Source organism: Arthrobacter glycogeni (assembly GCF_054511155.1).
Window position 1 is genome coordinate 1 of the sequence record NZ_JBTNDE010000019.1, and the last position, 56,068, is coordinate 56,068.

Annotated in this window: 62 protein-coding genes and 2 pseudogenes; 14 read left to right on the forward strand and 50 right to left on the reverse strand. The window is 61.2% G+C overall.

The genetic code is table 11. The annotated features are described in order from the left end of the window. Positions 1–412, reverse strand: a pseudogene (locus ACX80O_RS12885) (HNH endonuclease); the annotation flags it as partial. Between the two features lie 293 nt (positions 413–705). On the opposite strand from ACX80O_RS12885, the gene ACX80O_RS12890 reads away from it, so the two are divergent. From ACX80O_RS12890 to ACX80O_RS12925, 8 genes are all read left to right on the forward strand, one after another. After that, positions 706–909 carry a Flp family type IVb pilin gene (locus ACX80O_RS12890; RefSeq protein ID WP_459333689.1) on the forward strand — a complete coding sequence of 68 codons (204 nt, stop codon included), beginning with the start codon at positions 706–708 and terminating at the stop codon, positions 907–909. Positions 910–1,049: 140 nt separating this feature from the next. Then, positions 1,050–1,418 carry a TadE/TadG family type IV pilus assembly protein gene (locus ACX80O_RS12895; RefSeq protein WP_459333690.1) on the forward strand — a complete coding sequence of 123 codons (369 nt, stop codon included), beginning with the start codon at positions 1,050–1,052 and terminating at the stop codon, positions 1,416–1,418. After that, the gene (locus ACX80O_RS12900) at positions 1,406–2,413 is read left to right on the forward strand and encodes a pilus assembly protein TadG-related protein (protein WP_459333691.1); all 1,008 of its coding nucleotides are present in this window, start codon (positions 1,406–1,408) and stop codon (positions 2,411–2,413) included. The genes ACX80O_RS12895 and ACX80O_RS12900 overlap by 13 nt, the downstream gene beginning before the upstream one ends. 13 nt (positions 2,414–2,426) lie before the next feature. After that, positions 2,427–3,173: a Flp pilus assembly protein CpaB gene (locus ACX80O_RS12905; protein WP_459333692.1), complete on the forward strand. Its 747-nt coding sequence runs from the start codon at positions 2,427–2,429 to the stop codon at positions 3,171–3,173. Continuing rightward, entirely contained in the window at positions 3,170–4,375 is a 1,206-nt protein-coding gene (locus ACX80O_RS12910) for a CpaE/TadZ family protein (protein ID WP_459333693.1), read from the forward strand. Before ACX80O_RS12905 ends, ACX80O_RS12910 begins: the two co-directional genes overlap by 4 nt. 158 nt (positions 4,376–4,533) lie before the next feature. Next, on the forward strand, positions 4,534–5,841 hold the full coding sequence (locus ACX80O_RS12915) for a TadA family conjugal transfer-associated ATPase (protein ID WP_459333694.1): 1,308 nt from the start codon (positions 4,534–4,536) through the stop codon (positions 5,839–5,841). Between the two features lie 179 nt (positions 5,842–6,020). Beyond that, the gene (locus ACX80O_RS12920; protein WP_459333695.1) at positions 6,021–6,791 is read left to right on the forward strand and encodes a type II secretion system F family protein; all 771 of its coding nucleotides are present in this window, start codon (positions 6,021–6,023) and stop codon (positions 6,789–6,791) included. Between the two features lie 38 nt (positions 6,792–6,829). Further along, the gene (locus tag ACX80O_RS12925; protein WP_459333722.1) at positions 6,830–7,711 is read left to right on the forward strand and encodes a type II secretion system F family protein; all 882 of its coding nucleotides are present in this window, start codon (positions 6,830–6,832) and stop codon (positions 7,709–7,711) included. Here ACX80O_RS12925 and ACX80O_RS12930 read toward each other — a convergent pair. Then, entirely contained in the window at positions 7,695–10,556 is a 2,862-nt protein-coding gene (locus ACX80O_RS12930; RefSeq protein ID WP_459333696.1) for a sensor domain-containing protein, read from the reverse strand. The two genes, ACX80O_RS12925 and ACX80O_RS12930, sit on opposite strands and share 17 nt — an antisense overlap. A gap of 211 nt (positions 10,557–10,767) precedes the next feature. Between ACX80O_RS12930 and ACX80O_RS12935 the strand changes: the two genes are divergently transcribed. Next, complete coding sequence (locus tag ACX80O_RS12935; RefSeq protein ID WP_459333697.1) at positions 10,768–11,145, forward strand: Hpt domain-containing protein; 378 nt, start codon at positions 10,768–10,770, stop codon at positions 11,143–11,145. Between the two features lie 12 nt (positions 11,146–11,157). Here the strand turns inward: ACX80O_RS12935 and ACX80O_RS12940 are convergent, their stop codons facing one another. Further along, positions 11,158–11,916: a response regulator transcription factor gene (locus ACX80O_RS12940; protein ID WP_459308875.1), complete on the reverse strand. Its 759-nt coding sequence runs from the start codon at positions 11,914–11,916 to the stop codon at positions 11,158–11,160. A 285-nt stretch (positions 11,917–12,201) separates the two neighbouring features. Between ACX80O_RS12940 and ACX80O_RS12945 the strand changes: the two genes are divergently transcribed. Together ACX80O_RS12945 and ACX80O_RS12950 are read left to right on the forward strand one after the other, a co-directional pair. Beyond that, a complete protein-coding gene (locus tag ACX80O_RS12945) occupies positions 12,202–13,869 on the forward strand; it encodes a sensor histidine kinase (protein WP_459333698.1) in 1,668 nt (555 codons plus the stop codon). A 7-nt stretch (positions 13,870–13,876) separates the two neighbouring features. Continuing rightward, the gene (locus ACX80O_RS12950) at positions 13,877–14,437 is read left to right on the forward strand and encodes a prepilin peptidase (RefSeq protein WP_459333699.1); all 561 of its coding nucleotides are present in this window, start codon (positions 13,877–13,879) and stop codon (positions 14,435–14,437) included. A gap of 5 nt (positions 14,438–14,442) precedes the next feature. Here ACX80O_RS12950 and ACX80O_RS12955 read toward each other — a convergent pair whose 3' ends face one another. From ACX80O_RS12955 to ACX80O_RS13170, 44 genes and pseudogenes are all read right to left on the reverse strand, one after another. After that, entirely contained in the window at positions 14,443–15,363 is a 921-nt protein-coding gene (locus ACX80O_RS12955) for a tRNA pseudouridine synthase A (protein ID WP_459308881.1), read from the reverse strand. 22 nt (positions 15,364–15,385) lie between these two features. Beyond that, complete coding sequence (rplQ, locus tag ACX80O_RS12960) at positions 15,386–15,994, reverse strand: 50S ribosomal protein L17 (protein ID WP_459333700.1); 609 nt, start codon at positions 15,992–15,994, stop codon at positions 15,386–15,388. A gap of 66 nt (positions 15,995–16,060) precedes the next feature. Beyond that, positions 16,061–17,071: a DNA-directed RNA polymerase subunit alpha gene (locus ACX80O_RS12965; RefSeq protein ID WP_299167092.1), complete on the reverse strand. Its 1,011-nt coding sequence runs from the start codon at positions 17,069–17,071 to the stop codon at positions 16,061–16,063. Between the two features lie 167 nt (positions 17,072–17,238). After that, positions 17,239–17,640: a 30S ribosomal protein S11 gene (gene rpsK, locus ACX80O_RS12970; RefSeq protein WP_459308884.1), complete on the reverse strand. Its 402-nt coding sequence runs from the start codon at positions 17,638–17,640 to the stop codon at positions 17,239–17,241. Between the two features lie 110 nt (positions 17,641–17,750). Beyond that, positions 17,751–18,128, reverse strand: a complete 378-nt coding sequence (gene rpsM, locus ACX80O_RS12975; RefSeq protein ID WP_459308885.1) for a 30S ribosomal protein S13 — start codon at positions 18,126–18,128, stop codon at positions 17,751–17,753. Positions 18,129–18,303: 175 nt separating this feature from the next. Continuing rightward, a complete protein-coding gene (gene rpmJ / locus ACX80O_RS12980) occupies positions 18,304–18,417 on the reverse strand; it encodes a 50S ribosomal protein L36 (protein ID WP_024475611.1) in 114 nt (37 codons plus the stop codon). A 73-nt stretch (positions 18,418–18,490) separates the two neighbouring features. After that, positions 18,491–18,712 (reverse strand): translation initiation factor IF-1, encoded by a 222-nt coding sequence (infA, locus tag ACX80O_RS12985; protein WP_019481515.1) that lies wholly within the window; start codon positions 18,710–18,712, stop codon positions 18,491–18,493. 203 nt (positions 18,713–18,915) lie between these two features. Continuing rightward, the gene (gene map / locus ACX80O_RS12990) at positions 18,916–19,740 is read right to left on the reverse strand and encodes a type I methionyl aminopeptidase (protein ID WP_459333701.1); all 825 of its coding nucleotides are present in this window, start codon (positions 19,738–19,740) and stop codon (positions 18,916–18,918) included. A gap of 5 nt (positions 19,741–19,745) precedes the next feature. Beyond that, positions 19,746–20,318 (reverse strand): adenylate kinase, encoded by a 573-nt coding sequence (locus ACX80O_RS12995; RefSeq protein WP_459308888.1) that lies wholly within the window; start codon positions 20,316–20,318, stop codon positions 19,746–19,748. Next, entirely contained in the window at positions 20,315–21,628 is a 1,314-nt protein-coding gene (gene secY, locus ACX80O_RS13000; RefSeq protein ID WP_459308890.1) for a preprotein translocase subunit SecY, read from the reverse strand. Before secY ends, ACX80O_RS12995 begins: the two co-directional genes overlap by 4 nt. A 193-nt stretch (positions 21,629–21,821) precedes the next feature. Continuing rightward, complete coding sequence (gene rplO / locus ACX80O_RS13005) at positions 21,822–22,313, reverse strand: 50S ribosomal protein L15 (protein ID WP_459333702.1); 492 nt, start codon at positions 22,311–22,313, stop codon at positions 21,822–21,824. Then, positions 22,313–22,525: a 50S ribosomal protein L30 gene (gene rpmD, locus ACX80O_RS13010; RefSeq protein ID WP_019481510.1), complete on the reverse strand. Its 213-nt coding sequence runs from the start codon at positions 22,523–22,525 to the stop codon at positions 22,313–22,315. The genes rplO and rpmD overlap by 1 nt, the downstream gene beginning before the upstream one ends. Beyond that, the gene (gene rpsE, locus ACX80O_RS13015) at positions 22,525–23,247 is read right to left on the reverse strand and encodes a 30S ribosomal protein S5 (RefSeq protein WP_459308895.1); all 723 of its coding nucleotides are present in this window, start codon (positions 23,245–23,247) and stop codon (positions 22,525–22,527) included. Before rpsE ends, rpmD begins: the two co-directional genes overlap by 1 nt. A 29-nt stretch (positions 23,248–23,276) precedes the next feature. Beyond that, the gene (rplR, locus tag ACX80O_RS13020; protein ID WP_019481508.1) at positions 23,277–23,660 is read right to left on the reverse strand and encodes a 50S ribosomal protein L18; all 384 of its coding nucleotides are present in this window, start codon (positions 23,658–23,660) and stop codon (positions 23,277–23,279) included. Positions 23,661–23,662: 2 nt separating this feature from the next. Next, the gene (gene rplF, locus ACX80O_RS13025) at positions 23,663–24,199 is read right to left on the reverse strand and encodes a 50S ribosomal protein L6 (protein ID WP_459308896.1); all 537 of its coding nucleotides are present in this window, start codon (positions 24,197–24,199) and stop codon (positions 23,663–23,665) included. Positions 24,200–24,223: 24 nt separating this feature from the next. Beyond that, the gene (rpsH, locus tag ACX80O_RS13030; RefSeq protein ID WP_019481506.1) at positions 24,224–24,622 is read right to left on the reverse strand and encodes a 30S ribosomal protein S8; all 399 of its coding nucleotides are present in this window, start codon (positions 24,620–24,622) and stop codon (positions 24,224–24,226) included. Between the two features lie 99 nt (positions 24,623–24,721). After that, positions 24,722–25,297, reverse strand: coding sequence for a 50S ribosomal protein L5 (gene rplE / locus ACX80O_RS13035; RefSeq protein WP_459308898.1), 576 nt, complete (start codon positions 25,295–25,297; stop codon positions 24,722–24,724). Next, on the reverse strand, positions 25,297–25,677 hold the full coding sequence (rplX, locus tag ACX80O_RS13040) for a 50S ribosomal protein L24 (RefSeq protein ID WP_459308900.1): 381 nt from the start codon (positions 25,675–25,677) through the stop codon (positions 25,297–25,299). The genes rplE and rplX overlap by 1 nt, the downstream gene beginning before the upstream one ends. A gap of 3 nt (positions 25,678–25,680) precedes the next feature. Further along, complete coding sequence (gene rplN, locus ACX80O_RS13045) at positions 25,681–26,049, reverse strand: 50S ribosomal protein L14 (protein ID WP_019481503.1); 369 nt, start codon at positions 26,047–26,049, stop codon at positions 25,681–25,683. Positions 26,050–26,336: 287 nt separating this feature from the next. Then, positions 26,337–26,630, reverse strand: a complete 294-nt coding sequence (rpsQ, locus tag ACX80O_RS13050) for a 30S ribosomal protein S17 (protein ID WP_459308902.1) — start codon at positions 26,628–26,630, stop codon at positions 26,337–26,339. Further along, complete coding sequence (rpmC, locus tag ACX80O_RS13055) at positions 26,627–26,962, reverse strand: 50S ribosomal protein L29 (protein ID WP_171618254.1); 336 nt, start codon at positions 26,960–26,962, stop codon at positions 26,627–26,629. Before rpmC ends, rpsQ begins: the two co-directional genes overlap by 4 nt. A gap of 2 nt (positions 26,963–26,964) precedes the next feature. Further along, on the reverse strand, positions 26,965–27,381 hold the full coding sequence (gene rplP / locus ACX80O_RS13060) for a 50S ribosomal protein L16 (protein WP_459308904.1): 417 nt from the start codon (positions 27,379–27,381) through the stop codon (positions 26,965–26,967). Next, entirely contained in the window at positions 27,382–28,239 is an 858-nt protein-coding gene (gene rpsC / locus ACX80O_RS13065; RefSeq protein ID WP_459333703.1) for a 30S ribosomal protein S3, read from the reverse strand. Next, entirely contained in the window at positions 28,239–28,604 is a 366-nt protein-coding gene (gene rplV / locus ACX80O_RS13070) for a 50S ribosomal protein L22 (protein ID WP_026553530.1), read from the reverse strand. The genes rpsC and rplV overlap by 1 nt, the downstream gene beginning before the upstream one ends. A 39-nt stretch (positions 28,605–28,643) precedes the next feature. Next, positions 28,644–28,925, reverse strand: coding sequence for a 30S ribosomal protein S19 (rpsS, locus tag ACX80O_RS13075; protein ID WP_019481497.1), 282 nt, complete (start codon positions 28,923–28,925; stop codon positions 28,644–28,646). A 12-nt stretch (positions 28,926–28,937) separates the two neighbouring features. Next, on the reverse strand, positions 28,938–29,777 hold the full coding sequence (gene rplB, locus ACX80O_RS13080) for a 50S ribosomal protein L2 (RefSeq protein WP_196840169.1): 840 nt from the start codon (positions 29,775–29,777) through the stop codon (positions 28,938–28,940). Positions 29,778–29,808: 31 nt separating this feature from the next. Beyond that, positions 29,809–30,114: a 50S ribosomal protein L23 gene (gene rplW, locus ACX80O_RS13085; protein WP_196840168.1), complete on the reverse strand. Its 306-nt coding sequence runs from the start codon at positions 30,112–30,114 to the stop codon at positions 29,809–29,811. Continuing rightward, positions 30,111–30,758 (reverse strand): 50S ribosomal protein L4, encoded by a 648-nt coding sequence (rplD, locus tag ACX80O_RS13090; RefSeq protein ID WP_459333704.1) that lies wholly within the window; start codon positions 30,756–30,758, stop codon positions 30,111–30,113. The genes rplW and rplD overlap by 4 nt, the downstream gene beginning before the upstream one ends. Before the next feature lie 4 nt (positions 30,759–30,762). After that, positions 30,763–31,419 carry a 50S ribosomal protein L3 gene (rplC, locus tag ACX80O_RS13095; RefSeq protein ID WP_459333705.1) on the reverse strand — a complete coding sequence of 219 codons (657 nt, stop codon included), beginning with the start codon at positions 31,417–31,419 and terminating at the stop codon, positions 30,763–30,765. Positions 31,420–31,435: 16 nt separating this feature from the next. Next, positions 31,436–31,744 (reverse strand): 30S ribosomal protein S10, encoded by a 309-nt coding sequence (gene rpsJ / locus ACX80O_RS13100; protein WP_003803825.1) that lies wholly within the window; start codon positions 31,742–31,744, stop codon positions 31,436–31,438. Positions 31,745–32,444: 700 nt separating this feature from the next. Further along, on the reverse strand, positions 32,445–32,843 hold the full coding sequence (locus ACX80O_RS13105) for a PDDEXK family nuclease (protein ID WP_459333723.1): 399 nt from the start codon (positions 32,841–32,843) through the stop codon (positions 32,445–32,447). Between the two features lie 426 nt (positions 32,844–33,269). Further along, a pseudogene (locus tag ACX80O_RS13110) lies at positions 33,270–33,395 on the reverse strand (hypothetical protein); the annotation flags it as partial. A 279-nt stretch (positions 33,396–33,674) separates the two neighbouring features. Next, positions 33,675–34,865 (reverse strand): elongation factor Tu, encoded by a 1,191-nt coding sequence (gene tuf / locus ACX80O_RS13115; RefSeq protein ID WP_459308910.1) that lies wholly within the window; start codon positions 34,863–34,865, stop codon positions 33,675–33,677. Between the two features lie 150 nt (positions 34,866–35,015). Further along, positions 35,016–37,130 carry an elongation factor G gene (fusA, locus tag ACX80O_RS13120; protein ID WP_459308912.1) on the reverse strand — a complete coding sequence of 705 codons (2,115 nt, stop codon included), beginning with the start codon at positions 37,128–37,130 and terminating at the stop codon, positions 35,016–35,018. A gap of 42 nt (positions 37,131–37,172) precedes the next feature. After that, on the reverse strand, positions 37,173–37,643 hold the full coding sequence (gene rpsG / locus ACX80O_RS13125; RefSeq protein WP_019481489.1) for a 30S ribosomal protein S7: 471 nt from the start codon (positions 37,641–37,643) through the stop codon (positions 37,173–37,175). Continuing rightward, positions 37,643–38,017: a 30S ribosomal protein S12 gene (gene rpsL / locus ACX80O_RS13130; RefSeq protein ID WP_019481488.1), complete on the reverse strand. Its 375-nt coding sequence runs from the start codon at positions 38,015–38,017 to the stop codon at positions 37,643–37,645. Before rpsL ends, rpsG begins: the two co-directional genes overlap by 1 nt. A 326-nt stretch (positions 38,018–38,343) precedes the next feature. Then, a complete protein-coding gene (locus ACX80O_RS13135; RefSeq protein WP_459308914.1) occupies positions 38,344–42,234 on the reverse strand; it encodes a DNA-directed RNA polymerase subunit beta' in 3,891 nt (1,296 codons plus the stop codon). A 219-nt stretch (positions 42,235–42,453) separates the two neighbouring features. Continuing rightward, positions 42,454–45,963 (reverse strand): DNA-directed RNA polymerase subunit beta, encoded by a 3,510-nt coding sequence (gene rpoB / locus ACX80O_RS13140; RefSeq protein ID WP_459333706.1) that lies wholly within the window; start codon positions 45,961–45,963, stop codon positions 42,454–42,456. A 263-nt stretch (positions 45,964–46,226) separates the two neighbouring features. Continuing rightward, complete coding sequence (locus ACX80O_RS13145; protein WP_459308951.1) at positions 46,227–47,075, reverse strand: prenyltransferase; 849 nt, start codon at positions 47,073–47,075, stop codon at positions 46,227–46,229. 38 nt (positions 47,076–47,113) lie between these two features. Beyond that, complete coding sequence (locus tag ACX80O_RS13150) at positions 47,114–47,533, reverse strand: lycopene cyclase domain-containing protein (RefSeq protein ID WP_459333707.1); 420 nt, start codon at positions 47,531–47,533, stop codon at positions 47,114–47,116. Then, entirely contained in the window at positions 47,530–47,862 is a 333-nt protein-coding gene (locus ACX80O_RS13155; RefSeq protein ID WP_459333708.1) for a lycopene cyclase domain-containing protein, read from the reverse strand. Before ACX80O_RS13155 ends, ACX80O_RS13150 begins: the two co-directional genes overlap by 4 nt. Beyond that, on the reverse strand, positions 47,859–49,493 hold the full coding sequence (gene crtI / locus ACX80O_RS13160; protein ID WP_459333709.1) for a phytoene desaturase family protein: 1,635 nt from the start codon (positions 49,491–49,493) through the stop codon (positions 47,859–47,861). Before crtI ends, ACX80O_RS13155 begins: the two co-directional genes overlap by 4 nt. A gap of 16 nt (positions 49,494–49,509) precedes the next feature. After that, positions 49,510–50,403, reverse strand: coding sequence for a phytoene/squalene synthase family protein (locus tag ACX80O_RS13165; protein ID WP_459333710.1), 894 nt, complete (start codon positions 50,401–50,403; stop codon positions 49,510–49,512). 6 nt (positions 50,404–50,409) lie between these two features. After that, positions 50,410–51,474, reverse strand: a complete 1,065-nt coding sequence (locus tag ACX80O_RS13170) for a polyprenyl synthetase family protein (protein ID WP_459333711.1) — start codon at positions 51,472–51,474, stop codon at positions 50,410–50,412. A 64-nt stretch (positions 51,475–51,538) separates the two neighbouring features. Between ACX80O_RS13170 and idi the strand changes: the two genes are divergently transcribed. Further along, a complete protein-coding gene (gene idi / locus ACX80O_RS13175) occupies positions 51,539–52,087 on the forward strand; it encodes an isopentenyl-diphosphate Delta-isomerase (RefSeq protein WP_459333712.1) in 549 nt (182 codons plus the stop codon). Positions 52,088–52,247: 160 nt separating this feature from the next. Here idi and ACX80O_RS13180 read toward each other — a convergent pair whose 3' ends face one another. Then, positions 52,248–52,997: a glycosyltransferase family 2 protein gene (locus tag ACX80O_RS13180; RefSeq protein ID WP_459333713.1), complete on the reverse strand. Its 750-nt coding sequence runs from the start codon at positions 52,995–52,997 to the stop codon at positions 52,248–52,250. Between the two features lie 174 nt (positions 52,998–53,171). On the opposite strand from ACX80O_RS13180, the gene ACX80O_RS13185 reads away from it, so the two are divergent. Then, entirely contained in the window at positions 53,172–53,324 is a 153-nt protein-coding gene (locus tag ACX80O_RS13185; protein ID WP_459333714.1) for a hypothetical protein, read from the forward strand. An 82-nt stretch (positions 53,325–53,406) separates the two neighbouring features. After that, positions 53,407–54,594, forward strand: a complete 1,188-nt coding sequence (locus ACX80O_RS13190) for an acetyl-CoA C-acetyltransferase (RefSeq protein ID WP_459333715.1) — start codon at positions 53,407–53,409, stop codon at positions 54,592–54,594. A 62-nt stretch (positions 54,595–54,656) separates the two neighbouring features. Here ACX80O_RS13190 and rplL read toward each other — a convergent pair whose 3' ends face one another. Beyond that, a complete protein-coding gene (gene rplL, locus ACX80O_RS13195) occupies positions 54,657–55,034 on the reverse strand; it encodes a 50S ribosomal protein L7/L12 (RefSeq protein ID WP_171583887.1) in 378 nt (125 codons plus the stop codon). A 78-nt stretch (positions 55,035–55,112) separates the two neighbouring features. Further along, on the reverse strand, positions 55,113–55,721 hold the full coding sequence (rplJ, locus tag ACX80O_RS13200; protein ID WP_459333716.1) for a 50S ribosomal protein L10: 609 nt from the start codon (positions 55,719–55,721) through the stop codon (positions 55,113–55,115). Between the last annotated feature and the right edge of the window lie 347 nt (positions 55,722–56,068).

The window sequence follows — 56,068 nt, forward strand, 5'->3', positions numbered from 1 at the left end:
GCGGCATTTCTGTGACCAGTGCCCGGGCTAATCCGAGCAGCCGGCTGCCGCGGGACGGGGACTCCCGCCGCGCCAACGCGACCTGCGCGCCAACACTGTTGCCTTGCTCCGTCGCGGGTACCCCGGCGTCGGCCTGGATTTGACGTTCGGAGACGTCGAAGGCGACAGCGATCCGGGCCTGCACCCCCGCAATAGCGGACTTGAGATCCTCCAAGCCACGGAGCTGATCAACCAACCCAGCAGAGGTCACGGCCGGCTTCAGTACCTTCAAGGCGTCGAGCAACACCCCGGTCCCAACCCCCGGAACAATCCTGAACCCCGGAACGGTGCCGGCGCTAGATGCCCCGCGCCGAGCCGTCACCGGGAGGGGAAATCCCTTCCGGACCAACACTGGAGCTGCGCTTCCGTCCATACAAATATTGTTTCAGGTGGCTCCGACATTTTTAGGAACCAAAAGGACTGCTAGCGTAGCGCTCTGATGGCGAATGAACCCTGGTGACGAGCGTGAAGGTTCCCGCCGTTCTGACGCAGTTTTAAGCCAGTGATGGCTCCATCTTCCGAAGGGTTTGCGCACCAAGGACAGACTCAGCGCAGCCTTTACACAGGATAAGGGAATCGGTCGTTTTGGCGAGTTTGCTAATGCTACTTTCTATCCAGCGGCGGTAAGGATCCGGCGCACCTTTCATCACTCTTCAGGAGCATCCCATGGTCTCTCTCTTTGCCACCCTCCACGTCCTCGGCATCAAAGCCACTGAACGCCTCCGCCGCGACCAGACCGGCGCCACCGCCGTTGAATATGCTCTCATGGTGGGGCTAATTGCCGTCGTTCTGATCGCGGGAGTGACCGTCTTCGGTGGACAACTGACGGAATTTTTTGATGGCCTTGGTGACCAAATCGGAATTGGTTAGTAGCCAACAGCAGTCAGCGAAGCTCCGACCGCCTGTCTCGCCAGAATAACGAACACTTGTCTACCTCTGCACCAATCTGCAGTTGAGGCAGGGGCACTTAATAGTGCTGCCGCCTCAAAGCATCCCTCGGAAGATAAATAATGAAGCGATTGCGCTCCGAATCAGGTGCAGCGGCTGTGGAGTTTGCCTTGGTCGCGCCACTTCTCCTGCTGCTTCTTCTTGGCATTGTTGAATTCGGGCGTGTCTTCAACGCTCAGATTCAGGTCACGGCCGCGGCACGTGAAGCGGTGCGCTCCATGGCCATATACCCGGACGACGAGAGTTTAGCGAAAGAAACAGCGATTGCATCGCTTCCGGGATTTGATGCCGCGCAGATCCAGGTAATTGCTACTGCCTGCTCTGAGCGCAAGACAACGGTCTCCGTAACCTACCCGATGGGCCTGCTGTCCGGCCTGTTCGCGGATGCGGTTTCGCTGGAAGGCAGGGGCGTCATGCGATGCGGCGGATAGCCAAGGGTGAAGATGGCGCAGTCGCAGTCATGACCGCTCTGTTCATGGTGTTGGTGCTGGGGATGACAGCAATTGTGATTGATATTGGCATGCTTTACGCGGAGCGCGCGCAGCTCCAGAACGGGGCCGACGCCGCAGCGCTAGCTATCGCGCAGGATTGCGCGGAAGGCTCGAATTGCAACAATGCGGCCGCCGCAGTCACGGCAATGACACTTGCCAGCGCTAACGCCAACGACGGTTTCGCCGACGCCTCACCGAGGATTGTAGGCAATACCGTCACTGTCCAGGCGAAGACTTTAACCGCCGACGGAGAGCCTGCGGTTCAGCACTGGTTCGCTCCCATCCTAGGAATTGACGAAACAGTGGTTGGCGCCAAAGCCAGTGCTTCGTGGGGTAGTCCTACCGCTGGGCAGACCGCGTTTCCTCTCGCTTTCTCGGTATGCCAGGTCAAGGACGACATCGATGGGGACCTCCAACGCCTGGTCAGTCACGGGCCTGATGCCAATCGTGGCTGCAACTATGGCCCATCCGGGCAGGTTGCACCCGGAGGGTTTGGCTGGCTTGAGCAGGATAGCAACGCCTGCGGCGCCTCCATCGATGTGGCTGCGGGCCCGGCGCCCGGGCGCCCTGGCAACAGCGCACCCGCTGACTGTGACGACGTGCTGCGGTCCTGGGCGACTGACATTTCCTCGGGGAAGGAAGTCACGGTGCTCCTTCCAATCTTTGTTAAAGTAACGGGGAGCGGCAACAACACGGGTTACCACCTGACATCCTTCGCTGCTTTTCAGGTAGTTGGGTGGAAGTTCAGCGGAGGTAGTAACTCGTTGCCGCTGAGCTTCCGCAACACCGCAGCGCACGTCGGATCTTCCCTATCGTGCACCGGTGGTTGCAGGGGAATCATCGGCAAGTTTGTCGAATACGTATCGCTTGAAGATAACTTCACCATCGGCCCTCCTACCGGGTTCGGGGCCACCATTGTGAAACTAACAGGTTAGAGGCAAACAAAGAGTGAAAAGCCGGATCATTGGGGCGACCGTTGCGGTCATGTTGGCAGTCGTGGGGGCTGTCCTCCTGGTGTCCTACGTCAATGGTTCCGAGGAGCGTGCCCTTGCCGGCACCGAGACGCAGATAGTCCTAGTTGTTCGTGACGGTCTGTCGGTACCGGAGGGAACCTCCGCGGAAGCCCTGAGGGACTTCGTTAGCGAAAAAGCAGTGCCTGCGAAGGTGGTTCCCCCGGACGCCGTGCGGACCCTGGAGGCTATCGCTGGCCAGCAAACTACCGTTGAGCTTGTATCTGGTGAGCAACTGCTAAGTTCGAGGTTTGCCAACCCGGAGGAAATCAGCGCCAACGAGGCCGTATCACTGCCTGAAGGCATGCAGGAAGTAACTATTCTGCTTGAGCCTCAACGCGTTGTCGGCGGTCAACTAGCGCCCGGTGACACCGTAGGTCTCATTGTGTCGCTAGAAGGCGACGCGGCTGAGGAACGACCGTCGATGACACAACTCACCATGCACAAAGTTTTGGTAACCACCGTTCAAGGGCTAGGCGAGACAGCGTTAGCAGAAACCGGTGAGGATTCCATCGCAACCCCAGTTCCACCCGGCAGCGTGCTCGTGACCTTGGCACGTACCGCACCGGACGTCGAGGAAATCGTGTATGCGCAAGAGTTCGGGCGTATCTGGCTTTCCAAGGAACCCGCTTCAGCGTCCGAGGAAGGTACGCGTTCGGTTACCAGCAAAGAGCTCTTCGAATGAGCCGCTACGCGTTAGTAGCAGCCAGTCCAGAGTTTCATGAACGTTTGAAGTCGGCTGCCACCGGAGCGCTTGCGGGCGATCTCCATTTTTGGCAGGGCACCAACCTTCCCGCGAGTTCCCAGGAGCTCGTTGAAAAGCTTGCGGACCCACGTCTCCTGGATGTCCTCATCCTTGGACCAGGCTTACCGCTGGAGGACGCTCTGCGGCTGGCCGACGAATTCGAAGTGCAACACCCCGAGGTCAGTGTCCTCCTGGTCTCCCAACCGAACCCGGCGCTGGTGCTCAGCGCCATGCGCGCCGGCATCCGGGATGTGGTCGAACCTGAAGCTGACGTCGCGGGCTTGAGCGTACTACTCCACCGCGCCACCCGCAGCGCCGCGATTCGCCGTCGGGCTGCCAGCCTGTCCTCTGAATCTGGCGGCTCGGCTAACGGCCGGGTCATCGCCGTGGTGTCACCCAAGGGGGGAGCTGGCAAGACCACTGTCGCAAGCAATCTTGCGGTCGGGTTGGCTGCCAACGCTCCCCACGCTACGGTAGTGGTCGATCTCGATCTGCAGTTCGGCGATGTGGCCAGCTCGCTGTCAATCGTCGCGGATCATTCGGTGACCGATGCTGTCCACGGACCGGCCCGTCGCGACACGATGGTATTGAAATCGTTCCTCAGCGCTCATCCGACCGGGTTGTTCGCCCTCTGCGCTCCGGACTTACCCGATTCGGCGGACCAGGTCTCGGGCGAGGACGTCTCGCACCTTCTTGAGCAGCTATCCAGTCAGTATCGCTATGTGATCGTCGATACGTCGCCGGGTCTTTCGGACCACACCCTTGCTGCCCTCGATAAGGCAACCGACTTTGTGTTCGTGAGCGGTATGGACGTCCCGAGCGTACGAGGGCTTCGCAAAGAGCTCGATGTTTTGCGGGAACTAGGGTTGACACCGATTACCCGCCATATTGTGCTCAATAGCGCGGATCAACGCGATGGTCTTAGATTGGCCGATGTCGAGGCTACGCTCGGCACAAAGGTTGATGTTGTTATCCCTGCCTCGAGAGCCGTGCGGATCTCCACCAACCAGGGTTCGCCGCTCCTGCAGGGTAAGAAGCGTGATCCTGCGTCAAAGGCGTTGAGAAAATTGCTTCTCCGGTTCGACCCGCCGGCACCGATCAGTTCCAAAGGGCAAGGACGCCACCGGGGAGGGAAATCGTGAATCTGGCAGAACGGTTGGAAGCTGCCCGGCGCACGCCGGGCGTATCAGACGGCCCTCTACCTAGCCAGGAGCGGCCGTCGGACAACCAACCGCGATCTGCTGCGTCCGAGGCGAAAACGACGGCGGGCCAGTCGCCTCGGCCAAGCAAACCTACCCAAGTGGCGCCCCCACCAGCAAGGGACGCGCTCGCAAAGTTGAAGGACAGGGCGGGAACCATCTTGTTCGAGCGCCTGGGTAACAGGCTGCTCGACTCTGCCCTCACTGAGGAGCAACTGCACGCCTTGGTGCAGGAGGAATTGATTCAGGTAGTCGAGGAGGAGGAAGTTCCACTCTCCAAGGAGGAGCGTCAACGGCTGATCCGCGGGGTAAGCGATGATGTGCTCGGCTACGGTCCTCTGCAACACCTGCTCGATGACGAGAACATCACTGAGATCATGGTCAACGGCCCCAACATGATCTACGTCGAGCACAAAGGCAAGCTGACCCGCAGCGGAGTGCGATTTGCCTCGGAAGAGCATTTGCGCAAGGTGATTGAACGCATTGTCTCGCGGGTGGGGCGCCGGATCGACGAGTCATCGCCGCTGGTGGATGCGCGCCTCGCCGACGGCTCCCGCGTCAACGCGGTGATCCCACCGCTGGCCGTCAACGGATCGTCCCTGACCATCCGCAAGTTCGCTACCGACCCATTTCAGGTTAGTGACCTGATTGGCTTCGGCACGCTGTCACCCGACATGGCCGAGTTGCTGGACGCCTGTGTCAAAGCCCGTCTTAACATCATTGTTTCCGGAGGTACCGGCACCGGCAAGACGACCTTGTTGAACGTCCTCTCTTCCTTTATCCCCGAAGGTGAACGGATTGTCACTATCGAGGATGCCGTAGAACTGCAACTGCAGCAGGACCATGTGGTGCGTCTGGAGAGCAGGCCCACCAACATCGAAGGCAAGGGTGAGATCACCATTCGCGACCTCGTGCGAAACTCCCTGCGGATGCGACCGGACCGCATTGTGGTGGGTGAAGTTCGCGGAGGCGAAACGCTTGACATGCTCCAGGCGATGAATACCGGCCACGATGGATCTTTGTCCACGGTGCACTCCAATTCCCCACGCGATGCGATCGCGCGACTGGAAACCCTCGTGTTGATGGCGGGAATGGATCTCCCTTTGAGGGCGGTACGGGAACAGATCGCCGCAGCGGTAGACGTCATTGTCCAGTTGACACGGTTGCGTGATGGCACCAGACGAGTAACCCATGTGACCGAGGTGCAGGGCATGGAAGGTGAGATTGTCACGCTCCAGGACGCCTTCGTCTTTGACTACAGCGCAGGTCTCGATTCCAACGGTCGTTTCCTTGGCACGCCCGTAGCAACCGGGGTAAGGCCAAAGTTCACTGACAAATTCCGGGATCTGGGCATAGAACTGTCACCTAGCGTCTTCGGCTCTCCGCTCAATGGCAGGAATGACCGATGACAACTGACCCACCGGTTGCCCAGCTAGTCCTGGGAATAGTGGCTTGCTTTGCGGCGCTCGCCGCAGCAATATTCCTTGTCCTTATTCCACGGGCACCCAAGAACGCACTGAACCGTAGCAAAACGACAGCAGCACCGGCGTCGGTCCAGCTAACGCAGTTGGCTTCTCTGACAACGGGCATGATCGATAGCCTCCTCAAACGCCGGAATCTCATGGCCGGAATCGCAGGACGGCTCGAGGACGCCGGACTGAAGATTCGGCCTGCGGACTTCGTCGTGCTGACCGCCGTGGGCACCGTCCTCGCTGCGTGTATCGGTCTGATCTTTCTCGGGCTCTTCACCGCCATACTATTCGCGGTGGCCGTGCCGCTCTTGGTCAAAGTTGGCCTAGGACTGCTTATTTCGCGCCGTCGTAAGCAGTTTGCCGATCAGCTGGACGATACCTTGCAACTGCTTGCCGGCGGGCTCCGGGCTGGCCACAGTCTGCTTCGCGCCATTGATGCCGTCTCGGCTGATTCCGAGGCGCCCACGGCCGAGGAATTCACCCGAATCATCAATGAAACGCGGCTCGGTCGTGACCTTGGCGAAGCGCTCGATGATGCGTCGTTGCGGATGCAATCTGAAGATTTTTCCTGGGTTGCGCAGGCTATCGCCATTCATCGTGAGGTTGGGGGGAACCTGGCTACCGTCCTGGACCAGGTGGGGAAGACGATCCGCGAGCGTAACCAGATTCGACGCCAAGTGGTCGCACTAAGTGCCGAAGGTAAACTATCTGCGCTGATCCTGATGGGGCTGCCTTTCGTCCTCGGCGGGGTGCTTCTCCTGATTAGTCCGGGATACATGGACCCTTTGTTCCAGCATCCGATCGGTTTCATCTTGATTGGCGTTTCTTTCATCTTGCTTCTGGTCGGCGCACTTTGGCTGAAGAAAGTCATCTCAATCAAGTTCTAGTTGCCAAGTCAGACCTTACATCAGGAAGGAATACAGGGATGCCACCTCTAGTGATTTTCGCAATCTGCGCGATCCTTGCGGCTATTCTGCTGTTTGCGTGGTCGATAATTGGTGGATCAGTTCCGGGCCGAAAGGCTATGCAAACCAACCTTGTGCGGGGCATCACTGCCGAATCCAAGTCCAAGAAGCAGCGCAACGGCCGAATCGAAGCTATTGCTGGCCGATTCACGCCCGACCTTCTCGTTGCAAAACTCGATCGCCAACTGGCCCTCGCCGGACGACCACCGTCCTGGCCACTCAGGCGTATCGTGTCTGCCAAAATCGCCCTGGCAGTTGTAGCTGCCATCCTGGGAGTTCTCTACGTTGGAGGGGTACCCGGCCCTAAAAGTATCCTGCTCGCCGTAGCCGCCACCATCGTCGCCTACTTCCTACCTGACCTGCTGATCTATAGCAAAGGAACCGAGCGGCAGGCCGCCATTGCACTGGAACTTCCAGATACGCTGGACCAGATGACCATCGCCGTCGAGGCCGGGCTGGGGTTTGACTCCGCAATGGCGCGTGCGGGGCAAAACGGTAAGGGCCCACTGGCGGCTGAGCTTGTCCGTACCCTCCAGGACATGCAATTAGGGATGGGGCGACGTGACGCCTACACCGCCCTGCTTGCCCGGACAAAGGCGCCAGACTTGCGACGTTTCGTCAGCGCGATCGTGCAGGCAGACCGCTACGGCATTTCGATTTCGAGCGTGCTGCGGGTTCAGGCAAGCGAGATGAGATTGAAACGACGGCAACGCGCAGAAGAGAAGGCGATGCAGATTCCCGTCAAGGTACTGTTCCCTTTGATGGTGTGCATTCTGCCCGTTTTGTTCATCGTGTTGCTGGGGCCGGCAGGAATCAACGTGTTCACTACCGTGACCCAGTGAACGCCCCCGCCTCGTGCCCCGCGAACCAGCCCGGAACTTGATCTGCTGGCATCGCCGGGGACCATAGGTAACCCTGGGCAAACTGCACCCGCATGCGGGCGATTTCGTTCAGCTGCTCACGCGTCTCCACCCCTTCGGCCACCACTCGCAAACCCAACGCCCGCCCCATTGCAGCAATAGCCTCCACAATGGGACCGGCATCCGCGTCGTCCCCGCCAAGACACTCGGTGAAGGACCTGTCGATCTTCAGGGCAGTGACAGGGAAGCGTTTAAGATAGCTCAGCGACGAGTATCCTGTGCCGAAATCGTCGACGGCTATACCTACTCCAAGGCTCCGCAACTTCGTCAGGGTCTTCAGGGATTGATCTGCGTCATCCATGAGCACTGACTCGGTAATTTCCAGCACCAGGGCGTGTGGTTCAATTCCTGCGGACCGCATCGCCTCAGCGACGGCGTCATGAAGCCCCGGGTCCTGAAGCTGCCGCGCCGAAAGATTCACCGCGATCCGCCAATTAGCGGCATCAGGAACATCGGTCCTCCAACGCTGAATCTGCCGGATCGCCTGATTCAGCACCCACAGTCCGATGGGCACAATCTGACCAGTTTCTTCGGCAACGGGAATAAACGAGTCGGGACCAACCAACCCATGCTCGGGATGCTGCCATCTCAGCAGCGCCTCAAATCCGATCGGCTCACCGCTCGCCACGTCCATCACCGGCTGATAATGGACCTCCAGCTGGTTTCGTTCAATAGCACGCGGGAGTTCGGATTCCACCGCCAGGCGCAGCTTCGCCTGCCGGTGCATTGCCTCGTCGAAGACGATTGCCTCCTTCAGCCCGCCTCCCTTAGCCCGATACATGGCGGCGTCGGAGTTGCGGAGCAGAGTCTCCGGGGTATCGCCAGAACGGGAAATCGCGATGCCGATACTCACATCAACAAATACCTCCCGCTCCAATAGCTCGAAAGGGGCTTGTACGGCGGCGCGAATCCGGCGGGCCAGCTTCTGGGCGCTGTCTCCAGACATGTCCGCGCACACAATGACGAACTCGTCACCGGCAAAGCGCGCCAAGGTGTCTTCCGGTCGCACGGCCGCCAACAATCGCGCCGCCAACTGGACCAACAGGCTGTCCCCGGCAGCGTGACCCAGTCCGTCATTGATCACCTTGAAGCGGTCGACGTCGAGGAACAGCACTCCCACCTGGGTACCTCTCCCCTCGCAGTCGACAATTGCCTGCTCGATACTCTCCGCCAGGAAGGCACGATTGGCCAGACCTGTCAGCGGGTCCTGGAACGCTAGCCGTTCCAAGGCTTGCTCCCCGAGCTTCCGTTCGGTGATATCCAGCGCAGTCCCCCGCATCTTGAGGGGCTCGCCGTCGTCGTCACGTTCAAGCGTGGCCCTCGCAAAGATCCAGCGAAGACTCCCATCTGGTAATTCCACGCGGTAAGTGAAATCGGTCGAGGTGCCGTGAGCCAACAGACCCTGCCAGATCTGGCTCACGCGGTCCCGATCATCAGGATGGACCGCGTGCAGCAGCGGCCCCCTCATGCTTTCCGAGGTCACCGGCAGCCCGTGGATCCTGCAGTACTCGTCAGACCTCCAGACCCGGTCGGCCAGCACATCCCACTCCACCGAACCGACATGGGCCATCTCCTGCGCAGCGGCAAGGCGATCCCTCTCCAGCTCGGAGGCGGCGCGGAGCCTGTTGATCTCGGAGACATCCCGGGCGACCGCCGACGAACCGACCAACAAACCCGACTCGTCATACATTGGTGACAAAGTCAGGGAAATATCCAGCACGGTTCCGTCTTTGCGCATTCCCTGGACTAAGTGGCCATTGACCGGTTCCCCACGCCGGAGCCGGTCGCGCAACTCCTCGTCCGGAGCGGATCGCTCCGCCGGCGAGAGCATGAGAACGCTTCTGCCAATCGCTTCCTTGGCCGAATAGCCATATATCGTCTCAGCACCGGCATTCCAGCTCGTAATAATTCCGTCGAGTGTCGCCCCGTTGATGGCGTCGTTGGAAAACTGAACCAGGGACGACAGTCGACCCATTTCCGCTTGAGCCTGCTGGGACTCGGTGATATCGGTAGACACATCGATGACCGCAACCACCTCCCCGGCCTCGCCATACAGGGGCGTCACGGTGGAATGGACCGCCAGCCGGTTGCCGTCGCGGTGCGTGGCCCAATGATCCCCCGCCCACGGCTCGCCGGCTGAAACCTGGTCGATAATGGCGGATGCTCTGGAGCCGCTCTCAAACAGAGCAAGATCGGAGAAATGGCGACCAACCGCGTCCTCTGCACGCCACCCCAGCATGTGAACTGAGGCATTGTTCCAGTAGCTGATTCGGCCATTCAGGTCGATAGCAATAACCGATTGCCCGACGGCGTCCAGCAGGGACGCCTGAAAGTAGACTTCCTGCCGCCCAAGCATTTGCGTCGTGATGTCCACGTGAGTGATGACCAGCGCCCCGCTGGCATTCCTACAAATCCGGGAACGGAGCCAACGCTCGCCACCTCGCAACGGGTACTCGAGGGCTACGTTCTGTTCCTCCCCCTCCAGAACCGCAGCGAGGCCCCGACCGATCCGCATCGCAGCCGCGTCCCCGTTGCTGACCGCCTCCTCACACGCCGAGGTATAAGACATGCCGGCCCTAAGGACAGGTGAGACTTCACCGAAAGGTTGAACAAATCGCTCCCACTCCCGGTTAACCGCGGAAATCATGCCGTCGACGGTAAGGACTGCCACCGCGACTGGCAGCGCATCGAGGGTCTCGCTCAATCCTGCCTGTGCCCGGCGCGGAAAATTGCCGTCGGTCGGGACCGAAGAGCGATGGGGGGTCATCATCACAGTTTAGGCCACCACCACCGCCCAACCCTGATCAAGCGGACCGCAAAGCCGCAGCTTTTACGCAGGGTACGGAGAGCTATCGCCCGCAAGTGGACCGATGGACGTATCCTCGGGGAATGAACCCCGGAAACTACGCCGTGCGTAAGGCGGTGACAACGATAATCACGGTGGCGGACCCGTCCGCACTACAAGCACAGTGCTGCCCGTGATTGATCCGCCGAGGAGGCGGGTCCCCCTCGTCGACCAGAACACCCTCCGGGCACTGGGTGATCAGCTCGAGAACCCGTCGGCCGTAACCTCGTTTGTCGCGGACTTCATCCACGTGTGGGACGAACGATATGTGAAACTCGCTGATACGGTGAGGCGCCGCGACCGTGACGCGGCACTGGAAGCTGTACTGAGCGTCCGAACCACCTCCACGATGGTCGGCGCCGCTCGACTGGCCAGCCTGGCAGCGAGCCTTGAGGAACTGATTCGCCTTGATGACCTGGATGAGGCTGTCGACGCGCTGCCGTTTATCCAGGCCTGCGGTCTCCAGACGATCCGCGAACTCGTGCTTTGCTCCAAGTCCTCCCGCGAATAGGCTCGACCTGGACTAGTCCCGTTTGGGCGCCAGCCGGTACCCCACCCCGCGGACAGTCAATAGCCACTTTGGCTCCCGGGAGTCCTCCCCCAATTTCCGGCGAAGGTTTCCCATATGGACCTCCACTGCGCGCTCGTCGGCGTCGCTGATGTAGGCATCATCCCGGTAGTGGTGGCCCCTCACTACCCGCACCAGATTCGCCTTGGTGCGCACCGATCCGGCGCTGCGCAGCAGATCATGCAGCAGATCAAATTCGCTGCGGGTCAGGCTGAGCTTGTCGCCCGTCAGCGTCGCAGTCCGGGTTTCGTGATTCAGCGCCAGACCGTTGTGCTGCAGCACTCCCGGCTCGCTGTCGTCGGGACTGGTCGGGGCCGGTGGGGTAGCTGAGCCCTCGTCCTCGCCCCTGGGCCGGCGAAGCATCGCAGCGACCCGCGCTCTCAGTTCCCGGGGACGAAACGGCTTGGTGATGAAATCATCGGCACCAGACTGCAACGCTGTGAGGGTATCTAGTTCGTCCGTGCGGGCGGTCAGCATCAGCACGTAGCAGTTGCTTCTCTGTCGGATCCTGCGGAGCACCTCGTACCCGTCGATATCCGGGAGCCCTACATCAAGGGTGACTATTGCCGCGTTGTACTTGCCCACCAGTTCAACACCTTCGCGGCCTGAACCCGCCGAGTGAACCTCAAATCCCGACTGGGTGAGGACTGCATCAACCAGGTTGCGCACGTCAGCATCGTCTTCGATAACTACTGCTACTCCGGGATCGCTCATATCTCATTCCCTATTTATCGCTCGTCAGGCCGCGAGGCCGTTGCGCTGATTAAGGATCCATCCTCCGTATTTCACCATACGTTTGTTCAGTTCCCTAGCATACTCGTTGATCCAGTCAGGTCCTTTTCGCCTGCCAGTTCCCATGTCGGCTTCGCATCAATTCGCGAAACTTTTCGCTGGGTGGTAGGCATTATTCCTGAGCGGGAGATAATGGGGCCATGCACCTCTCGCGGCATGGGGAAGCCGATAATCGAATACTCTCGCATTGGTTCCGGAAGGTTGACTGTGCCTGAGCAGTTCTGGCTGCTCGCAACCGACCGGTTCGGGCGCCGTCTAGGGCTGCGCGGACGAGCGGCAATGTATCAATTGCCGCTCGCGGTTGCTGTTGCCGTTATCGCCGGAACTGCACCGCTACTGAATCCGGAGCTGCTCCACAGCAGGCTTTTTCTTTCAGGATTGCTGTTGCATGTTGTCCTGTTCGCGGGATGTCTGATCATTCCGTGGCAGCGCTTACCGGAGGCTGCGATCCTTGCCATTCCGATCCTGGACTTCGTCGCCATTGGCCTATTCCGGAACGGTGCTGTTGATATCCTTCCGGGACTGGGCGCTCTTGCCGCTTTTCCGGTGATCTGGCTCGCCGCCTCGGGGCTAATGCCGGTGATTAGCGGAATCCTGACCTTTGTTGGACCATTTGTCATTGTGGCTTTTCCGCAGCTGATGGCCTTCAGCACTACCTACTCGCTTCTGGTGGAGACGCTTTTGCTGCCCACCATGGCACTTGCCCTTTTCCTGATCGTGCGGGTCTTCGGGTTACAGGTGCGCATGCAGCGGTTGGAGCTGGACCGCAAGGCAGTGGAAGTGCTTCAACTTGAGGCCGAGGTCAGCGTCCGCGAACGGCTGCTGACCGCCATTCTGGACACTGTCGACGTCGGCGTCCTCGCCATCGATACAGAGGGCAAGGTGCTGCTGACCAACCGGCAGCAGCAACTGTTCCAACGGACTACTGCGTCGCCCGAGGACTGCTCCGAGCTCAGGTTCTCCGGCAGCAAAGGCTCCGCGCCGCTGCCCGCAGCACGGCACCCAATCCGCCGGGCAACTGATGGCGAGTCCTTCTCGAATAATCTGCTCTGGCTCAGTGATGGCGAGTCCCAACGCGCGGTATCGACTGCGGCCCGGCCCATGACTGATCTCGGCGGCGAGTTCACCGGCTCGGTGATCGTCTTCAACGACGTGACAGACCTGGTGAAAGCGCTGACGGCCAAGGAAGACTTCGTCGCCAATGTGACGCACGAATTCAGCACCCCGCTCACCTCTATCCTTGGCCATCTTGATCTCGTCCTTGAGGCGCCCGACACCCTCACCCCTGCGGCTCGGGAATCGCTGAGTGTGGCCCGGCGGAACGCTGAGCGGCTCTCCATTCTGGTGTCCGACCTGCTCTCGGCCGCATCGGCATCGATGAACCTGCAGGCCAAGCCGACAGAGCTGTCGGAGTTACTGACCTCCCGGTTGCGCTCTGCCCGAACCCACGCCGAGAACGCCGGAATCACCCTGGTGTCGGAGGTGCCGGAGCGACTGTGGGCCATCGCCGACCCCCTGCGCATGGGCCAGGTGGTGGACAACCTGCTCTCCAACGCGATTAAGTACTCGCCCGACGGCGGGGACGTCACCATTAGGGCGCGTGCTGGCAAGGACATGGTCCTGTTGGAGGTGGAGGACTCGGGGATCGGCATGACCCAGGATGAGACGAAGCTGATCTACGGGAGGTTCTTCCGTGCCCACAACGTCCGCGAATCAGCTATTCCCGGGGTGGGGCTGGGCCTGGCCATCACCAAAGCCATTGTCGAAGGCCATGGCGGCACGATTCAGTGCGCTAGCTCGCCAGGAACCGGCACGAAGTTCACCGTCACCCTCCCCACCTCCGTATCCCGCGCTCCCGCCTCCGCCGGTCGATAAGCCGCTCATGAAGAAACCCACCGTCAGGGCCCTACCAGCCCCCGTGAAGGTGCTGGCCGCTGGGCTGGCTATCCTGCTCAGCGTGGTGGTCCTGTGCCGGTTCGGGTGGGCTCCGGAGACACCCGCGTATCTGCTGCTGACGGTCTTTGGCGTGGTGCTGGCGACGATTGACCTGCGAACCCGCCTGTTGCCGAATGCGCTGCTGCTGCCATTCGCGGTCGCTGCGGTGGTCCTGCTGGCATTGGCCTGCGTTCTGTCCAGGGACTGGGGCCGGCTGGGCGAAGCAGCCATCGGTGGTGCGGCCATGTTTGGCCTGTACCTTGTCCTAGCTCTGGTCTCACCGGGAAGCCTCGGCATGGGGGACGTGAAGCTTGCAGCAGTGCTCGGCCTGTATAGCGGCTATGCCGGAATGACCGCCTGGTTGGCGACGACGCTGGGCGGCTTTGTCCTCGGCGGCATCGTCAGTGCGATGCTGCTCGTCCTGACAAAGGCGTCGGCGCGTTCGGTCTTCCCTTTCGGCCCCCCGATGATCCTGGCCTGCTTCGCCGCCCTCATGGCCTTCGGCTAGGACCGTCATTCCCGGACTCGGCCGTCCCGTCGGGCACGGGTTTCCTCCGCCCGGGAACCGATGGCATGGTCGTCGGGGTACCGGACTTCCTCGAGCACCAACGGGTGTGGGGCGGCCAGCACCGAACGCGCTTCCTTGTTGCGGGCATGCAACCGTTCGAGCAGCCAGGCCGGCTCCTTCTCCCCCACACCCACCCGCAAAGTAGAACCAATCAACCCGCGCACCATGTTGTGGCAAAAAGCATCGGCTTGTACGGTCGCGGTGATCACTCCCCCATCAGCCCGCTCGAAGTCGAAGCGTTGTAGCTCGCGAACTGTCGTCGCTCCGGGCCGGGGTTTGGCGAAGGAGCGGAAGTCCTGCAGCCCGAGGAGCCGCAGGGCGCCGTCGTTCATCCGGTCAACCTGCAGCTCCTCGGGGTGCCACAACGTGACGCCTCGGGTCAACGGGTCCCGGAGCTTCAGACGGTCGGCGATCTGGTAGCTGTACCGGCGCCACAGTGCGGAGAATCGTGCGTCAAACCCCGGAGGCGCCAGGGCCACCTTGAGGACGACGACGGCGGGAACCTGGTGCCGTCGACGATCGGCCTTTTCGAGTTCCCGGCTGATCGTGGCGCCCAGCCGCCGCTGCATTGCCATTTCGGACGATAACTCCTGACCGCGTCTGAGCGCGTCCCACTCCCCCGGGGTGACGTCCACATGAGCTACCTGGCCGCGGGCGTGCACCCCAGTATCGGTTCGACCGGCGACGGTTAGCCGGGCCGGACGCCTGAACAACGTCTCCAGTCCGGCCTCGATAACCCCCTGAACCGTGGGTAGCCCGGGTTGTAGTGCCCACCCGGAGAAGGGCCCGCCGTCGTACGCCAGATCAAGGCGCACACGCAAAAGCCCCCTGTCCTCATGGAGGACAGCGGGCTTTTGGTCGGTCATGGTGCTAAAGAGGGCGGAAGAATTACTTCTTGCCGTCGTCCTCGGTGGTTCCTTCTTCGACGACAACAACCTCATCGGCGCCGGCCTCGGCGCTGATGTTGGTGTCCTCAGCAGCGACGTCGTCGGCCGAAGGAGCCGACTCTACGGAATCCGCCGACTCAGGCGAGTCTGGTGAATCCGCCGACTCAGGCGAGTCCGCCACGACCGGCGCAACCGGAGCTGCGTTGACCTTTGACTGCTCAGCCTCGGCGACTACCGACTGCTTCGCCGACATTGGTTCGAGGACCAATTCGATGACCGCCATCGGAGCGTTGTCGCCCTTGCGGTTACCGATCTTGGTGATGCGGGTGTAGCCACCTTCGCGGTTTGCAACGGCAGGAGCAATGTCGGTGAACAGCTCGTGGACGATGCTCTTGCTGCTGATGACGCCAAGGACACGACGGCGTGAGGCCAGGTCGCCCTTCTTTGCGAAGGTGATCAGGCGCTCTGCGTAGGGACGAAGCCGCTTCGCTTTGGTCACCGTGGTGGTGATGCGCTTGTGCTCGAACAGTGAGGCGGCCAGGTTGGCGAGCATCAGGCGCTCGTGCGCCGGACCGCCTCCAAGACGTGGGCCCTTTGTTGGTGTGGGCATGATTGTTTCTCCTCTAAGTGGTCCCGTCCGCCGCTTTCCAGCGGCAGACGGATCTTTCTAACGTTGTTAGAGCTCGTCGTCGCCGTATGCGGCGTCGTCCTCTTCGATGGCTGCTGCGCGGGCCGCAAGATCGAACCCTGGAGGGGAATCCTTCAGGGACAGACCCAGCTCGACGAGCTTCGCCTTGACCTCATCGATGGACTTGGCCCCGAAGTTACGAATGTCCATCAGATCAGCCTCGGACCGGGCGACGAGTTCACCCACGGTGTGGATGCCCTCGCGCTTGAGGCAGTTGTACGACCGGACAGTCAACTCCAGATCTTCGATCGGAAGCGCCATGTCGGCTGCCAGGGCAGCGTCGGTAGGCGACGGACCAATCTCGATACCCTCGGCTGCGGTGTTCAACTCGCGGGCGAGACCGAACAACTCCACCAGGGTGGTACCGGCCGAAGCCACTGCATCGCGGGGGGCGATAGCGTCCTTGGTTTCGACGTCCACAATCAGACGGTCGAAGTCGGTGCGCTGCTCAACACGAGTCGCTTCGACCCGGAAGGTGACCTTCAGGACCGGCGAGTAGATCGAGTCGACCGGGATGCGCCCGATCTCAGAGTCACCGGACTTGTTCTGGGACGCCGACACATAGCCGCGGCCTCGCTCGATGGTCAGCTCAAGCTCGAACTTACCCTTCGAGTTCAGGGTAGCAATGTGAAGATCAGGGTTGTGGAACTCGACCCCGGCTGGCGGTGCGATGTCCGCAGCGGTAACGACGCCGGGACCTTGCTTGCGCAGGTAGGCAACGACTGGCTCGTCGTGCTCGGAGGACACCGCGAGGTTCTTGATGTTCAGGATGATCTCAGTGACATCTTCCTTGACACCCGGCACCGTGGTGAATTCGTGCAGCACGCCGTCGATGCGGATGCTGGTAACAGCCGCACCTGGAATCGATGAGAGCAGGGTGCGGCGGAGCGAATTTCCGAGGGTGTAGCCGAAACCGGGCTCCAGCGGCTCGATGACGAACCGTGAACGGTTATCGGCGACGACTTCTTCAGTCAGGGTGGGGCGCTGTGCAATAAGCACTTACATTTCCTTTCAGGGAGCATCCGCTATATGACGCAACACAAATGGTGGAAAGGGACAGCTAGCAAGCAACGCTTATTAGCTTTGAGATCGGTGTCGAACGCCGCCCTGCGTGAGCCCAGGTACTGGGACCTGACACAGGGCGGCATCCGCACCGGGAAAGCTAATTAGACGCGGCGACGCTTCGGCGGCCGGCAACCGTTGTGAGCACTGGGGGTGACATCCTGGATGGAGCCAACCTCAAGGCCGGTGGCCTGCAGCGAGCGGATTGCCGTTTCGCGTCCTGAGCCTGGGCCCTTAACGAAAACATCGACCTTCTTCACGCCGTGTTCCTGTGCACGCTTTGCGGCGGCTTCAGCAGCCATCTGCGCGGCGAACGGAGTTGACTTGCGGGAGCCCTTGAATCCAACTTCACCAGCGGAGGCCCAGGAGATAACTGCGCCTGAGGGATCCGTGATGGACACGATGGTGTTGTTGAACGTGCTCTTGATGTGCGCCTGTCCGAGCGCGATGTTCTTCTTGTCCTTGCGACGCGGCTTACGTGCCGCTCCACGAGTCTTGGGGGGCATTACTTCTCCTACGAAAGGTGATGGGTGAGGTGCCGGGCCTGTATGAGAGGCCTTGGCGAAGTTGCTTGATGCGACGAGCGCTAGCCGGTCACTTCAAGGGGCAGCCAGAGTTAGCGCGCGGCCTTCTTCTTGCCTGCGACGGTCCGCTTTGGACCCTTACGGGTACGCGCGTTGGTTTTCGTGCGCTGTCCGCGCACTGGAAGACCACGGCGGTGCCGAATGCCTTCATAGCTTCCGATTTCCACCTTCCGGCGAATATCGGCGGCTACCTCACGGCGGAGGTCACCTTCGACCTTGTAGTTGACTTCGATGTAGTCACGCAGCTGCAGCAGCTCCGCGTCACTGAGGTCCTTGACGCGGGTGTCCGGGCTGATCCCGGTTTCTGCCAACGTCTTGTCTGCACGGGTCTTGCCCACGCCATAGATATAGGTAAGCGCTATCACTACCCGCTTTTCGCGGGGAATGTCTACGCCAGCGAGACGTGCCATAGTGGCGGTTCTCCTTTGGTGTTACTGGAGGTCTGAAACAGAGCGGCCTGCTGAGAAACTCAGCTCCCCGGCCTCCGTGCCCGGGGGTGTGCTCCCTCAAAACGGGGGAACTGCTCTGCTTGTATGGGTTTACTGCTGCTGCGTGTGGGCTGTACTCCTCGGTAAGAGAAAGACGTTAGCCCTGACGCTGCTTGTGGCGCGGGTTTTCGCAGATCACGAGTACGTTGCCCTTGCGGCGAACCACCTGGCACTTATCGCAGATCCGCTTGACGCTCGGCTGGACCTTCATGGTTTTCCTTTGCGTTGTTTGCAGATTGTGCTGTAACTACACTCCCTACCCTGAGTCAGGATGGGAGAATTCCTTATTTGTAGCGGTAGACGATACGGCCTCGGGTGAGGTCGTAAGGGCTAAGCTCCACTACTACCCGGTCCTCCGGGAGGATCCGGATATAGTGCTGACGCATTTTTCCCGAGATGTGGGCGAGGACAATGTGTCCGTTGGCCAGCTCAACGCGGAACATCGCGTTGGGCAGAGCCTCGTTCACAGTGCCTTCAATCTCAATGACACCGTCTTTCTTGGCCATATCCTCCGCTAACGTCGATGCCCACCACTTTCGCGGCGGACGGTTGGGATGGTGATCGTTGGTCTACTTCCACCGCAGCAACAGATCCGGGTCACCAGATCGTGCACACGTCGGCACCCTAAATGGGCACAGGAGTAGAGACAACCAACAGCCAACTCTACGCTACGAGTAGGGAAAAGTTAAATCTTTCAGGTCCGGAGGACCTAGGCCAGCGGAACGGGCGTGACACCGAGGGGCTGAAGCTTCGCAGCTCCCCCGTCTTCGGCGCTCAGCACCCAGATGCCGCCGTCGTGCACCGCAACCGTGTGCTCCCATTGGCATGCTCGCTTGCCGTCGGTTGTGACCACTGTCCAGTCGTCATCCAGCAACGTTGTCTCAAGGCTGCCGAGAACGAGCATGGGTTCGATCGCCAGACACAGGCCTGGACGGATCTTCGGTCCGCGGTGCCCGCTCCTGTAGTTGAGAACGTCCGGCGGCTGGTGCATCGCTGTGCCGATGCCGTGCCCAACATAGTCCTGCAGGATGCCGAGGGGGTCGCCGTCGAGCCCCGAAACGTAATCGTCAATGGCGTTGCCGATGTCCCCAACATGCCGGCCCCCAGCAAGGGCGGCGATGCCGTGCCACATGGCTGACTCAGTCGCATTGGAGAGACGCTGATCTTCGGACCGGGCACGCCCCACAATGACGGAGCGAGCGGAATCGGAATGCCACCCATCCACGATGGCCCCGCCATCGATGGAGAGGATGTCTCCGTCCTGCAGCACATAGTCACCAGGAATGCCGTGAACCACCTCATGGTTCACTGAAGCGCAGATGGATGCGGGGAACCCGTGATAGCCCAGGAAGTTGGACGTCGCACCGGACGCTTTCACGACGCCGGCGAACACCCCGTCCAGCTCCCGAGTGCTCACGCCCACGGCTACCGCCGCGACCGCCTCGTCGAGGGCCGCAGACAGAACCAGCCCAGCCTGCCGCATGGTACGCATTTGCTGATTGGTCTTGTACTCGACTTTCGACTGACGGAACATCTAAACTACCGTGAACCGTTCAGGGCAGTGACCACGCGCTCAGTCACCGTGTCGATCGCACCGATGCCGTCGACACGCTTCACGATGCCGCGTCCCTCGTACTGGGAGACAACGCCCTCGGTCTGCTCGTGGTACAGGTCCAGACGGTGCCGGATGACCTTCTCATTGTCATCACTGCGACCGTCGAGCTCCGCACGGCCGGTCAGCCGGCGCACCAGCTCCTCGTCCGGCGCCGTCAATTGCAGGACAGCGTCAAGGGCGAGCTCGTTCTGGGCCAATATCTCGTCCAGTTCGGTAACCTGCGCGGCGGTGCGCGGATACCCGTCAAGAAGGAACCCCTCCCGGACGTCGTCGTCCTTGAGTCGATCCCTCACCATTGAGTTGGTAACACTATCGGGAACGAAGTCTCCCGCGTCCATGTATTTCTTCGCTTCCAGGCCCAGCGGGGTTTCGTGCTTCACATTGTCGCGGAAGATGTCACCGGTGGAGATGGCGACGACGCCCAGCCGCTCGGAGATTCGTGCTGCCTGGGTGCCTTTACCGGATCCGGGAGGTCCGATGATGAGCATGCGTGTCATCGCAGTAACCCTTCGTAGTGACGCTGCTGAAGCTGAGCGTCGATCTGCTTCACCGTTTCGAGTCCAACACCCACCATGATGAGGATTGAGACACCGCCGAAGGGGAAGTTCTGGTTTGCGTTGATCAGCACGAGGGCTATCAACGGGATCAGTGCGACCAGGCCCAGATAGATCGCGCCAGGAAGGGTGATGCGGGACAGCACATACTGCAGGTACTCAGCCGTTGGCCTGCCTGCACGGATGCCTGGAATGAATCCGCCGTATTTCTTCATGTTGTCGGACACCTCATCCGGGTTGAACGTGATTGCTACGTAGAAGTAGGTGAAGAAAACGATCATGGCGAAGTAGAGCGCCATGTACAGCGGGTGGTCACCGTTCGCGAGGTAAGTGGTGATGAAGTTGACCCATTCCGGCGGCGGCGTCTGCCCATCGGTCGGGGTGTTGAACTGAGCAATCAGGGTGGGCAGGTACAGCATCGACGATGCGAAGATCACCGGGATGACACCAGCCATGTTGACCTTGATCGGGATGTAAGTGCTGCTTCCGCCGAGGGTGCGGCGCCCCACCATGCGTTTCGCGTACTGCACCGGGATTCGCCGTTGAGACTGTTCGACGAAGATCACCAACGCGACAACCACCAGACCGATGGCAATGACAGCCAGGAACACCGTCCAGCCTTGGGTCCGGAGGATCTCACCCAATGAGGTGGGGAACCCTGCGGCGATAGCCGTGAAGATGAGCAACGACATGCCGTTGCCGACGCCGCGCTCGGTGATCAGCTCACCCATCCACATGATGAGGCCCGTGCCTGCAGTCAGGGTGATGATAAGCAGGAGCACGGTGATGATGCTGTCGTCGGGGATGATCGGCACCGGGCAATCCCCTAGCAAGGCGCCGGATCGCGCCAGCGAGACAAGGGTGGTGGCGTTCAACAAGCCCAGGGCGATGGTGAGGTAACGCGTGTACTGGGTCAGAGTGGACTGCCCCTGCGCGCCTTCCTGGTGCAATTCCTGGAACCGCGGGATGACCACGCGGAGAAGTTGGGTGATGATGCTCGCAGTGATATAGGGCATGATACCCAACGCGAAGATAGACACCTGGAGGAGCGCGCCACCGCTGAAGAGGTTCACGAACTCGTAGAGGCCGCCCTCCGTATTACCGAGCTGCAAGCACTGCTGAACATTGCCGTAATCGACACCCGGTGCGGGAATGAAGGCACCCATCCGGAAGATGGTGATGATTCCAAGCGTGAACAACAGCTTGCGCCGCAAGTCTGGCGTCCGGAAAGCCCGGCCAATAGCGCTAAGCAAGCGTCCTCCTGAGGGTCTTGGTGTCCATGGCGGACAGATACACAACAACCGAGTCTAACGGTTGAAACCCGGTGCGTCGGACCCGGGGGCGGCTAGGTAAGCCTATGTGGCCGTAAAAAACTCTTGGCGGGCCGGAAAGTTCCAGCCCACCAAGAGTCTAGTTGCTGGATCGGGTAGATCACAGCGGCATTTTTTAGAGTCCGGTGACCGAACCGCCAGCTGCAGCGATCTTCTCTGCAGCACTGGCCGAATAGGCGTGGACCGTAACATCGACTTTAACGGTGATGTCACCGGTACCCAGCACCTTCACGGGCTGGTTCTTGCGAACCGCGCCGTTGGCTACCAGGCTGTCGACTGATACCTCGCCACCGTTCGGGTACAACTCCGAGATCTTGTCCAGGTTGACTACCTGGAACTCGACCCGGAACGGGTTCTTGAAGCCGCGCAGCTTAGGAAGGCGCATGTGCAGGGGAAGCTGTCCGCCTGCGAAGCCTGCCTTGACCTGGTAGCGGGCCTTGGTTCCCTTCATACCGCGTCCTGCGGTCTTACCCTTGGAGCCTTCGCCACGTCCCACGCGGGTCTTGGCGGTCTTCGCTCCGGGGGCGGGACGCAGGTGGTGGACCTTGAGTGCGTGAACGCGCTCGGTGCCAGTTGCTGTGGCTGTCGCCACTTCTTTCTCTGCCATTAGTTGGCCTCCTCAACCTTCACGAGGTGCGGAACCGTGTTGACCATGCCAACGGTGACGGCGTCGGCGGTACGGACAACAGTGTGTCCGATGCGCTTGAGACCGAGTGACCGCAGCGTGTCGCGCTGGTTCTGCTTGCCGCCAATGACGGACTTGATTTGGGTAATTTCAAGCTTCGCTGAGCTTACTAACACGCGCTTGGGAGTTGCCATTACGCACCTGCCTTTTGTTCCTGCATTGCGCGCAGCATCGACGAGGAAGCAACCTGATCCAGTGGCAACCCGCGACGTGCCGCTACTGCCTGGGGCTCTTCCAGCCGCTTCAGCGCGTCAACGGTTGCGTGAACAATGTTGATGGCGTTCGAGGAGCCGAGTGATTTGGACAGGACGTCGTGGATGCCGACGCATTCCAGCACAGCACGCACCGGGCCGCCGGCGATAACGCCGGTACCTGGCGAGGCTGGTCGGAGCAGGACTACGCCTGCTGCCGCTTCGCCCTGAACCAGGTGAGGAACCGTGCCACCGATGCGGGGGACCTTGAAGAAGGACTTCTTGGCCTCTTCAACACCCTTGGCGATTGCTGACGGAACTTCCTTGGCCTTGCCGTAACCGACGCCGACCATGCCGTTACCGTCGCCAACGACAACCAGGGCGGTGAAGCTGAAGCGCCGTCCACCCTTGACTACCTTTGACACGCGGTTGATAGCAACCACGCGCTCGACAAACTTGTCCTTGTCGTCGCGGCCGCCGTCGCGACCACCACGGCCACCGTCGCGACCGCCACGGCCACCGTCGCGACCGCCAGCACCGCCGGCGCCGCTGTTGCGGCCGCCACGTTCTCCGCGGGCACCGCCCTTGCGGTCGTCGGCTGCTGCCGTTGCGGTTGCGTCTGCGGCCGGAGCCGCAGCAGCGGGCTGTTCAGTACCTGTACTCAATTCAGGTTCCTTTGCATTGTTTTCCTCGGTCACAGTGCCAACCCACCTTCGCGGGCGCCATCTGCGATGGCGGCAATGCGGCCGTGGTACTTGTTACCGCCGCGGTCGAAGACAACAGCTTCGATGCCAGCAGCCTTGGCACGCTCCGCGACGAGGTTACCCACGCGCTTGGCCTTGGCGGTCTTGTCACCGTCGAAGGCACGGAGATCGGCTTCCAGGGTGGATGCCGAGGCAACCGTGACACCCAGCCCGTCGTCGACGACCTGAACGAACATGTGCCGTGCGGACCGGTTGACTACCAGACGCGGGCGAACCGCGGTTCCGGTGATGCGCTTGCGCACACGGAGGTGACGGCGTCCGCGCTGGGCGGACTTGCTCTTAGAGCTTCGCTTCTTGTTAATGCTGATAGCCATGATTATTTACCAGACTTTCCGACTTTACGGCGAACAACTTCGCCTGCGTAGCGCACGCCCTTGCCCTTATAGGGGTCCGGCTTCCGCAGCTTGCGGATGTTAGCGGCGACTTCGCCGACCTGCTGCTTGCTGATGCCGGAGACGGAAACCTTGGTTGGTCCCTCAACGGTCAGTGTGATGCCCTCCGGCGCCTTGACGGCTACCGGGTGGCTGAAGCCCAACGCGAACTCCAGATCGGAACCCTTGGCCTGCACACGGTAACCGGTGCCGACAATCTCAAGGTTCTTCTTGTATCCGTCGGTCACACCGATGATCATGTTGGAGATCAGGGTGCGGGTCAGGCCGTGAAGCGAACGCGACTCGCGCTCATCGTTGGGCCGTGAGACGGTCAGGGTGCTCTCGTCGAGGTCCACCAGGATCGGGCTAGGCACAGTGTGGCTCAGCTCGCCCTTGGCTCCCTTGACGGACACCAGGTTACCGGTGACTTTTACCTCAACACCCGCGGGAACGGAGATGGGGAGACGTCCAATACGTGACATGTGTTTACTCCTTCTCTGTTCCGGCTACCAGACGTAGGCGAGGACTTCCCCACCCACGCCCTTCTTGGATGCCTGGCGGTCTGTCAGCAGTCCTGAGGACGTGGACAGGATGGCGATACCGAGTCCGCCCAGCACGTGGGGCAGGTTGGTGGACTTCGCGTAAACGCGCAGCCCCGGCTTGGAGATGCGGCGGATGCCGGCGATTGAACGCTGGCGCTCGGGACCGAACTTGAGGTCGATGGTCAGCTTCTTGCCGACCTCCGCTTCCTCTTCCTTCCAGCCCGCGATGTAGCCTTCAGCCTTCAGGATGTCGGCGACGCGAGCTTTGAGCTTGCTATAAGGCATGCTCACGGTGTCGTGGTATGCGGAGTTTGCGTTGCGCAGACGTGTCAGCATGTCTGCCACAGGATCTGTCATTGTCATGTGGGCTCTTGCCCTTCCTCGTAACGGTTTCCGGGGCCCGGTTTAGGGTGTCGGACTTCCGTCCTGCCCTGCCCGGTACGGACCTGGAACGTAGTTAGATTAATCTTCGGATTTGAACGGGAAGCCGAGCGCTTTGAGCAGTGCGCGGCCTTCGTCGTCGGTCTTTGCTGTGGTGACAACGGTGATGTCCATGCCACGTACGCGGTCGATCTTGTCCTGGTCGATCTCATGGAACATTGACTGTTCGGTGAGGCCGAAGGTGTAGTTGCCGTTTCCGTCGAACTGGCGGCCGCTGAGGCCGCGGAAGTCGCGGATACGGGGCAGAGCGAGCGAGACCAGACGGTCGACGAATTCCCACATGCGGTCGCCACGAAGTGTCGCGTGGCAGCCGATAGGCATTCCCTCGCGCAGTTTGAACTGTGCGATCGATTTGCGGGCCTTGGTGACCTGGGGCTTCTGGCCGGTGATTTGGGTCATGTCACGGACAGCGCCGTCGATAAGCTTCGAATCCTTGGCTGCATCTCCAACACCCATGTTCACCACTACCTTGACGAGGCGTGGAACCTGGTTGACGTTGGTGTAGCTGAATTCTTCCTGCAGACCAGACTTGATTTCGGCGGCGTAGCGTGTCTTCAGACGCGGGGAGATCTTCGTCTCTACGGCTTCGGTAGTCATTAGAGATCCTTCCCTGATGCCTTGGCGACGCGGATCCGGACCGTACGCTCTTTGCCGTCTTTCTCGACGGTATCGATGCGGTAGCCGACGCGGGTCGGCTTGTTGGTCTCGGGGTCAACCATTGCAACGTTGCTGATATGGATGGGTGCTTCGATGACCTCGATGCCACCGGTCTTGGAGCCGCGCTGCGACTGTCCCACCTTGGTGTGACGGGTCACGCGGTTGATTCCCTCGACAAGTACCCGGTTGTTTTCCCGGAATACCCGCAGAACCTTGCCCTGCTTGCCGCGGTCTCCGCCGCGTTCCTGCTTGGCGCCACTGATGACCTGGACCAGGTCACCCTTCTTGATCTTGAATTTCACTGTCTTATTCGCTCCCATGGATTAGAGCACCTCCGGCGCTAGCGAGATGATCTTCATGAAGCGCTTGTCGCGGAGTTCACGACCTACGGGACCGAAGATACGCGTACCGCGTGGGTCGCCGTCTGTCTTCAAGATCACCGCAGCGTTCTCGTCGAACTTGATGTAGGAACCATCCGCGCGGCGGCGTTCCTTCTTGGTGCGGACGATTACCGCCTTGACGACGTCGCCCTTCTTGACATTGCCGCCGGGGATTGCATCCTTGACGGTGGCGACGATGACGTCACCGATGCCTGCGTAGCGGCGTCCAGATCCTCCGAGAACGCGGATGGTCAAGATTTCCTTGGCACCCGTGTTGTCGGCGACCTTAAGCCGCGACTCCTGCTGAATCACTTATTGCTCCTGTCGTCGCGCTGGTTCTCTCTACGAGCCTTGCGGAACGGATATGGGTTGGCCCCGTAATACTGGTCCTCAGCCTGCGCGGGCGCGAACACGCCACCGCAAAGAAGCTGAACAAGATTATCGGGCTTTTGTCTCAATCGCCGGTGTGGAAGCTCATACCGCTAACCCACCGAACAGACAAGATTTTTATCTTATCGCGAAAGCGCCCCGGACGCGAAATCGCTTACGCGATGTCTCGTCCGGGGCGCAATCATCAACTGCAGGATCCCTGAAGGGGCCTACTTGGCGCGCTCGATGATCTCAACCAGGCGCCACCGCTTGGTAGCGGACAGTGGACGGGTCTCACTGATCAGCACGTGATCCCCGATGCCGGCGGTGTTCTGTTCGTCGTGGACCTTGACCTTGGTGCTGCGCCGAAGAACCTTGCCGTACAGCGCGTGCTTCACACGGTCTTCAACCTGCACCGTGATGGTCTTTTCCATCTTGTCCGAGACTACGTAGCCACGACGGGTCTTACGGTAGCCGCGGGCGAGATCGTCCGACGTCGTTGCTTCACTCTTCTGTTCACTCACTTGGCGTCCTCCTTAGATGCCTCGGTGCCCGCATCCGGGGCGTCTTTGGTGGAGGCCTTCTTGGACTTCTTGGCCTTTTCAGGCTTTGCTTCCTCAACGGGAGCAACATAGTCAGGCCGAATGCCGAGCTCGCGCTCACGCATCACCGTGTACAGGCGTGCGATATCGCGCTTTACCGAGCGGAGACGCCCGTGGTTTTCCAACTGTCCGGTTGCGGACTGGAAGCGCAGGTTGAACAGCTCTTCCTTGCCCTTCCGGAGCTCCTCGACCAAGCGATCACGATCGAAGCCGTCCAGCTGCTCGGATGTCAGTTCCTTTGAACCAATAGCCATATCTACTCACCACCTTCACGACGCACAATGCGTGCCTTCAACGGCAGCTTGTGGATTGCTAGGCGCAGGGCTTCGCGGGCTACCTCTTCTGATACACCGGAGAGTTCAAAGAGAACCCGGCCCGGCTTGACGTTCGATACCCACCATTCAGGGGAACCCTTACCGGAACCCATACGGGTTTCTGCAGGCTTCTTGGTCAGTGGTCGGTCAGGATAAATGTTGATCCAGACCTTGCCGCCACGCTTGATGTGGCGGGTCATGGCAATACGTGCAGCTTCAATCTGACGGTTGGTGACGTATGCAGGAGTCAAAGCCTGGATACCCCATTCACCGAAGCTGACCTGCGTGCCACCGGTAGCAGCGCCGGAACGACCCGGGTGGTGCTGCTTACGGAACTTGACTCGACGTGGGATAAGCATTTAAGCCTGTCCTCCTTCCGCTGCTGCCGGAGCTGCAGCTTCAGCCGGTGCGGCAGTCGCCTGCGCCTCGGCGGGAGAGGAACCGGCCGGGTTACGACGACGACGGTCTGCACTGCGGTCACCGCCACGGTCAGCTCCTGCTGGTCCACGGCTCGGACGGTCGCTTCCGCCGCCACGTCCACGCGAAGGTGCTGCTGCGGCCTGGGCTGCGAGCTCCTTGGCGGTGATGTCGCCCTTGTAGATCCAGACCTTCACACCGATACGGCCGAAGGTGGTCTTGGCTTCGAAGAAACCGTAGTCGATGTTCGCGCGAAGGGTGTGCAGGGGCACACGGCCTTCACGGTAGAACTCGGAACGGCTCATTTCAGCGCCGCCCAGACGACCGGAGCACTGGACACGGATGCCCTTGGCGCCGGCGCGCTGTGCCGACTGCATGGCCTTCTTCATCGCGCGGCGGAACGCCACGCGTGAGGAGAGCTGCTCTGCAACGCCCTGGGCTACCAGCTGAGCTTCCATCTCGGGGTTCTTGACCTCAAGGATGTTCAGCTGAACCTGCTTGCCAGTTAGCTTCTCCAGTTCGCCGCGGATACGGTCTGCTTCGGCGCCGCGGCGACCGATGACGATACCGGGACGGGCCGTGTGGATATCCACGCGGACCCGGTCGCGGGTGCGCTCGATCTCAACCTTGGCGATACCGGCACGGTCCATGCCGGTGGCCATCAGCTGACGGATCTTGATGTCCTCGCGGACGTAGTCCTTGTACCGCTGACCGGGCTTGCTGCTGTCGGCGAACCAGTGCGAACGGTGGTCCGTGGTGATACCGAGCCTGAACCCATGCGGGTTTACTTTCTGTCCCACTAGCGGACCTGCGCTTTCTCAGGGGTGGCTACTACAACTGTGATGTGGCTAGTCCGCTTCAAAATGCGGAATGCACGGCCCTGGGCGCGCGGCCGGAACCGCTTCATCGTGGGGCCTTCATCAACAAATGCCTCGCTGATGAACAGGTTATCTTCGTCGAATGCGACGCCATCCCGGTCCGCGAGGACACGGGCGTTGGCGACCGCCGACTGTACTACCTTGAATACCGGCTCTGAAGCTGCCTGTGGGGCAAACTTCAGTATTGCCAGAGCCTCATTCGTCTGCTTGCCACGAACCAGGTTGACGACGCGCCGGGCCTTCATAGGCGTGACACGCGAAAAACGCGCAACTGCCTTGGCTTCCATTGCTTTCCTTCTCTCGTCTTCTGCCGCTTCGAGCAGCGCCTAGCGGCGCTTGCCCTTGCGGTCGTCCTTTACGTGGCCGCGGAAGGTCCGCGTCGCAGCGAATTCGCCGAGCTTATGCCCGACCATTGACTCTGTGACAAACACCGGGATGTGCTTGCGCCCGTCGTGCACGGCGATCGTGTGCCCCAGCATGTCGGGGATGATCATTGAGCGGCGGGACCACGTCTTAATGACGTTCTTGGTGCCCTTGTCGTTTTCACGAGCGACCTTCACAAAAAGGTGCTGATCGACGAAGGGGCCTTTCTTCAGGCTGCGTGGCATGTCTCCAGGCTCCTATCGCTTGTTCTTGCCGGAACGACGGCGACGCACAATCAGTGAGTCGCTCTCTTTGTTTTTGCGGCGGGTACGGCCTTCGGCCTTACCGTTCGGGTTCACCGGGTGACGGCCACCAGAGGTCTTACCTTCACCACCACCGTGTGGGTGATCAACCGGGTTCATGGCGACGCCACGAACGGTTGGGCGGACGCCCTTCCAGCGCATACGGCCGGCCTTGCCCCAGTTGATGTTGGACTGTTCTGCGTTTCCAACTTCACCGATGGTGGCCCGGCAGCGAACATCCACATTGCGGATTTCACCGGAAGGAAGGCGGAGCTGCGCGAAGCGGCCCTCTTTGGCAACCAGCTGGACTGACGCACCGGCCGAGCGAGCCATTTTGGCCCCGCCGCCTGGACGCAGTTCCACGGCGTGGATCACGGTACCAACCGGGATGTTGCGCAGTGGCAGGTTGTTGCCTGGCTTGATGTCAGCGCCAGCGCCGGCTTCCACCGTGTCGCCCTGCTTCAGGCGGTTGGGTGCAACGATATAGCGCTTGGTGCCGTCAACGTAGTGGAGGAGCGCAATGCGAGCCGTGCGGTTGGGATCGTATTCGATCTCAGCCACACGTGCGTTGACGCCGTCCTTGTCGTGGCGACGGAAGTCAATCAGGCGGTACTGGCGCTTGTGGCCACCACCCTTGTGACGGGTCGTGATCCGACCGGTGTTGTTACGACCACCCTTTTTAGGGAGGGGACGCACCAGTGATTTTTCCGGAGTGGACCGAGTGATTTCTGCGAAGTCAGCAACGCTCGAGCCGCGACGGCCGGGTGTTGTTGGCTTGTACTTGAGAATAGCCATGTGTCATTTCCTCGTTAAAGTGGTCTCCGCCCTAAGAGAGCGGACCGCCGAAGATGTCGATCGTTCCTTCTTTGAGGGTCACGATGGCACGCTTGGTAGCCTTCCGCTGACCCCAGCCGAAGCGGGTGCGCTTGCGCTTGCCCGAACGATTGAGAGTGTTGATCGAGTCGACCTTGACGGAGAAAATCTTCTCCACGGCCAGCTTGATCTCTGTCTTGTTTGAGCGCGGGTCGACCAGGAAGGTGTACTTACCTTCGTCAATCAGGCCATAGCTCTTTTCCGAAACGACCGGCGCAAGGACGACGTCGCGGGGATCTTTGGAGATGGTCGCGCTCACTTGGCGTCCTCCGTAGCTGTTGTGCTCTCGTCAGCATCTACGGTCGTGTCGGTTGAACCGACGAACGTATCGTAAGCGGCCTTCGTGAAGATCACGTCGTCGGAAACCAGCACGTCATAGGTGTTGAGCTGGTCAACGTAGAGGACGTGTACTTCCGGGACGTTCCGCACGGACAGAGCCGTGAGATCGTTGGCGCGCTCAATAACGATGAGCAGGTGTGGACGCTCCGAGATGCTGCGAAGCGCGTCGATTGCGCCCTTGGTGGACGGCTTGTCGCCGGATACCAGGGACTCGAGGACGTGGATACGGCCGTTGCGCGCGCGGTCGGAGAGGGCACCGCGCAAAGCGGCAGCCTTCATCTTCTTGGGGGTGCGCTGGCTGTAGTCGCGTGGGGTGGGTCCATGGACGACGCCGCCACCGGTCATGTGAGGAGCACGGATCGAACCCTGACGGGCGCGACCTGTTCCCTTCTGCTTGAACGGCTTGCGGCCTGCTCCGGATACCTCTGCACGGGTCTTCGTCTTGTGCGTACCCTGGCGGGCCGCTGCAAGCTGTGCGACGACGACCTGGTGCAGCAAGGGCACGTTGGTCTGCGTGTCGAAGATCTCTGCGGGGAGATCGACCTTTACTGTGTTGACAGCCATCTGACTATGCTCCCTTCACGGCGGTACGTACGAGGACGACCTGGCCGCGGGCGCCGGGGACGGCACCCTTGATCAGCAGCAGCGACTTCTCGGCATCCACACCGTGAACCGTGAGATTCAGAGTGGTCTGACGAACGGCACCCATACGGCCTGCCATTTTCATACCCTTGAAGACGCGGCTAGGGGTGGACGCGCCACCGATCGAGCCAGGCTTGCGGTGGTTCTTGTGGGCACCGTGAGATGCGCCAACGCCGTGGAAGCCGTGACGCTTCATGACACCGGCAAAGCCCTTACCCTTGGTGGTCCCGATGACGTCGACCTTCTGGCCGGCTTCGAAGATCTCGACAGAGAGCTCCTGGCCCAGCGAGTAGGTGTCAGCATCGGAGGTACGCAGCTCCACTACGTGGCGGCGCGGCGTGACGCCGGCCTTTTCGAAGTGACCGGCCAGAGGCTTGGTCACCTTGCGGGGGTCGATCTGGCCGAAGCCGATCTGGACGGCAGTGTAGCCATCCTGGCCCGCTGAGCGGAGCTGGGTAATGACATTGGAGTCGGCCTGGACGACGGTAACCGGCACCAGCAGGTTGTTTTCGTCCCAGACCTGGGTCATGCCGAGCTTGGTGCCCAGGAGACCTTTGACCTGACGCGTAAGTGAAGTAGACATTATGATCCGCTCTCCCTTACAGCTTGATTTCGATGTTCACGTCCGCAGGCAGGTCGAGACGCATCAGCGAATCAACGGCCTTGGGCGTGGGGTCAATGATGTCGATCAGACGCTTGTGAGTACGCATTTCGAAGTGCTCGCGGCTGTCCTTGTACTTGTGCGGTGAGCGGATAACGCAATACACGTTCTTCTCCGTCGGCAGTGGCACTGGGCCAACGACCGTAGCGCCTGCGCGCGTCACCGTCTCAACGATCTTCCGTGCTGATACGTCAATGACCTCGTGGTCATACGACTTCAGCCGGATGCGGATTTTTTGTCCCGCCATGGCGTCTCGACTCTCTCTCTCAAGAATTCTTGAATATCTGTCAGTTCCTGCACGTGCTGCGCCTGTTGCATTGGCGCTCCTCCCACAAACTGAATCCGGAGGTTTCCGGGTTCCTCACCCTGTGGAGGTTCCGACCCCCGCGCTCGGGCGTGTCGCGGATTCTTCGCAAACTAATCCTCAGAATGCTTCCACGTTTCCAGCCGAGCTGAATTTGGGGGTGGCTATATTTGGGCTAACCGCCCGGTGAACACCGACCCTGCATCAGGCATTATCCTGACCGGGACAGTATCTCAAACCGCGCGCACAAGCGCTTGAACAACTTGTCCAGTTTGCCAGATATCAGGGCAGAAGGCGAATCAGGGTTCCGACACGCCCCGAGCGGGTGAACTTTGCTCGCGGCCTGTCTCGGGACCGCCTTCCCAGAAGAGTGGCACACCCGCAGGATCGTGGTCGCGCAACCACTCCCCTGCACCTCCACCACTCTCCTGAACCTACTGTGTCTTCCCCAATTTCGGTGCCTCCCCCCACATTCCAGCGAGCGGGCCAGCGCCGGGGCCCTGCGACTGGGCCCTCGCCGGCTGGCTACTTCCGCACCTCTTTCCAGCGGGCGGGCTCCGAAACGGCAAACGCGGCACATATAGTAGAGGCGTTTGCCGATTTCTGCTGCGTTAGTCGGATTCAGCAGCGCTGGCCGCGGGACCTACGGCCTCCCCTTGACCGGAGGACCGGCTTTCAACCCCTTGGCGACAAGCAAAGAGAGCAGCCGCTCCGGCTTGTAGACGTCCTCCCAGATCCAACGCACCACCGTGAATCCCAGCGCCCGCAAACGATCCTCGCGGATCTTCTCGTCGACCACCACCTGGCTGGCACTACGGCCACCCATGTACTCGGGCTTCTGGTACTTCACCAGGCCGTCAAACTCGCCGATCAGTCTCTGCTCCCGCCAATAGAAGTCGGTCTGGGCGACGAAGCCACGTGCATCGGTGAACCTTGTCTGAAGCTCCGGCGGCTCTACACCCCATAGCCCCATCTGGGCCCGGCTGGCGGATTCACCCGGCGAGCCCGATACCGGATCGCTAAAGGCCAGCACCTTGTCCATTCGTTTTCGCGATGCCGCCGACCCAAAACATTCTGTGGCTGTTCGAAGCCGGGCTGCATCAGTTCTGTTTCGCCGGAGTGAATCATCCAGCGCGACGACGGCGCTGGCAAAAGTCGACTCGGTGGCCAGAGCTAGAAGCGTGTAGTCCAAGGAAGTCACACGCAGACCATCCAGCCGTACCTTGGCCGGCGTATAACCTTCAGTGAAATGACGCCGAATGTCCTTCCGTGACCTGTCGGACCGCCGACCCTCCTGTTGTGTGTGCACACGCAGAGGGACACCCAGGATCGGAATTGAGTGCAGCACGGCTGCGCTCTCATGGGAAAAAAGAGGGGACCGCTGGGCGCTGAGGTTGACTGCCAGAACCAGGACCCGGTATCGATCCCAGCGATTCAGGACCTGCCACTGTCCCGCGTTGATGTAGACACCCTGCCTCACCCGCACCAGAGTTCCGGCACGGCACTGCCGCTGCAGTGCAGTCGGGTCGACGCCTTGAAGCGCCAATTCAGCCGAAGTCCTCAAGTGGTGCCGCAGTTCCAATAGTCGACTCATACCCCCGAGTCTCGCGGTTCGGCACCAGGCCGGGAGCCGACGTCGTCGTTATGTTGACAACATTCCCCGCCAGGGGCCCCAGCGCTCGGCTCCCGCTGCCGAAAACCTCCCGCGCAGTACTATTCGGCAAACGCAGCAGTTATAGGTGGGGCGTCTTCAGGTTTCGGGGGCGTTTGCCCAAATGTGCTGCGCCAACGCATAGGTACCCCTGGAAACCCGGGCAAAGGAAAGGCCCCACTGCGACTGCAACGGGGCCTTTCCTCAGTGACTCGTGAAGAGTTACTTGATGATCTTGGTAACGCGTCCTGAGCCTACGGTCCGGCCGCCTTCACGGATAGCGAAGCCGAGGCCCTCTTCCATAGCGATCGGCTGGATGAGCGCAACGGTCATCTCAGTGTTATCGCCAGGCATAACCATCTCAGTACCCTCGGGAAGGGTGATGACACCGGTTACGTCAGTTGTACGGAAGTAGAACTGAGGACGGTAGTTGGAGTAGAACGGGTTGTGACGCCCGCCCTCATCCTTTGCCAGGATGTAGACGTTGGCATCGAAATCGGTGTGCGGGGTGATTGAACCCGGCTTGACGATAACCTGTCCACGCTCTACATCTTCGCGCTTGATTCCGCGGAGCAGGAGACCACAGTTCTCGCCCGCCCATGCTTCGTCGAGCTGCTTGTGGAACATCTCGATACCGGTGACGGTGGTCTTCTGGATCGGACGGATACCGACAATCTCGATTTCCGAGTTGATCTTCAGGGTTCCGCGCTCGGCGCGGCCCGTGACAACCGTGCCACGGCCGGTGATGGTGAAGACGTCTTCAACAGGCATCAGGAACGGCTTGTCCTTATCGCGGATTGGATCCGGGACGCTGTTGTCGACTGCATCCATCAGTTCCTCAACGGACTTGACCCATTCGGGGTCGCCTTCGAGCGCCTTCAGGCCGGAGACGCGCACCACTGGTGCCTCGTCGCCGTCGAAGCCCTGCGCGCTGAGCAGCTCGCGGACCTCCATCTCGACGAGGTCAAGCAGTTCCTCGTCGTCGACCATGTCGGACTTGTTCAGCGCCACCAGCAGGTAGGGGACGCCAACCTGGCGGGCAAGCAGAACGTGCTCGCGGGTCTGTGCCATCGGGCCATCGGTCGCAGCAACCACGAGGATTGCTCCGTCCATCTGCGCAGCACCGGTGATCATGTTCTTGATGTAGTCAGCGTGGCCGGGAGCGTCTACGTGTGCGTAGTGACGCTTCTCGGTCTGGTACTCAACATGCGAGATATTGATGGTGATGCCGCGCTGCTTCTCCTCGGGAGCCGAGTCGATGGACGCGAAGTCGCGTGCCTCGTTGAGAGTGGGGTACTTGTCGTAAAGTACCTTCGAAATGGCAGCCGTCAACGTCGTCTTTCCATGGTCAACGTGACCGATGGTGCCGATGTTAACGTGCGGCTTAGTCCGCTCGAACTTTGCCTTCGCCACGGGTTCCTCCTAGAACGTTTGAGAAGATTTGCTTCCCAGCCGCGCTCTTCGCGGCTGAAACTGTTGCAAGTCTACTGGGGGCTTCTACTTTGATGAAATTACTGCATGCCGCCGGAGCCGGGTGGCTCCGTTGGCGGATCTACGTGTGGGCTATTCGCCGCGAGTCTTCTGGATGATTTCGTCGGCTACAGCCTTCGGAACCTCCGAGTAGCTGTCAAACTTCATCGAGTACACGGCACGTCCCTGGGTCTTCGACCGCAGGTCACCGATGTATCCGAACATGCCCGACAGTGGAACCATGGCCTTGATGACCTTGACACCACTTGCGTCCTCCATGGACTGCATCTGGCCACGACGGGAGTTGAGGTCACCGATTACTTCACCCATGTATTCCTCAGGGGTGCGGACTTCAACTTCCATCAATGGTTCGAGGAGGACAGGATTAGCCATCCGCGCGGCTTCCTTGAATGCCATCCGGCCGGCAATCTTGAACGCCATTTCGGATGAGTCAACATCGTGGTAGGCGCCGTCGAGCAGCATAGCCTTGATGCCGACTACCGGGTAACCGGCAAGCACGCCATCGTTGAGGGCATCCTGGATGCCCGCATCGACACTCGGAATGTATTCGCGCGGGATACGTCCACCGGTGACTTTGTTGTCGAACGTGTACAGTACCCCGTCTTCAACTTCCATCGGCTCAATGGCGATCTGGATCTTCGCGAACTGACCCGATCCACCCGTCTGCTTCTTGTGGGTGTAATCGTGCTTGGGAACTGCGCGCTTGATCGTTTCACGGTAGGCAACCTGGGGCTTGCCCACGTTTGCCTCCACACGAAACTCACGGCGCATCCGGTCCACCAGAATGTCCAGGTGGAGCTCGCCCATGCCAGCGATGATGGTCTGACCGGTGTCCACGTTGAGGGAGACCTGGAAAGTCGGGTCCTCAGCGGAGAGCTTTTGGATAGCCGTTGAAAGCTTCTCCTGGTCACCCTTGGTCTTGGGTTCAATCGCGACCGAAATCACTGGGTCAGGAAAACTCATCGACTCGAGAACAATCTGTTTGGCACTATCCGACAATGTATCGCCGGTAGTAGTGTCCTTCAGACCGATCGCTGCGTAGATGTGACCCGCAAGGGCCTCCTCCACCGGGATTTCCTTGTTGGCGTGCATCTGGAACAGCTTGCCGATGCGCTCCTTCTTGTTCTTCGTGGAGTTGGTCACCTGCGTTCCAGCGGAAATCTGGCCGGAGTACACCCGAATGAATGTCAGTTGCCCGAAGAATGGGTGAGTCGCCACCTTGAACGCCAGAGCGGAAAACGGCTCTTCGGTGCTCGGCTTGCGAGTCAACTCGATTTCCTCGTCCCGGGGATCGTGACCGATCATCGGGGGAACATCCAGTGGGTTCGGGAGGTAGTCGACGACGGCGTCAAGCATCGGCTGGACGCCGCGGTTCTTGAACGCCGAGCCACAGAGCACAGGATAGATTTCCGAAGCAATGGTCAGCTTACGGATTCCAGCCTTGATCTCCGCAGTGGAGGGCTCTTCGCCGGCAAGGTACTTCTCCATGAGCTCGTCGTCGGCTTCAGCAACGGCTTCGAGCAGGCGTGCCCGGTAGTCGTTTGCCTTCTCCACGAGGTCGGCAGGGATCTCTTCGATCTCATACTTGGCACCCATGGTGACGTCACCCTTGGAGTCGCCGCGCCAGGTCAGCGCACGCATCTCGACCAGGTCGACGACGCCCTCAAAGTCGTTCTCCGCACCGATAGGCAACTGGATAACCAGCGGCTTGGCGCCGAGACGGCTGATGATGGTATCGACGGTGAAGTAGAAGTCGGCGCCCAGCTTGTCCATCTTGTTGACGAAGCAGATGCGGGGAACTTCATACTTGTCGGCCTGGCGCCAGACGGTCTCGGACTGCGGTTCTACGCCTTCCTTGCCATCGAACACCGCTACTGCACCGTCGAGGACGCGCAGTGAGCGCTCGACCTCCACGGTGAAGTCGACGTGGCCGGGGGTGTCGATGATGTTGATCTGGTTGTTGTTCCAGAAGCAAGTCACAGCGGCACTCGTGATGGTGATGCCGCGTTCCTTTTCCTGCTCCATCCAGTCGGTCGTGGAGGCGCCGTCGTGCGTCTCACCGATCTTGTGATTGACACCCGTGTAGAACAGGATGCGCTCGGTAGTAGTGGTCTTGCCAGCATCGATGTGGGCCATGATGCCGATATTGCGGACCTTGTTGAGGTCGGTAAGCACGTCCTGTGCCACGGTGTCTCCCTAAATCTTGGGTTCGTAGAAGTCGGAGTCTGGTTACCAGCGGTAGTGTGCGAAGGCCTTGTTGGACTCAGCCATCTTGTGCGTGTCTTCGCGGCGCTTCACAGCCGCACCAAGACCGTTGGACGCATCCAAGATCTCGTTCATGAGACGCTCAGTCATGGTCTTCTCGCGGCGAGCCTTCGAGTAACCAACGAGCCACCGCAGGGCCAGGGCCATGGAGCGGCCCGGCTTGACCTCGACGGGCACCTGGTAGGTTGCGCCGCCGACTCGGCGGGAGCGAACCTCGAGGGAAGGCTTGACGTTGTCCATAGCCTTCTTGAGCGCTGCGACAGGATCGCCGCCACTCTTGGCACGGGCACCCTCAAGAGCTCCGTAGACGATGCGTTCTGCTGTGGACTTCTTGCCGTCAACGAGCACCTTGTTGATCAGCTGAGTGACCAGAGGGGAACCGTAGACGGGATCTACAACTAGCGGCCGCTTAGGGGCCGGGCCCTTACGTGGCATTACTTCTTCTCCATCTTCGCGCCGTAGCGGCTACGAGCCTGCTTGCGGTTCTTGACACCCTGGGTATCAAGCGCACCACGGACGATCTTGTAACGGACACCGGGCAGATCCTTCACACGACCGCCGCGCACCAGCACGATGGAGTGTTCCTGAAGGTTGTGACCGACACCTGGGATGTAAGCGGTAACTTCGATGCCGCCGTTGAGGCGCACGCGGGCAACCTTACGGAGCGCCGAGTTCGGCTTCTTGGGGGTAGTAGTGTAGACGCGGGTGCAAACGCCGCGCTTCATGGGGCTGCCCTTCAATGCGGGCGCCTTGGTCTTGACGACCTTAGGTGTCCGGCCCTTGCGGACCAGCTGGTTGATAGTAGGCACTTCTGCGTTCTCCGTAATGTCTAGAGATATTGACTGTCGTTTGCGCCGAACCTACATTTGTAAGCCGTCGCGACTTGACCGTAGGCGTGCGAAAATGTGGCATTCGTTGTACAAGTTCCCTACAACGCGGAGATACGCCCGCTAGGGCGCCGATCCTCTGCCACACAAACAATTACCCACTACCTTACCAGACATCGGTTGGCGACCCCGACGCGCTCTATAAACCCCTTGCACTACCGGCCCCTCCCCCGATTAAAGCAGCGGGCCCCGCCCACCCGAGGGTGTGCGGGGCCCGCTTTGTCAGTGCTGCTTAGCGAGTGTTTCGCTTAGCGGAACTCGGAACCCATGTCGTAGTCGTCCAGTGGGATGGCGTGGAACTCTGGTGCCATCGAACCTTCAACTCCGGCGTAATCGAAGTCACTGAAGGCGCTAGGACCAGAGAACAGGTTGGCCTTCGCTTCCTCAGTCGGCTCAACGGTGATCTTCGTGTAACGATCCAGGCCGGTGCCGGCCGGGATCAGCTTACCGATGATCACGTTCTCCTTCAGACCCAGCAGAGGATCGCTCTTGCCTTCCATGGCGGCCTGCGTGAGAACACGCGTGGTCTCCTGGAACGATGCGGCTGACAGCCACGACTCGGTGGCAAGCGAGGCCTTGGTGATACCCATGAGCTCGGGACGGCCTGACGCCGGCTTCTTGCCCTCGGATACCACGCGACGGTTCTCGTCCTCGAAGCGACGGCGTTCGGCCAGCTCTCCAGGAAGAAGGGTCGACTCGCCTGATTCGATCACCGTGACGCGGCGAAGCATCTGGCGAACGATAACCTCGACGTGCTTGTCGTGGATACCCACACCCTGGCTGCGGTACACGGTCTGTACCTCATCGACCAGGAATTCCTGGGCCTTACGGGGGCCCAGGATCCGGAGGATCTGCTTCGGGTCGACAGCACCGAATACCAGCTGCTGTCCCACCTCAACATGCTCGCCGTCGGTGACCAGCAGGCGTGCACGCCGCAGGACCGGGTAGGCAATTTCTTCGGAGCCGTCGTCGGGCGTGACAACCAGCCGGAGCTGCTTCTCGCCGTCCTCGATGTTGACCCGTCCCGCGACCTCGGAGATCGGAGCGACACCCTTGGGGGTACGCGCTTCGAAGAGCTCTTGGATACGGGGCAGACCCTGGGTGATGTCTTCCGCCGACGCGATACCACCGGTGTGGAACGTACGCATGGTCAGCTGCGTGCCCGGCTCACCGATCGACTGTGCGGCAATGATGCCAACTGCCTCACCAATGTCGACGGTCTTGCCGGTAGCCAACGAGCGGCCGTAGCAGAGGGCACAGGTGCCGACGCTCGACTCGCAGGTCAGCACGGAGCGCACCTTGATGTCGGTAACACCAGCAGCGAACAGTTCGCCGATGAGAACGTCGCCGACGTCGGACCCGGCCGGAGCCAAAACCTTGCCCTTGGAGTCGAGTACCTCGGCGGCCAGGGTCCGTGCATAGGCGGAGTTCTCGACCTCCTCGTGCAGGACCAGCTCGCCATCACTGTTCGGCACTGCGATGGTGACGTTCAGCCCACGCTCGGTACCGCAATCGTCCTCACGGACAATGACGTCCTGCGAGACGTCCACCAGGCGTCGGGTCAGGTAACCCGAGTTGGCGGTCCGCAGCGCAGTATCAGCGAGACCCTTACGGGCACCGTGCGTTGCGATGAAGTACTCCAACACCGACAGGCCTTCACGGTACGAGGACTTGATCGGACGAGGGATGATCTCACCCTTGGGGTTCGCCACCAGACCACGGATACCCGCAATCTGACGAACCTGCAGCCAGTTACCACGAGCACCGGAGGACACCATGCGATTGATGGTGTTGTCCTTCGGCATGGCACCGCGCATGGACTCGGCTACCTCGTTGGTGGCCTTATTCCAGATGTCAATCAGTTCCTGGCGGCGTTCCTCATCAGCGATCAGGCCCTTGTCGAACTGGGACTGAACCTTCGCGGCCTGCTTTTCGTAGACCTCCATGATGCCGGCCTTGTTGATCGGCGCGGAGATGTCGGAGATTGCGACTGTGACACCGGAGCGGGTTGCCCAGTAGAAACCGGCGTCCTTCAGGTTATCCAGCGTTGCCGCTGTAACGACCTTCGGGTACCGCTCGGCGAGATCGTTGACGATGGTGGACAGCTGTCCCTTGTCGGCAACCTTCTCTACCCAGGGGTAGTCAGCGGGCAGGGTGTCGTTGAACAGCACCTGTCCGAGCGAGGTTTCGATCAGCGCAGGGGTCCCTTCGACCCAGCCTTCCGGTGCAGCCACGTCCGCGCTGGGCACGAAGTGTGGAATACGGATCCGGACCACCGAGTTCAGGTGCAGCACACCCATGTCGAAGGCCATGATGGCTTCGGCGGGGGTGGTGAACACGCGGCCTTCACCGGCTGAACCTTCACGCTTGGTGGTGAGGTGGTGCAGGCCGATGATCATATCCTGCGAGGGCAGGGTGACCGGACGGCCGTCCGAAGGCTTCAGGATGTTGTTCGAGGAGAGCATCAGGATGCGCGCCTCGGCCTGGGCCTCAGGGCTCAGCGGCAGGTGAACTGCCATCTGGTCGCCGTCGAAGTCGGCGTTGAAAGCGCCACAAACGAGCGGGTGAAGCTGAAGGGCCTTACCTTCGACCAGCTGCGGTTCGAACGCCTGGATACCCAACCGGTGCAGGGTAGGTGCGCGGTTCAGCAGCACTGGGTGCTCCGTGATGATCTCTTCGAGAACATCCCAGACCTGCGGGCGGTACCGCTCAACCATCCGCTTGGCGCTCTTGATGTTCTGCGCGTGGTTGAGATCAACCAGACGCTTCATCACGAACGGCTTGAACAGTTCCAGCGCCATCTGCTTGGGCAGACCACACTGGTGCAGTTTCAGCTGAGGTCCGACGACGATGACCGAACGCCCCGAGTAGTCGACACGCTTCCCCAGAAGGTTCTGGCGGAAACGACCCTGCTTGCCCTTGAGCATGTCAGAGAGCGACTTCAACGGACGGTTGCCCGGTCCGGTGACCGGACGGCCACGACGACCATTGTCGAAGAGAGAATCAACAGCTTCCTGGAGCATCCGCTTTTCGTTGTTGACGATGATCTCGGGCGCACCGAGATCGAGCAGGCGCTTCAGGCGGTTGTTGCGGTTGATCACACGACGGTACAGGTCGTTGAGGTCGGAGGTCGCGAAGCGGCCACCGTCCAGCTGGACCATGGGGCGCAGTTCCGGTGGGATCACGGGGACGGCGTCGAGCACCATGCCCAGGGGGCTGTTGGTGGTCGTCAGGAACGCGTTGACAACCTTCAAGCGCTTCAGGGCACGCGTCTTGCGCTGCCCCTTTCCGTTCTGGATGATGTCGCGGAGCAGCTCGGCCTCGGCGGGCATGTCGAAGTTCTCAAGACGCTTCTTGATCGCCTCGGCACCCATGGAGCCCTCAAAGTACAGTCCGTAGCGGTCGCGCAGCTCGCGGTACAGGCCTTCGTCGCCTTCAAGGTCAGCGACCTTCAGGCTCTTGAACCGGTCCCAGACCTGCTCGAAGCGCTCGATCTCGAGGTCAGCGCGCTTACGGACGTTGGCCATCTGGCGGTCGGCAGAGTCGCGAGCCTTCTTCTTCTCCGCGGCCTTCGCGCCTTCGCCCTCAAGCCGGGCAACCTCGTCTTCAAGGTCCTTGGCGATGGTGGCGATGTCCGAGTCGCGCTGGTCGATCATCTGCTTCTTCTCCAGGTCGTGCTCGGCCTGGAGATTCGGCAGTTCGGCGTGACGATTTTCTTCGTCGACGGCGGTGATCATGTAGGCAGCGAAGTAAATGACCTTTTCGAGGTCTTTCGGTGCCAGGTCAAGCAGGTAACCCAAGCGCGACGGAACACCCTTGAAGTACCAGATGTGGGTGACCGGGGCTGCAAGCTCAATGTGGCCCATGCGCTCACGGCGTACCTTGGCGCGGGTAACTTCAACGCCGCACCGCTCGCAAATGATGCCCTTGAAGCGCACGCGCTTGTACTTACCGCAGTAGCATTCCCAGTCGCGGGAAGGTCCGAAGATCTTCTCGCAGAAGAGGCCGTCCTTCTCAGGCTTGAGGGTACGGTAATTGATGGTTTCCGGCTTCTTGACCTCGCCAAAAGACCAACCACGGATTTCGTCCGCAGTGGCAAGGCCGATTCGCATGAGGCCGAAGGAGGATTCGCTGGACATATGGTCCCTGTTCTCTCTTTGTTCTCTAAATTCTTGAAGTCTTCATAAGGGGCGGGGAGGAGGTCCGACGGCCGCTGGCTGGGTGCGTTGGCAACCCAGCGAGCCCGCTGGTTCAGGGAGGTGCCCGGAGAAAGGCGGCTTTAATATTTCTAGGCCGCCCGCGGCCGACGAAATTTCGTTGCCGCCGTTCCGGGCACCGGACTGAACCGGACGTTCGAGCTAAACCTCTTCGACAGAACTCGGCTCGGCCCGTGACAGGTCGATGCCCAGTTCCTCCGCGGCCCGGAAGACTTCTTCATCCGAGTCACGCATCTCTATCGTGGTTCCGTCGGTGGAAAGTACTTCCACGTTCAGGCACAACGACTGCATTTCCTTGATCAGCACCTTGAAGGATTCGGGAACACCCGGTTCAGGGATGTTCTCGCCCTTCACGATCGCTTCGTAGACCTTGACGCGGCCGTGGATGTCATCCGACTTGATCGTCAGAAGTTCCTGCAGCGTGTAGGCGGCACCGTAGGCCTCGAGGGCCCAGACTTCCATTTCGCCGAAGCGCTGTCCGCCGAACTGTGCCTTACCACCCAATGGCTGCTGGGTGATCATGGAGTACGGTCCGGTGGAGCGTGCGTGGATCTTGTCGTCCACCAGGTGGTGAAGCTTCAGGATGTACATATAGCCGACCGAAATGGGGTCCGGGAACGGTTCGCCGGAGCGACCGTCAAAGAGCAACGCCTTGCCGGATTCGCCGATGAGGCGCTTACCGTCGCGGGTCTCCTTGGTGGACTTCATCAGACCAACAATTTCGTCCTCGGTCGCGCCGTCGAACACGGGGGTCGCCACAGTGGTCGAACCGCTTTCGCGGGGCAGGTTCGGGAGGTTCTTCAACCATTCCGGCTCGCCGTCGATCTTCCAGCCCTGCTTGGCCACCCAACCGAGGTGGACTTCCAGGACCTGGCCGACGTTCATTCGACCTGGCACGCCCAGCGGGTTGAGCACGATGTCAACAGGAGTTCCATCCTCCATGAACGGCATGTCCTCGATCGGAAGGATCTTGGAGATGACACCCTTGTTGCCGTGACGCCCTGCCAGCTTGTCGCCGTCGGTGATCTTGCGCTTCTGTGCAACGTAGACGCGGACCAGCTGGTTCACACCGGGGGGCAGCTCGTCGTCGTTGTCGCGATCGAAGATCCGTACGCCAATGACCGTTCCGGACTCGCCGTGGGGAACCTTCAGTGAGGTGTCACGGACCTCGCGGCTCTTTTCACCGAAGATGGCACGCAGCAGACGTTCCTCGGGGGTCAGTTCCGTTTCACCCTTGGGGGTGACACGGCCCACGAGGATGTCCCCGGCTTCTACCTCTGCACCGATGTGGATGATGCCACGCTCGTCCAGGGCTCCGAGGACTTCCTCGGAAACGTTGGGGATGTCCCGGGTGATTTCCTCGGCACCCAGCTTGGTGTCGCGGGCGTCAACCTCGTGTTCCTCGATGTGGATAGAGGTCAGGACGTCGTCCGAGACGATGCGCTGGGAGAGGATGATCGCGTCCTCGAAGTTATGGCCTTCCCAGGACATGAACGCAACAAGCATGTTCTTGCCCAGTGCGAGCTCACCCTGATCCGTGGACGGACCGTCAGCGATCATCGTGTTGTACTCGACCCGGTCGCCCTCAGACACCAGCACGCGCTGGTTGTAGGCGTTGCCCTGGTTGGACCGGGCGAACTTCATGATCGGGTAGTTGGTCTCGGTGCCGTCGTCGTTGAGGATACTGACCAGATCGGCCGAGACCTCCTTGACAACGCCAGCCTTGACAGCGGTGACTGCGTCACCGGCGTCCACCGCGGCGTTCTTCTCCATGCCGGTGCCCACGAGGGGGCGCTCGGAACGGAGCAGAGGAACAGCCTGACGCTGCATGTTCGCGCCCATCAGGGCACGGTTAGCATCATCGTGTTCGAGGAACGGGATCATGGCTGTGGCCACCGACACCATCTGGCGCGGGGAAACGTCCATGTACTCGACCTCAATGGCCTCGACCAGGACGGGCTCGCCCGAACCGCCTCGGGTACGCACCAGAACCGTTGGTTCGATGAAGTTGCCCTTGCCGTCGAGCGGTGCGTTCGCCTGTGCGATCAGGCGCTCCACCTCGTCGTCGGCGGTGAGGTAGTCGATTTGCTCCGTGACAATTCCGCCAACAACCTTGCGGTACGGGGTTTCGATGAAGCCGAACGTGTTGATGCGTCCGTAGGATGCCAGCGAACCGATCAGACCAATGTTCGGGCCTTCAGGGGTTTCGATTGGGCACATACGACCGTAATGAGACGGGTGAACGTCACGAACTTCCATGCCTGCACGGTCACGGGACAGACCGCCCGGGCCCAGCGCTGACAGGCGACGCTTGTGCGTCAGACCGGCCAGCGGGTTGTTCTGATCCATGAACTGCGACAGCTGGGACGTTCCGAAGAACTCCTTGATTGCTGCAACAACCGGACGGATGTTGATCAGGGTCTGAGGCGTGATGGCCTCAACGTCCTGGGTGGTCATCCGCTCGCGGACAACGCGCTCCATCCGGGACAGGCCCGTGCGGACCTGGTTCTCGATGAGCTCGCCGACCGCGCGGATGCGGCGGTTACCGAAGTGGTCAATGTCGTCGACCTCGACGCGCAGTTCGACGTCGCCGCCGTCGCGCTTGCCGGTGAGAGTCTTCTCATTGGCGTGCAGGGCCACCAGGAACTTGATCATCGCGACTATATCGTCGATGTTCAGGACCGAGGCGTCCTTATCGTCGAGGCTCTTGTCGATGCCCAACTTGCGGTTGATCTTGTAACGGCCGACCTTGGCCAGATCGTAGCGCTTGGGGTTGAAGTACAGGTTGTCGAGGAGGGTCTTGGCGGCCTCAACTGTAGGTGGCTCTCCCGGGCGAAGCTTCCGGTAGATATCCAGCAACGCATCTTCCTGCGTTTCGGTGGTGTCCTTCTCCATGGTGGCGCGGATGGAGTCGTAGTCGCCGAAGGTCTCAAGGATCTGGCCCTCGGTCCAGCCCAGCGCCTTCAGGAGCACGGTGACTGACTGCTTGCGCTTCCGGTCGAGGCGGACGCCGACCTGATCGCGCTTGTCGATTTCGAGTTCGAACCAGGCGCCGCGTGAGGGGATGATCTTCGCGCTGAAGATGTCCTTGTCACTGGTCTTGTCGGCGGTGCGCTCAAAGTAGGCACCCGGCGAACGGACCAGCTGGGACACAACGACACGCTCGGTGCCGTTGATCACAAACGTACCCTTCTCCGTCATCAACGGGAAGTCACCCATGAACACCGTCTGCTGCTTGATTTCGCCAGTGTTGTTGTTCATGAACTCGGCCTTGACATACAGGGGTGCCGCGTACGTCGCGTCGCGGTCCTTGCACTCAGCCATCGTGTACTTCGGATCAGCGAACTCCGGCTCCGAGAAGCTCAGGGACATGGTGCCCTGGAAATCCTCGATCGGGGAGATCTCTTCAAAGATGTCAGCGAGACCGGAGGTGGAGGCCACACCCTGCAGCTTCAACTCCAGTGCTTCCTGCACGCGCGCCTTCCAGCGCTCGTTTCCTACCAGCCAGTCGAAACTGTCGGTCTGGAGCGCGAGGAGGTTAGGAACATCCAGCGGTTCGTGAATCTTTGCGAATGAAAGCCGGGGTGCGACGCTGTCGGCGTCGACCTGGCTGGTAGCGGTTGCATTATTAGAGGTGCTCGAGGCGACCAAGAGGGATCCTTCCACAGACCTTCAGGCTTGTTCAGCTATATCCGCCCTCTTTGCACTGCCACCGCGTACTAACGCGGGGATTGTGTGTGCGAACCAGGAGTCTGCGGTCAAGACCAGAGATCGAAATCTCCAGTTAAATGACGAATGCAAGACAAAGCCCACCGCTATATGAAGGCCGAGGTTAAGAGGAAAGACGCAAATATCTACTGTACGCGAGAGCGCCCGCCGTGTCCAGCCGGGGTGTGGTATACGTTATCCGGCTGTCAGGCCCGCTGGGTCATCCAGATCAGAAGGATAGTCACCAGGAAGCCGGTGAGGAAGTTCAACCTGATAAAGCGCTTCCACCCCCGGTTGGCATGTTCGCACTTCTCGTCGCTGAGGTTCAGGAAGCGCGCAATGTTGAGCACATACGGCAGCGCAAGCAGTCCCCCGAGGGTTGCCGGCCACGGCGCGAGCAGCATCAGCACCCCGCTCACCAGGTAGACGACGACGGCGAACCTCACTACCGTGCGGGCTCCCAAAACCGTGGCAATGGAGGCGATACCGCCGTCGCGGTCGGCCTGGATGTCCTGGACGGCACCGAAGGCCTGGCTGGCGATCCCCCAGAGGAAGAAGGCGCCCAGCACGGCCCAGAGGGCGACGTCAAAGGTTGCGTCGGCGAGTACCAGCCCGAAAACTGCCGGGCTGACGAAGTGGGTGCTCGACGTGACCGAGTCGAGGAATGGCCGTTCCTTGAACCTCAGGCCCGGCGCGCTGTAGGCAACGACCGCGAACACACTGACCCCAAGCACCAGCGCCGAGAGGGGGTGCCCCAGCAGGAGCAACGCCACGAGGAACGGAACGTTGGTGAGCACAGCCGCCCACAGGGTGATGCGGTGGAATCTGCGGTCGAGGACTGCTCCCTCGATGCCGCCCTTGCGCGGGTTGCGGAGGTCCGACTCGTAATCGAAAACGTCGTTGATGCCGTACATGGCGAGGTTATAGGGAATCAGAAAGTAGAGAGTCCCGATCACCAGGGCCGCGTCAATCGTCCCGGTGGTGAGAAAGTAGGCAACTGCGAAGGGAAAGGCGGTGTTCACCCAGGACACGGGCCTGGAGGACACCAGCAGCATTCTCGCGACTCCGGCGTGGCCGGTTCCAGCATGCGCGCTCACCGGCTGCTCCGTTCGGCCGGTGAAGGGCCGGCCGATGAGGATACGGCGGGTGGCGTGAACAGGGACCAGAGCGCTGGCAGGAGCACCGCCGCCGCCACCGTGTAGGCGAAGTCCTCGACCGGGGCGAGGCCCACAAACACACCAGAGATGCGGTACGGGTTGTAGCCAAAGAAACCCAGTTGGATCATCAGGTTGTCAAAGACAGCTGTGAGGGTGAGCAAAATGACCGCGGATAGCCCCACGGCGCGCCAGGAGACCGCGCCGCCCGGAGCCCCTGTCCCGGTGCCCGCCCAAATCCCCGTCCCGGCCCCCGTCCGACCCGTCCGACCCGTCCGACGGCGGGACCGCACGACGGCGAGGACAGCAGCGATCAGTACGGGCACCAGGAAGATGGCGTTCAAAGTCCAGTAGGTCACTGCGCGACCTGCGTTCGAGAGGCGATGACCCGTTTCAGGAGCAGGTACACGTTCATCGCCATCCAGCAGAGGAAGGCCAGGAAAAACAACTCCTCCAGGGGGAGCTCGGGTGCGAGCATCACGCCGATCATGAACTCAGAGTCCCCCTTGTAGAAGATGTCGAGGCCGATGCCGCCGAGGTCCCAGGCCAGGAAGAACGCCACCCCCACCACCAGGACCAGCCCCGCCCGGCGGGGCGCTGACCAGAAGAACAACCCGTACCGGTAATCCATCAGGGCTGCGCAGGCCAGTCCGCCGAGCAGCGAGACCAGATACAGGGCACTGATCATTGCCGGACAATCTGACTCACCGGGACCAGGGGCTCTGCCAGAGGCCCGGTGCTGGTGTCGGAACGCAGCCGTTTGATCAGCAACTCGGCGCTGATCAGGCACATGGGGATCCCGATACCTGGGATGGTCGAACTCCCCGCATAGTAGAGCCCCTCGACCTTGCGGCTCATGTTGCGTCCTCTGAAGAAGGCGCTCTGCTTAAGGACATGGGCTGGGCCCAGGGACGTGCCTTTCCAGGCGTTGAAATCGCCCACGAAGTCCTGGGGTCCGTAGGTCCGGCGCACCACAATCCGTTCGGCCAGGTCAGGGATCCGTGCCCACGCGCCGATCTGCTCAATCACCGTATCGGCGAGGCGTTCGATGCGCGGGTCCCCCGCGCCGTCGATACCGCCACCGCCCAGCTCCGGATCGGCGGGCAGCGGAACCAGGACAAAGACATTCTCGTGGCCCTCCGGCGCCGCACCGGGGTCGGTGGCGCTGGACCGGCACACGTACAGCGACGCCGGCGTCGGCACCGAAGTGGTGGTGCCGAAGATCCGGGAGAAGTTGTCTTTCCAGTCCTCAGTGAATAGGAGCGTGTGGTGCTCCAGTTCAGGCAACTCGCCGCGGACGCCCAGGTACAACAGCAGCGCGCTCGGCCCTGCGGTGCGCTGCTGCCAGTAGCTCTCCGGGTACGTCTGCTCTGAACGCTGCAATAGCTGCGTTTCTGCGTGGTGCAGGTCGTTGGCGGCCACGATCGTGTCGGCGGCGGCGGTGTGGACTGTTCCATCGGCCGCAACCCAGCGCACACCGGTTACCCGCGCCTGACGACGGCGGCCGGTGGCCGGCACCGTGAGAATCTCTTCCACCCGGGCCCCGGTGACGATGTCAACGTTCCTGGCCCGTGCCAGGCCGGCGACGGCGTCGGTCAGTCGGGAGAAGCCGCCCATCGGGTAGAGGACCCCGTCGTCGAGGTCCAGATGGCTCATCAGGTGGTACATGCTGGGTGCCTCGAACGGCGAGGTGCCCAGGAAGACCGCGGGGTACCCGAGAATCTGGCGGAGCCGGTTGTCCTTGACCGTTTTCGCGGCAAGCGTCGACAGCGGCTGCAGCAGTAACCGGACCAGCTTCGGGGAGCGCAACAGGACATCCGGGCGGAGCAAGGGCCCGAAGGACTGGAATGTTGAGTAAAGGAACCGGCGGGTGGCCATGGTGTAGGTGTCACCAGCCGAGTCAAGGTATTTCTCCAGGGCGGCTCCGGCACCGGGTTCGACGACGTCGAACAGTGTGACGACGTCGGCGCGTTCGGCCGGAACATTGAGGGGTTCAGAGTGGCCTTCGTAGTAGACCCGGTAGCCCGGATTGAGCTTGACCAGGTCCAGCTGTTCGGCGGCAGTGGTGCCGAACAGCCGGAAGAAATGGTCGATTACCTCGGGCATCAGGTACCAGGAGGGGCCGGTATCGAACCGGAACCCGTCGCGTTCCCAGAGCCCGGCGCGCCCACCAGTGGCGTCTTGCTGTTCCAGCACGGTGACACCGTGGCCTTCCGCTGCGAGCAGGGCGGCTGACGCGAGACCAGCGATCCCGCCGCCGATGACGACGACGTTCCGACGGTTCCGGCGCTGGCCATTCAGGGGTGCGTGGGAGTTCATGGCAGCCTTCCGGTGGTCATTGGGGTACTTCATGTGACTGCGGGAGTCGGCCGGCAAACGCCTGGGCCGCGATCCGAAATTTGACCGGGTTCGGTACCCGAACCCGGGTGGTCAGTAGGTCAGCTGCCGGGGTGCTGCGGAGCCTGTCGGCGAGTTCGGCGAACAGGCCCTGGGCCAGGGCGACAGCCCGGCGGCTGGAGGTGGGCAGATCGCGGAGAGCAGCAGCCGAGACAGCAAGGTCCTCTGCAATGTCATCGAGCAGCCGGTGCTTGTCAGCCTCGTCGAAGTTCCCAGGACTCACTCCCGGGAAATAGCTGCGCCCCAAAGATTCGAAGTCTTCGGCGAGATCCCGGAGGAAGTTGATCTTCTGGAAAGCGGCCCCGAGCCGGCGCGCGCCGTCAACCAGTTTGCGCTCTTCAGCGGGGGCGAGCGGTGCCTCCTGGTAGAGGAAACACTTGAGGCACATCAGGCCCACCACTTCGGCTGACCCGTAAACATACTCGTCGAAGGACTCCTGGGTGTGCTCGGTCCGTTCGAGGTCCGCGCGCATTGAGGCGAAGAACGGTCGCGTCAGCTCCGCGGTGATGTCCGTTTCCCGGGCCGTGGCGGCGAAGGAGTGCACCACCGGGTTGGCGCTGTAGCCGGCGGCGAGCGCCCGGTCGGTCTCGGCTTCGAGCCCGTCGAGTAGTGCGCGGATCTGACCGGTGGTCAGCCCGGCGGCTGCGGCGGCGCCGTCCACCACTTCGTCGGCGACCCTGACCAGCGCATAGACCGATTCGACCTGCTGCCGGACGCTGGCGCCCAGCATCCGTGACGCCAACCCGAACGAGGTGGAGTAGGACCTGATCACGATGGCCGAGGCACGGTCGGTCACATCGGTGTAGAAGGCAAGGGCGTCCCGTGGCTGCATGGGAGGCTACCGGACCCGGTCGAGGACGGCCGCGGCGACCGGCGTCAGCCCGGCTTTCAGCTGGGCAGGAATGTGGGTACTGTCCAGATGACGTAGCGCCCGCTGGGCGTGATCGGTGGCCAGGGACACCGCATAGTCGAGTGCGCCACTAACCTTCAGGACCTGGCGGATTTCCTCGACCCCGTCGGCTGTCAGCTCAGCCGACCCGATCAGCCCAGAAATCTGCTCCCATTCTGCGCGTTGGGCGACAAAGGAGATCAGCGCGGTCCGCTTGCCTTCGCGGAGGTCGCCCCAGGTGGTCTTCCCGGTCGTCTTCTCGTTCCCAAACACGCCCAGAATGTCATCGGCAATCTGGTAGGCAATCCCGACGTCGCGCCCAAAGTCACCAAGCGTCTCGACAATGGCGTTGTCGGCTCCGGCGAGGATCGCGCCCGCTTTCAACGGGCTTTCAAACGAGTAGACGGCGGTTTTCAGCCGTGCCATCTGCAGGGGATCCTCGGACGTCGCTGTGCCGGAACTTGACGCGTCGACGTCGAGAAGCTCCCCGGCAGCCGAGGCGAACACGGCGTCGTCAAGCAACTCCCCCAGCCGCTCACGCGTGGCGGGGTCGGTGCGGACGCCGTCCAGCAGGCGGTGGGCACTGGAGAGGGCAAGATCGCCGGCGATCAAACCCATGGAAAGTCCGCGGTGGGTGGCATCGTCGGCGCCGAGTCCGGCAGCCCTGGCCTGGTTCCGGTAGGTGCCCGCCACATTGGGGATCCCCCGCCTGACGAAGTCCCTGTCGATGACGTCGTCGTGCACAATCAGGGCCGTATGCAGCATTTCGAAGGACGCGGCGACCAGCGCCGCAGTGGACCGATCGACTCCGGACAGGCAGTCGTAGGCCGTCATGACCATGCGTGGGCGGAACCGCTTGCCGCCGGCAGCGCAGGTTTCAAGCGTTTCCCAGAGCTGGAGGTAGGTGGGCCCCAGGGTCGCGGCGCGTGCCTTGGACCGGGCGAAGCACGTAGCGAGGGCACTCTCCACTTGTTCCAAGCCACGGGAATCGACCAGCAGGGTTTCCATGTCCATAGGTAAAGTAAACACTGACCCCACATTCTTAAGCTAAACGACCGGGTCGGAGAGTGGTCCAACGGTGTTTGTAGCAGAAAACAGTTCCGCGTCCGGTGCGGAATTGGTGGTCCTGGTTGATGAGAGTGGCACCCCCACTGGAACTGAGGCGAAGTCGCGGGTGCATCACACCTCGACGCCGCTGCACCTCGCCTTTTCCACCCATGTCTACAACGACGACGGCCTGATCCTGGTCACCCGGCGCGCCCTCTCCAAACTCACCTGGCCGGGGGTGTGGACCAACTCGTTCTGTGGTCATCCTGGCCCCGGGGAAAGCACTGAAGACGCGATCAGTCGCCGTGCCGACTACGAGCTGGGCATTACGCTCACTGATCTGGCCCCTGCTCTTCCTGACTTCCGCTATCGGGCGGTGGATCTCTCGGGGCTGGTGGAGAACGAGATCTGTCCCGTCTACACGGCCCGGTGCGCGGGCGACCTGTCGCCCCGGGAGTCGGAGGTGAGCCAATGGGAGTGGGTCGACCCGCTGCAGCTGGTCCGGGCGGTGCAGCTGACCCCGTGGGCGTTCAGCCCGTGGCTGACCCTGCAACTTTCTCTGCTGTACCCAGCTAGCTGAGGGCGCTGGCTACCGCCTCCCGACGGGCAGGGGGCGCTACGGCTCGCCATCCGACGCGCAGAAAAGTGGCCCACCCGCGGCTTAGCGGTTGGGCGACCACTTTCTTGCGGCGTAGCCACTTTTCTTGCACGTTTCGCGGCGTAGCCTCTTTTCTTGCACGTCAGCTCACTGTTCCCTGCGGTCTGGCACGGAAGTGCACCTGCCAGCGGATCCACGGCGGCTGGACCCTCCAGTGCAGGACGATGGTGTGAACGGCACGGGTGACCCGTCGCCGGAGGTCGGCTCCCCCGGCCAGCGCGCGCGGTGAAATGCCGACCCGCAATGAGAAGTCGCAAACGGTTCGTTGGCCGGGGCCGAGCGCGAAGGCCAGATCGGCGTCGTCGTGCACCTCTGGATCCTCTGTGTGCACCAGCGACCGGACACTCTCCCAGACGGTGGCGCGCACAGCGAAGTTGGAGCCGAACAGGGGCCAGTGCCCGACGGCTGCACCCATGCAGACGAAGTAGGCCCGCATGTACAGGAGGTCCGCCGCGGCCGCGCGCAGCCGGGAGACACCATAGAACCTGCCCGGCCCGGTGAGCGCGGCAAGTGTGGGGTCGGCCTCGAACCGCTCGGCGATGCGCTCGAGCCAATCCGCTGGCGGCACCGAGTCGGCGTCGCAGCGAACAATGATGTTCCCCAGGGCAGCGTTGTAGCCGGCCGCCGCGGCGGGCCCGATTCCGACCAGCGACTCGGTCACCACCCGGGCGCCATGGGCCTCAGCGGCGGCAACGGTTGAATCAGTCGAACCATTGTCGACAACCACGATCTCCAGCGGCCGACGGGTCTGCTGACCGAGGGCCTGCAAGCACCGGGCCAGCAGGATGCCGTCGTTCCGGCAAGGGATGACCACTGAGAGCGTTGGCAGCATGCCTTTAATTTTAGGGTGTTTGGAAGGTCAATGATCCTCTTCGACCGCTGGCCACGCCCTGGGCCGTGGCGGCCGACGTCGTCCGCGGGACCGGCGAGCGGCCATGGGCGTCACCATCATCACCCTTGCCTTGGCCCTGGGGCTTAGCCTCGGAGTGGTGTGGGAGTTCGCCGAATGGGCAGGCTACGCGTCACCGGTGAGATCAACGTCGGCTATCCGGACACCCGGGGGATCCTGCCGGGAGGGTTCGGGTCGCTGCTCTCCGGAGTGCTCCTGGCTTTCGCTACGACGCGTCACCGACGACGGATTTCAGTTAATGCTTCCTAGCTGAGTTGTGCGGGAAGGAGTAGCCTTATCGCAACTGCTTCAAAGATGAAAGTGAGCGATCCACCAGATGAACACTCAAGTTATGTCACCGACCGACGTTGTGATTGTCGGCGGCGCCCGGACCCCGCAGGGCCGCCTGAACGGTCAGTTATCCTCCTTCACGGCAGTCGATCTGGGAGCCGTCGCCATTGCCGGCGCATTGGAGAAGGCCGGAGTCGACGCCGGTTCGGTTGACGCCGTCATCATGGGCCACGTCATTCAGGCTGGGTGCGGCCAGAATCCCGCACGGCAGACCGCGCTGAAGGCTGGGATCGGCTGGGATGTCCCGACGGTCACCATCAACAAGGTGTGTCTGTCCGGCCTGACCGCCGTCATCGACGCTGCCCGGCTGATCCGCAGCGGCGAGGCCACCGTGGTCGTAGCCGGCGGCCAGGAATCAATGACACGCGGACCGCATCTGCTCCCCGGATCCCGTCAGGGCTGGACCTACGGCAACATCCAGGCCATCGACTCGGTGGCAAACGATGGCCTCACCGACGCGCTCGACAACGAATCCATGGGCGTTTCCACCGAGCGGGGCAACTCAGGACTCGGCATCACACGCGAAGACCAGGACGCCGTCGCGGCTGCGTCCCACCAACGCGCTGCCGCCGCGATCGAGTCCGGTGTCTTCGACATCGAAATCGTTCCCGTTTCAGTGCCTCAGCGGAAGGGCGACCCGGTAATCCTGAGCACCGATGAGGGCGTTCGCCCGACGACGACAGTTGAGTCCCTCGCCGGGCTGAGACCCGCGTTTGATAAGACCGGGTCCATCACCGCGGGCAACTCGTCGCCGCTTTCCGACGGTGCGGCTGCCCTCGTTCTGACCACCCGTGCACACGCTGAGGCGAACTCGCTGACCGTTCTGGCGGTGGTGGGGCAGCCAGGTCAGGTGGCTGGCCCAGACAACTCGCTCCACTCCCAGCCGTCCCGGGCGATCGAGCAGGCGTTGGGCCGTGCTGGCTGGCAGACCTCGGATCTGGATTTCATAGAGATCAACGAGGCCTTCGGTTCGGTGGCGTGCCAGTCCCTGAAGGATCTGGACTACCCATTGGACAAGTGCAATATCCATGGCGGTGCGATTGCGCTGGGTCACCCCATTGGCGCTTCGGGTGCTCGTCTAGCCTTGCACGCGGCCCATGAGCTGAACCGTCGCGGAACGGGCAAGGCTGCCGTCTCCTTGTGCGGTGGAGGCGGACAGGGAGAAGCCCTCCTGCTCTACCGCGACTGACCGATGATACGAAAAACCCCTGACTCGGTGAGTCAGGGGTTTTTCGTGAAGCGAGGAAAAGACTACTTCAGGGTTACCGTCGCGCCAGCGGCCTCGAGGGATTCCTTGGCCTTCTCGGCAGCTTCCTTGGTTGCGCCTTCCAGCACAGCCTTGGGGGCGCTGTCGACAACGTCCTTGGCTTCCTTCAGACCCAGTGAAGTCAAGGCACGAACTTCCTTGATCACTGCGATCTTCTTGTCGCCTGCTGCTTCGAGGATAACGTCGAAGGAATCCTTCTCTTCTTCAGCAGCTTCGCCCGCGCCGCCACCGGCGGGTGCAACTGCAACAGCAGCAGCGGTGACGTCGAAGGTCTCTTCGAACAGCTTGACGAACTCGGAGAGTTCGATGATGGTCAGTTCCTTGAAAGCTTCAATGAGCTCTTCGTTGGTGAGCTTCGCCATGGCGAGAGCCTTCCTTCCTATAATGGTGCTTGGCATCGAATGTGACGCCGGGCACCGGAGTTTGGTGGATGAAGAGGGTTAATTCTCTTCAGGCGCTGCGGCAGCTTCGGGAGCGGCCTCTGACTCGGCTGCTGCAGGTGCAGCTGCTTCCTCTGCAGCAGGAGCGTCGGCGGCTGGCGTCTCTGCTGCTGCAGGCGCTCCACTTTCCTCCTCTTGCTTGATGCGCAAGGCATCGAGGGTGCGGGCAAGTGCTGCCATGGGTGCTTGCAGCACTCCGGCAACGCGGGCCAGCTGAAGTTCGCGCGACTCGAGAGCAGCGAGAGCCTTTACACCGGCAGCGTCAAGGGACTTGCCCTCGAAGAAACCGGTTTTGATGATGAGCTGTGGGTTGGACTTCGCGAAATCCGTGAGGCTCTTTGCCGCCGCGATGGCGTCACCCTTGATGAAGGCGATCGCAGTAGGTCCGGCGAGCTGGTTCTCGAACGCGTCGATGCCGGCTTCCTTGGCTGCAATGCCCGTCAGGGTGTTCTTGACGACAGCGTATTTGGTGTCCTGGCCGAGTGAACGGCGCAGTTCCTTTAGCTGTGCAACGGTGAGCCCACGGTATTCGGTTAGGACTGCAGCATTTGAGTCTTTGAAATCGGTGACGATTTCCTCAACTGCGGTTACCTTGATTGCGGTTGCCATAACCCTCCTTCCGGGGAATTGATGCCGGCTTTTACTGCCCCAATAAAAAACGCCCCGCGCAGATGCACGGGGCTTGATCCAGAACTCCAGTTTTCACCTGACATTCTGGGAAGCTTCGTTCACCTACGCTGGCCGCCCTTTACGGGAACCTTCAGATACAGGTCCCGGTCCGCACTCCACAGAGAATCCTGCAAAGTAAGGGTGGGATATGCATCGACCGACGGTCTTTGGTCCTTCAAGACTACGTCACGCCACCGGGGGTAGCCAAATCCGGGGGTCCTCCCGGACTTCGGCCCTTCTTGGGGTACTGCAACCCTGCCCGCTCCCGGAGGAAAGTGGCCCACCCG

Bases quoted from the DNA above. Each gene is read 5' to 3' on its own strand.
- ACX80O_RS12900 (WP_459333691.1), top strand. From the start codon at position 1,406: ATGCGGCGGATAGCCAAGGGTGAAGATGGCGCAGTCGCAGTCATGACC.
- rpmJ (WP_024475611.1), bottom strand. From the start codon at position 18,417: ATGAAGGTCCAGCCGAGCGTCAAGCGGATCTGCGATAAGTGCCAGGTG.
- rplD (WP_459333704.1), bottom strand. From the start codon at position 30,758: ATGGCTGTCAACACAGTAAAGGTCGATCTCCCCGCAGAGATCTTCGAC.
- rplV (WP_026553530.1), bottom strand. From the start codon at position 28,604: ATGGAAGCCAAGGCAGTTGCGCGTTTTTCGCGTGTCACGCCTATGAAG.
- ACX80O_RS12930 (WP_459333696.1), bottom strand. From the start codon at position 10,556: ATGACCCCCCATCGCTCTTCGGTCCCGACCGACGGCAATTTTCCGCGC.
- ACX80O_RS13135 (WP_459308914.1), bottom strand. From the start codon at position 42,234: ATGTCCAGCGAATCCTCCTTCGGCCTCATGCGAATCGGCCTTGCCACT.
- rpsH (WP_019481506.1), bottom strand. From the start codon at position 24,622: ATGACAATGACAGATCCTGTGGCAGACATGCTGACACGTCTGCGCAAC.
- rpsK (WP_459308884.1), bottom strand. From the start codon at position 17,640: ATGCCCCCCAAGACTCGTGGAGCGGCACGTAAGCCGCGTCGCAAGGAC.
- infA (WP_019481515.1), bottom strand. From the start codon at position 18,712: ATGGCCAAGAAAGACGGTGTCATTGAGATTGAAGGCACTGTGAACGAG.
- rplP (WP_459308904.1), bottom strand. From the start codon at position 27,381: ATGCTTATCCCACGTCGAGTCAAGTTCCGTAAGCAGCACCACCCGGGT.
- rplQ (WP_459333700.1), bottom strand. From the start codon at position 15,994: ATGCCCACACCAACAAAGGGCCCACGTCTTGGAGGCGGTCCGGCGCAC.
- ACX80O_RS12950 (WP_459333699.1), top strand. From the start codon at position 13,877: ATGAAGAAACCCACCGTCAGGGCCCTACCAGCCCCCGTGAAGGTGCTG.
- rpsJ (WP_003803825.1), bottom strand. From the start codon at position 31,744: ATGGCGGGACAAAAAATCCGCATCCGGCTGAAGTCGTATGACCACGAG.
- rplB (WP_196840169.1), bottom strand. From the start codon at position 29,777: ATGGCTATTCTCAAGTACAAGCCAACAACACCCGGCCGTCGCGGCTCG.
- ACX80O_RS13185 (WP_459333714.1), top strand. From the start codon at position 53,172: ATGGGCAGGCTACGCGTCACCGGTGAGATCAACGTCGGCTATCCGGAC.
- rplC (WP_459333705.1), bottom strand. From the start codon at position 31,419: ATGTCTACTTCACTTACGCGTCAGGTCAAAGGTCTCCTGGGCACCAAG.
- ACX80O_RS12955 (WP_459308881.1), bottom strand. From the start codon at position 15,363: ATGACCGACCAAAAGCCCGCTGTCCTCCATGAGGACAGGGGGCTTTTG.
- ACX80O_RS12895 (WP_459333690.1), top strand. From the start codon at position 1,050: ATGAAGCGATTGCGCTCCGAATCAGGTGCAGCGGCTGTGGAGTTTGCC.
- ACX80O_RS13165 (WP_459333710.1), bottom strand. From the start codon at position 50,403: ATGCAGCCACGGGACGCCCTTGCCTTCTACACCGATGTGACCGACCGT.
- ACX80O_RS12940 (WP_459308875.1), bottom strand. From the start codon at position 11,916: ATGAGCGATCCCGGAGTAGCAGTAGTTATCGAAGACGATGCTGACGTG.
- ACX80O_RS13190 (WP_459333715.1), top strand. From the start codon at position 53,407: ATGTCACCGACCGACGTTGTGATTGTCGGCGGCGCCCGGACCCCGCAG.
- ACX80O_RS12920 (WP_459333695.1), top strand. From the start codon at position 6,021: ATGATCGATAGCCTCCTCAAACGCCGGAATCTCATGGCCGGAATCGCA.
- rplE (WP_459308898.1), bottom strand. From the start codon at position 25,297: ATGACTACCGAAGCCGTAGAGACGAAGATCTCCCCGCGTCTGAAGACA.
- map (WP_459333701.1), bottom strand. From the start codon at position 19,740: ATGTTCCGTCAGTCGAAAGTCGAGTACAAGACCAATCAGCAAATGCGT.
- crtI (WP_459333709.1), bottom strand. From the start codon at position 49,493: ATGAACTCCCACGCACCCCTGAATGGCCAGCGCCGGAACCGTCGGAAC.
- rplR (WP_019481508.1), bottom strand. From the start codon at position 23,660: ATGGCTATCAGCATTAACAAGAAGCGAAGCTCTAAGAGCAAGTCCGCC.
- ACX80O_RS13170 (WP_459333711.1), bottom strand. From the start codon at position 51,474: ATGGACATGGAAACCCTGCTGGTCGATTCCCGTGGCTTGGAACAAGTG.
- ACX80O_RS12995 (WP_459308888.1), bottom strand. From the start codon at position 20,318: ATGACACGCATGCTCATCATCGGACCTCCCGGATCCGGTAAAGGCACC.
- rplX (WP_459308900.1), bottom strand. From the start codon at position 25,677: ATGGGAGCGAATAAGACAGTGAAATTCAAGATCAAGAAGGGTGACCTG.
- ACX80O_RS13180 (WP_459333713.1), bottom strand. From the start codon at position 52,997: ATGCTGCCAACGCTCTCAGTGGTCATCCCTTGCCGGAACGACGGCATC.
- rpmD (WP_019481510.1), bottom strand. From the start codon at position 22,525: ATGGCAACTCCCAAGCGCGTGTTAGTAAGCTCAGCGAAGCTTGAAATT.
- ACX80O_RS12925 (WP_459333722.1), top strand. From the start codon at position 6,830: ATGCCACCTCTAGTGATTTTCGCAATCTGCGCGATCCTTGCGGCTATT.
- rplF (WP_459308896.1), bottom strand. From the start codon at position 24,199: ATGTCACGTATTGGACGTCTCCCCATCTCCGTTCCCGCGGGTGTTGAG.
- rplO (WP_459333702.1), bottom strand. From the start codon at position 22,313: ATGGCAGAGAAAGAAGTGGCGACAGCCACAGCAACTGGCACCGAGCGC.
- ACX80O_RS13155 (WP_459333708.1), bottom strand. From the start codon at position 47,862: ATGATCAGTGCCCTGTATCTGGTCTCGCTGCTCGGCGGACTGGCCTGC.
- ACX80O_RS13145 (WP_459308951.1), bottom strand. From the start codon at position 47,075: ATGCTGCTGGTGTCCTCCAGGCCCGTGTCCTGGGTGAACACCGCCTTT.
- rplL (WP_171583887.1), bottom strand. From the start codon at position 55,034: ATGGCGAAGCTCACCAACGAAGAGCTCATTGAAGCTTTCAAGGAACTG.
- rpsG (WP_019481489.1), bottom strand. From the start codon at position 37,643: ATGCCACGTAAGGGCCCGGCCCCTAAGCGGCCGCTAGTTGTAGATCCC.
- ACX80O_RS12910 (WP_459333693.1), top strand. From the start codon at position 3,170: ATGAGCCGCTACGCGTTAGTAGCAGCCAGTCCAGAGTTTCATGAACGT.
- rpsM (WP_459308885.1), bottom strand. From the start codon at position 18,128: ATGGCACGTCTCGCTGGCGTAGACATTCCCCGCGAAAAGCGGGTAGTG.
- rpmC (WP_171618254.1), bottom strand. From the start codon at position 26,962: ATGGCTATTGGTTCAAAGGAACTGACATCCGAGCAGCTGGACGGCTTC.
- ACX80O_RS12890 (WP_459333689.1), top strand. From the start codon at position 706: ATGGTCTCTCTCTTTGCCACCCTCCACGTCCTCGGCATCAAAGCCACT.
- rplJ (WP_459333716.1), bottom strand. From the start codon at position 55,721: ATGGCAACCGCAATCAAGGTAACCGCAGTTGAGGAAATCGTCACCGAT.
- rpsS (WP_019481497.1), bottom strand. From the start codon at position 28,925: ATGCCACGCAGCCTGAAGAAAGGCCCCTTCGTCGATCAGCACCTTTTT.
- ACX80O_RS13105 (WP_459333723.1), bottom strand. From the start codon at position 32,843: ATGGACAAGGTGCTGGCCTTTAGCGATCCGGTATCGGGCTCGCCGGGT.